This window comes from Streptomyces sp. NPDC002513, assembly GCF_053595355.1.
This window is the reverse complement of record NZ_JBSFXK010000015.1, coordinates 22028-79338: the sequence shown is the minus strand read 5'-3', so window position 1 is coordinate 79338 and position 57311 is coordinate 22028. Positions and strand designations below refer to the sequence as shown.

Here is a 57311-nt window from a genome sequence, read left to right as displayed (position 1 = left end):
TGCATCGGGGACTCGCGGAGCAGGCCGAGGACGGCGAACTCGAGGATTCCGGAACGCCGGCTCATGTGCGCCTCCTTCCTGCCGCTGTCTCGTCCGCACGGCCTTTATGCCGTGCTGATGTATCGACTCGATACATCAGCACGATAGAACGCCCCTCCAGGTGCGACAAGTGGAGACAGGGTGAGCGGGGTCACATCACTGATTCGCAGGAGGCAAGTTGCCTGATTTGGGGTGAACTTCGAGACTCGGCGGGTTTTGGTGGTGCGTAGTCTGTGCGGCATGCACACCCCCGGGAACCGAGTGACACCCGGGGACGTCATCGTCCTTGGTGCAGTACGGGTGAATGCACAAACGACCGCATCCGTACTTCGGGGGGACCGGAAACCAGCCGCCGTTTCCAGGCGCGCGAGGATGCGCCTGCCCGAGGAGTAGTCGTTCGATGAGCGAGCACCGTCGCAAACCGCCGCAGCCGCAGGGAGGCGGACGTGCCGCGGCCCGACGCGGCCAATCGGCGCCCTCCGGCCGCCGCGCGGCACCGCGAGACGCCACCGGGTCCCCCTCCGACTCCTATGGAGCGGGAGGTGAGGAGCGCCCGTACAGCGGCCGTGCCGAGGCCCGGCGGGCGGCCCAGAGAAATGCCGGCGGCCGGCGCAAAGGGCCCGACGGCCCGGGGCGCGGTCCCGGAGGTCCGGCCGGTCCCGGCCGGGGCAGAGGGCGGAACACCCCACCCGCCAAGAAACGCTTCATCGACTACCCCCGCTCGGGCAAGTACGGCGCCGCGCGCTGGGTGCCCTCGTGGAAGCTGGTCACGGGCCTGTTCATCGGCTTCATGGGGAGCCTTGTGGCAGTCGCCGGAGTCGGCTACGCGCTGGTGAGCGTTCCGGACGTGGCCAAGACGGCGACGGCCCAGAACAACGTCTTCTACTGGTCCGACGGCAGCCAGATGGTCGCCACCGGCGGTGAGATCAACCGCCAGATCGTCAACTACGCGCAGATCCCCCGGGAGATGCGGTACGCCGTCATCTCGCAGGAGAACAAGACGTTCGAGACGGACAGCGGTGTGGACCCCAACGGCATCGCGCGTGCCGTCTTCAACATGGCCAGGGGCGGCCAGACGCAGGGTGGCTCCACCATCACCCAGCAGTACGTCAAGAACGCGATGCTGGACGACCAGTCGCAGACGATCTCCCGGAAGTTCAAGGAGATCTTCGTCGCGATCAAGGTGGGGGCCAACGTCCCCAAGCCCCAGATCATGGCCGGCTATCTGAACTCCGCCTACTACGGGCGGGGCGCCTACGGAATTCAGGCAGCCGCGCGAGCGTACTTCAACAAGGACGCCACCCATCTGAACCCGGGCGAGTGCGCCTTCCTGGCGGCGATGCTCAAGGGCGCCACGTACTACGACCCGGCGGGCGCGACGTCCCTCGACACGAACGCCACTGCGGAGGCGAACAGCAAGCGGGCCGAGCTCCAGATGCAGGACACCCTCAACAAGATGGTCCAGTACGGCCATCTGAGTGCCGAGGTGCGGGCCAAGTACACCAAGCTGCCCAAGGTCCAGAACCCGCGGTCGAACAGCCGGCTGAGCGGTCAGATCGGCTATCTCGTCGACCTCGCCAAGGCGTACCTGGTCAACAACTCGACCATCACGGCCAGCGACCTGCAACAGGGCGGTTACTCGATCTACACGACGTTCGACAAGAAGAAGGTCGAACAGCTCGAGAGCGCCGTCAAGAACGTCCAGAACGCCAACATCAAACCAAAACTGCGCCCGAACACGGACAAGTTCGTCCAGTTCGGCGGAGCCTCCGTGGATCCGGCCACCGGTGCCATCAAGGCGATCTACGGCGGCGTGGACGCGACCCAGCACTTCACCAACAACGCGGACCAGACCGGTGCGCAGGTGGGTTCGACGTTCAAGCCGTTCGTGCTCGCGGCGGCGATGTCCTGGGGCAAGCGCAACCCGGACCTCGGCGAGTCGCAGGCCCAGGACGAGCGCACCATCGTCTCGCCCAAGAGCCTCTACAGCGGTAAGAACAAGCTGAAGATCCAGGAGTACAACCACACGGTCTGGAAGAACGAGAAGGGCGAGGAGTGGCTGCAGACGAACGACGGCGACGAGTCGGTGGGCAGCCCGCCGGACTACAAGATCGACCTTCGTGAGGCGATGCGGCTCTCGGTCAACTCCGCCTACGTCCAGCTCGGCATGGATGTCGGTCTGGACAAGGTCAGGGATGCGGCCCTGAGCGCGGGCATTCTCAAGTCCAGCCTCGCGAGCGCCAACTACCCGTCGTTCTCGATCGGAACCTCCGACCCCAGCGCCATTCGTATGGCCGGTGCCTACGCCACCTTCGCGGCGAGCGGTCAGCAGAACGAACCGTTCTCGGTCACGAAGGTCACGAGCAAGGACGGCACGGCCTTCGAGCACAAGGCCAAGTCCCAGGATGCCTTCACCGCGAAGGTCGCCGACAACGTGACCGACGTCCTGCGGACCGTGGTCGAGAAGGGAACCGGTACCGCCGCGCAGCTGCCCGGCCGCGAGGTCGCGGGCAAGACCGGTACGACCGACGGCAACAAGTCCGCCTGGTTCGTCGGGTACACCCCGCAGCTGTCGACCGCGATCGGCATGTTCCGGATGGACGACGACGAGAAGAGCAAGTCGCGTACGTTCCTGAAGATGTATGGAACGGGTGGCCAGAAGAAGATCCACGGTGCCTCGTTCCCGGCCGAGATCTGGCACGACTACATGTTCCAGGCGCTCAAGAACGAGCCCGTGAAGAACTTCCCGACGCCCGAGCCCATCGGTGTGGTCGTGAACGACACCCCGAGCCCGAGCGTGACCCCCACGCCCACGCCGAGCACCACGCCGAGCCCGACGCCGACTCCGACGCCGAGTGCGACGCTCACCTCTTCCTCGCCGACGCCCAGCGACACCTGCGGCGCCTTCAGCTGGAACTGTGGCAACAACAACGGTGGCGGCAACGGCAACGGCGGCGGTACCGACGCCGGCGGCACGGGCGGAGTGACATCGAGCCCGACGGAGACCTCCGGGAGCGGAAACTCCCGGGGCAATGGCAATGGAGGGTTCGTCACCGGCCAGAACGGATAGCCATCACTGTTCGTGTCTCATGTGAAACGCTCCGTTTCACGTGAAACGTCGACCGAAGAGGGGCCGTCCCACCCGTGAGGTGGGGCGGCCCTCGGCTTTTTCCCGGGTGCATGCGGCAGGATGGCCCCCATGCCCAGTGCAGAGACGACGCGAGCGAGTGTCCACGAGCCGGACGTGGTGCGGCCGACCCGGGAGGACGAGGTCGCCGCGGCCGGGAGCGAGCTGATCGGCGGTCCCATCGGGCGACGCGCACGGCTTGGGACGTCCTGGTGGACTCCCGTACGGGTCGTGGCGCTCGTCGCGATCGGCCTGTTCGCCCTCGGTATGGTCCAGAAGCTGCCCTGTTACGACAGCGGCTGGTTCTTCGGCGCCAGCTCGCAGTACACGCACGCGTGCTACTCGGACATCCCGCACCTCTACCAGGGCCGAGGCTTCGCCGACGGGCTCGTGCCCTACTTCGACAAGCTCCCCGGCGACATGAACTACCTGGAGTACCCGGTACTCACCGGTGTGTTCATGGAGGTCGCCTCCTGGCTGACACCGGGGAGCGGCACGCTCCAGTCCCGGGAGCAGACCTACTGGATGGTCAACGCCGGGATGCTCCTGGTGTGCGCCGTGGTCATCGCGGTCTGCGCCGCGCGGATCCACCGCCGGCGGCCCTGGGACGGCCTTCTGGTCGCCCTCGCACCCGCCTTCGCGCTGACGGCGACCATCAACTGGGATCTGCTCGCCGTGGCCCTGCTGGCCGTCGCGATGCTGATGTGGTCACGTGGCCGCGCCCTGGCCTTCGGCATCCTGGTGGGGCTCGCCACGGCCGCCAAGTTCTATCCGTTCCTGGTGCTCGGACCGCTCCTCGTGCTGTGCTGGCGGGCCGGCAAGTGGCGGGAGTTCTCGACCGCCGTGCTGGGCGCCGTGGGGGCGTGGCTCGTGGTCAACGTGCCGGTGATGTTCCTCGCGCCGCAAGGCTGGTCGAAGTTCTACAGCTTCAGCAAGGAGCGCGGGGTCGACTTCGGATCGGTCTTCCTGTTCGTCTCGCGCTGGTTCACCATCGACATCTCCGCGGACACGGCCAACGCCTGGGCGATGGTCATGATGGTCGGCGTCTGCGCGGGCATCGCGGCCATCACGCTGTCGGCCCCGCGCCGCCCGCGTTTCGCGCAGCTCGCGTTTCTGATCGTCGCGGCGTTCATCCTCACCAACAAGGTCTACTCGCCGCAGTACGTGCTGTGGCTGATCCCCCTCGCCGCGCTGGCCCGGCCGCGCTGGCGGGACTTCCTGATCTGGCAGGCCTGCGAGGTGGCGTACTTCCTGGGGATCTGGATGTACCTCGCGTACACGACCAGCGGAGACGCCCACAAGGGCCTGCCATCCGACGGGTACCAGGTCGTCGTCGCCGTCCACCTGCTGGGGACGCTCTATCTGTGTGCCATCGTCGTGCGGGACATCTTCATGCCGGAACGGGACGTGGTGCGCCGGGCCGGTGACGACGACCCGTCCGGCGGTGTACTGGACGGAGCGGAGGACGTCTTCGTGCTGGGGCCCGTGGACCATCCGCCGCGGCACATGGCGCACTTCGAGGGGCCGCCCGTGGAGTGGGGCAGCCGGGACACGGAGTCCCCGAAGGACGGTTCGCTCTGAGCGAACAGGTCTTGGGGCCGTCATGCAAAGGCCGTACACGGATTTTCCGTGTACGGCCTTGGTGCTGTTGCGCCCGGGGGTCAGCGGTCGACGAGCCGGTCGAACTGGGTCGTGGTGTGCCGCAGATGGGCCACCAGTTCGTCGCCCACCTTCGGCTCCGTGGCGTCCGCGGGGACGAACAGGATCGAGACCTGCATATGGGGCGGCTCGGCGAACCAGCGCTGCTTGCCCGCCCAGACGAACGGAGAAAGATTCCGGTTCACCGTCGCGAGGCCGGCCCGCGCGACGCCCTTGGCGCGCGGCATGACGCCGTGCAGGGCCTTGGGAGCCTCCAGACCCACCCCGTGGGACGTTCCGCCCGCCACGACGACCAGGAAGCCGTCTGAGGCCGCCTTCTGCTGCCGGTAGCCGAAGCGTTCGCCCTTGGCGACCCGCGTGACGTCCAGGACCGCCCCGCGGTACTCGGTCGCCTCGTGGTCCCCCAGCCACAGCCGGGTGCCTATGCGAGCCCGGAAGCGGGTCTGCGGGAACTGCTGCTGCAGGCGGGCCAGCTCCTCCGCCTTGAGGTGGCTGACGAACATCGTGTGCAGCGGCAGCCGGGCCGCGCGCAGTCGGTCCATCCACCCGATGACCTCCTCGACGGCGTCCGAGCCGTCGGTGCGGTCGAGCGGGAGGTGGATGGCGAAGCCCTCGAGCCGGATGTTCTCTATGGCCTGGTGCAGCTGCGGCAGGTCCTGCTCGCTCACCCCGTGCCGTTTCATCGAGGACATCACCTCGATGACCACACGGGCCCCCACGAGCCCGTACACGCCGTCCACCGACGACACCGACCGGATGACGCGGTCCGGCAGCGGTACCGGTTCCTCACCGCGCCGGAACGGCGTCAGCACGAGCAGGTCGCCCCCGAACCAGTCCTTGATCCGGGCCGCCTCGTACGTCGTGCCCACGGCCAGGACGTCCGAGCCCAGCCGCGTGGCCTCTTCCGCCAGCCGCTCGTGGCCGAAGCCGTAGCCGTTGCCCTTGCAGACCGGGACGAGCCCCGGGAACTGCTCCTGGACGTGCTTGTGGTGTGCCCGCCAGCGCGCGGTGTCGACGTAGAGCGTGAGCGCCATGGCCGGTCCCGGAACCTTTCTCGTGGCTGCCGTGTGTCAGAGATCTGAGAGGGGAATTGTGATGGATCCGCCGAGCCGACGGGCCGGTGCCGGACTGCTCGGCGACCGGCTCCGGCGTCAGCGGCGCGACATGTAGATGTCGAGCGCCTTGTGGAGCAGCTTGTTCAGCGGGAAGTCCCACTCGCCGAGATATTCGGCGGCCTGTCCGCCCGTGCCCACCTTGAACTGGATCAGGCCGAAGAGGTGGTCGCTCTCGTCCAGCGAGTCGGAGATGCCGCGCAGGTCGTAGACGGTCGCGCCGAGCGCGTAGGCGTCGCGCAGCATCCGCCACTGCATCGCGTTGGAGGGACGGAACTCACGGCCGATGTTGTCGGAGGCGCCGTAGGAGTACCAGACGTGTCCGCCGACGATCAGCATCGTCGCCGCCGACAGGTTGACCCCGTTGTGCCGGGCGAAGTAGAGCCGCATGCGGTTGGGGTCCTCGGTGTTGAGGGCCGTCCACATGCGCTGGAAGTACGACAGTGGGCGGGGCCGGAAGTGGTCGCGCACGGCCGTGATCTCGTAGAGCCGCTGCCATTCATCGAGGTCGTGGTAACCGCCCTGGACGACCTCGACACCCGCCTTCTCGGCCTTCTTGATGTTGCGGCGCCACAGCTGGTTGAAGTTCTTGTGGACTTCTTCCAGGGAACGGTTGGCGAGCGGCACCTGGTAGACGTAGCGGGGCTGTACGTCGCCGAACCCGGCGCCGCCGTCCTCACCCTGCTGCCAGCCCATGCGGCGCAGCTTGTCGGCCACCTCGAAGGCGCGCGGCTCGATGAAGTCGGCCTCGATGTCGCGCAGACGCTTGACATCGGGGTCCTGGATGCCCTGCTTGATGGAGTTGGCCTCCCAGCGCCGGATGATGACCGGCGGGCCCATCTTCACGGAGAACGCGCCCTGCTGCTTCAGATGCGCGAGCATCGGCTGGATCCAGTCGTCCAGGTTCGGCGCGAACCAGTTGATGACCGGGCCCTCGGGAAGGTACGCGAGATAGCGCTTGATCTTGGGCAGCTGGCGGTACAGCACCAGCCCGGCGCCCACCATGTCGCCGTTCTTGTCGAACCAGCCGAGGCTCTCGGAGCGCCACTCCGCCTTGACGTCTGCCCAGGCCGGGACCTGCATGTGGCTCGCCGCCGGCAGGCTCTGGATGTACGCCAGATGCTGCTCGCGGCTGATCGTCCTCAGGGTCAGGCTCATTCGGGGTGCTCCTCGGGCTGGTGTGTCCCCATGGGTACAGGGGCTCCGGCTCTCGCGCCGAAGCCTACTGCGCCCTGCGAGCGCCCCGTCTGGCCGTATGCAACCTGTGTGCCCATGAGGTCGCCGGCCGGCCCCGCGGCCCGGCCGGCGACCTCGCCCCCTCAGCTGCCGATGAGCCCGCCGAAGAGACCACCGTGGGCCATGCCGAGGAAGAAGCCGATGGCGGAGGCACCGAGCCCCAGGATCAGTCCGAAGCGCTGCCGGGTCGTGACGGAGATGAACTGGCCGTACGCGCCGGTGAAGATCCCCACCAGACCGGCCCAGGAACTGACCAGATGCAGGTCGTGGGAGACCAACGCCGTGATGAAGGCCAAGAGCCCGAGTGTCAGGGTCACCAGGAGAAAGGTGTCCTGGACGGGATGGGCCTTGCCGTCCGTGGCGAAGAGAGAGCCGGTGGTGTTGGGTCGCAATACCTGTGCCATGGGGCACCTCCTGCGAAAGGCGGCGCATCGTAGCGCCTTACACACCCGATGTGTACAGATTGGCGGCCTTCGCGGCCGGATTTCAACCGGAAGCTCGTGTGCGGGTACTCTGTACCGTCTGCACCGGTGTCTGCCCAGACCGAGCCGTGTCAATCGTCGGCTGACCCCGATTGTCAGTGGCGGCTGATGTACTGACCCCGATCGTCAGTGCGGCTGACGTACTGGCGGGCACTGTTGCGTACGCATCACAACCCTCCTGCCACGGAACGACCGTGGCCGCTGAGTCCGAAGGAGGTGGGTTCCACATGCGTCACTACGAGGTGATGGTCATCCTCGACCCCGATCTCGAGGAGCGCGCTGTCTCCCCGCTGATCGAGAACTTCCTTTCTGTCGTCCGTGACGGTGGCGGAAAGGTCGAGAAGGTCGACACCTGGGGCCGTCGTCGTCTCGCGTACGAGATCAAGAAGAAGCCTGAGGGCATCTACTCGGTCATCGACCTGCAGGCCGAGCCTGCGGTCGTCAAGGAGCTCGACCGCCAGATGAACCTGAACGAGTCGGTCCTCCGGACCAAGGTCCTCCGCCCCGAGACCCACTGAGCTTCCGCTCAGCTGATCTCGGGATTCGAATAGCAGCACAAGCAGCCAGCAGCAAACCCGCCGAGAGGTTCCCCCATGGCAGGCGAGACCGTCATCACGGTCGTCGGCAACCTTGTCGATGACCCCGAGCTGCGCTTCACCCCGTCCGGTGCGGCGGTCGCGAAGTTCCGCGTCGCGTCCACTCCCCGCACCTTCGACCGCCAGACGAACGAGTGGAAGGACGGCGAGAGCCTCTTCCTGACCTGCTCGGTCTGGCGTCAGGCGGCGGAGAACGTCGCCGAGTCGCTCCAGCGAGGCATGCGCGTCATCGTGCAGGGCCGGCTGAAGCAGCGGTCCTACGAGGACCGTGAGGGCGTCAAGCGCACGGTCTACGAACTCGACGTCGACGAGGTCGGCGCGAGTCTGCGCAATGCCACGGCCAAGGTCACCAAGACCGCGGCCGGCCGTGGCGGCCAGGGCGGTTACGGCGGCGGTGGCGGCCAGGGTGGCGGCGGCTGGGGCGGCGGCCCCGGTGGCGGCCAGCAGGGCGGCGCTCCGGCCGACGACCCCTGGGCGACCGGCGCTCCGGCCGGTGGCCAGGGCGGTGGCGGCTGGGGCGGCGGCTCCGGCGGCGCCGGCGGCGGTGGCGGCTACTCGGACGAGCCCCCCTTCTAGGCCTTGGTGCCGGGTCCCCGGACCCGGACGGGTCGAGGGCGGGCCGTATACCCAACTTCTTGATCACACAGGAGAAACACCATGGCGAAGCCGCCTGTGCGCAAGCCGAAGAAGAAGGTCTGCGCTTTCTGCAAGGACAAGGTCACGTACGTGGACTACAAGGACACGAACATGCTGCGGAAGTACATTTCCGACCGCGGCAAGATCCGTGCCCGCCGCGTGACCGGCAACTGCACGCAGCATCAGCGTGACGTCGCCACGGCCGTCAAGAACAGCCGTGAGATGGCGCTGCTGCCCTACACGTCCACCGCGCGCTAAGGAAAGGGTGACCGACTCATGAAGATCATCCTGACCCACGAGGTGTCCGGCCTCGGCGCCGCCGGTGACGTCGTCGACGTCAAGGACGGTTACGCTCGCAACTACCTGATCCCGCGGAAGTTCGCGATCCGCTGGACCAAGGGTGGCGAGAAGGACGTCGAGCAGATCCGTCGTGCTCGCAAGATCCACGAGATCCAGACCATCGAGCAGGCCAACCAGGTCAAGGCCCAGCTCGAGGGCGTGAAGGTCCGCCTGGCCGTCCGCTCCGGCGACTCCGGCCGTCTCTTCGGTTCCGTCACCCCGGCCGACGTCGCTTCGGCGATCAAGGCTTCCGGTGGCCCCGAGGTCGACAAGCGCCGTATCGAGCTGGGTACCCCGATCAAGACGCTGGGCGCCCACGAGACGTCTGTGCGTCTGCACCCCGAGGTGGCTGCCAAGGTCAGCATCGAGGTCGTCGCGGCCTGACGCCGCGCTCGGTTCGAGCAGGTGAGAAAGGGCCGTACCCCGCCGGGGTGCGGCCCTTTCCTCATGGTCAGGGGAAGGTTTCTGTCCGGCGGGAGTCTGGAGGGCGGCGTTTCACGTGAAACAGCACGACGTCAGGTCCCGGACTCGCTCAGCGGGTCGCTCCCGTCACGATCCAGCGGCCCGAACGGGAACGCAGCCACAGCGTGACCATCCGCACGGTCATCATCAGCGTCATCGCCGCCCACAGCGCGGTGAGCCCGCCGCCGAGGACCGGGACCAGCAGGGCCACAGGAGCGAAGACGGCCAGGGTCAGCAACATCGCCCAGGCGAGATAGGGGCCGTCGCCCGCGCCCATCAGGACGCCGTCCAGCACGAAGACGATGCCGCAGACGGGCTGGGAGAGCGTCACGAGCACCAGAGCGGGCAGGGCCGTGCGGTGGACGGCCGTGTCGCTGGTGAACAACGGCAGAAAGAGCGGACGCGCCACGAGAACCAGCAGTCCAAGGGCCAGACCGGCGGAGATTCCCCACTGGACCATACGGCGACAGGCTTCCCGGGCGCCCTGTGCGTCGCCTGCGCCGAGATACCGCCCGATGATGGCCTGCCCGGCGATGGCGATCGCGTCCAGGGCGAAGGCGAGCAGACTCCACAGCGAGAGAATGATCTGGTGTGCGGCGATGTCCGCGTCGCCGAGCCGCGCGGCGACGGCCGTGGCGATCAACAGAATCGCCCGCAGCGAGAGCGTGCGCACCAGCAGGGGTACTCCCGCCTGTGCACTGGCCCGTATGCCCGCCGCATCCGGTCGCAGTGAGGCACCGTGCCGTCGGGCACCGCGGACGACGACATACAGATAGGCGCCGGCCATGCCGCACTGGGCGATGACGGTGCCCCAGGCGGAGCCGGCGATCCCCAGACCTGCCCCGTAGACGAGGCCGGCGTTGAGAGCCGCGTTGGCGACGAAACCGGCGACGGCGACATACAGCGGTGTCCTTGTGTCCTGTAGGCCCCGCAGTACGCCGGTCGAGGCGAGCACGACCAGCATGGCGGGAACACCGAGCATGGAGATTCTCAGATAGGTCGTCGCAAAGGGGGCGGCCGTCTGCGAGGCGCCGAACAGTTCCACGATGCCGGGTGCCGTGGGGAGCACGGCGGCGACGGCGGTCACCCCGATCAGCAGCGCCAGCCAGATGCCGTCCATGCCCTGGCGGATGGCGGCCCGCAGATCGCCCGCACCCACGCGGCGGGCGACGGCGGCCGTGGTGGCGTAGGCGAGGAAGACGAAGACGCTCACCGTGGTGGTCAGGAGTGCCGAGGCGACGCCGAGTCCGGCCAGTTGAGCGGTGCCGAGATGGCCGACGATCGCGCTGTCGGCCATCACGAAGAGAGGCTCTGCCACGAGTGCGCCGAAGGCCGGAACGGCCAAGCCGATGATCTCCCGGTCATGACGGCGTCGGGTGGCGCCGGGTGGCGCGGGAGTCTGTGTCATGGCCACCAATCTAATCGTCCACAGGTAAGTGATGCAATGTGTCTGTGCTCCTTACCATTGTGTGCGCGGGGTGAGGTCCGGTGTCCCCTTCGCGGTGATCTTGATTCCGCCGGGCAAGTTTTTCTTCTGCACAGGCGGTGGACGGGAAAGTCGCAGGTCAAATGTGGTGCCCTGGATCAGTTGAGGGCTTGTTCACAGGGCTGTCCACCGTGTCGTGCACAGGTTTTGCGGAGTTCTCCACAGCATCGGGGCCGTCGTCCACATGGCCTGTGGATAACCAGATTGGCTGACGCTGCCGACAGGCCTAACGTGGTGCGGCGCCCGCTTCCCGTCCGCCTTTGGAAAGTACGCGAAAAGTCGCGTTTGAACCGGAGCAGGGCTTCTCGCTTTGTCAGTGTCGTGCCCTAGAAATGAGGGGCACGGCGAGGTCCGCGTGGCGGACGGGAGGAGGCGGCCCGGTGAGCATTTCCGAGCCCTTGGACGATCCGTGGGCCGACAGCGGTCCCAGTGATCGTGTCCCCGCCTCTCGCCGGGGCCGTGACGGCGGCAGAGGCCGCGACGAGCAGCACGACCGCGGTGACGACGGTGGTGGCTGGGACGGCGCAGGCTCCTCCTTCGAGCGCGTCCCGCCGCAGGACCTGGACGCCGAGCAGTCGGTCCTCGGCGGCATGCTCCTGTCCAAGGACGCGATCGCCGATGTCGTCGAGGTCCTCAAGGGCCATGACTTCTACCGGCCCGCGCACGAGACGATCTACCAGGCCATCCTCGACCTGTACGCGAAGGGCGAGCCGGCCGACCCCATCACGGTCGCCGCCGAGCTGACCAAGCGGGGCGAGATCACCAAGGTCGGCGGCGCCCCGTATCTGCACACCCTGGTGCAGACGGTCCCGACCGCGGCGAACGCCGAGTACTACGCGCAGATCGTGCACGAGCGCGCGGTCCTGCGGCGGCTGGTCGAGGCAGGCACGCGCATCACCCAGATGGGGTACGCGGCCGACGGCGACATCGACGAGATCGTCAATACCGCCCAGGCCGAGATCTTCGCGGTCACCGAGCAGCGGACGGCAGAGGACTATCTGCCGCTCAGCGAGATCATGGAGGGCGCGCTCGACGAGATCGAGGCGATCGGTTCACGCTCGGGGGAGATGACTGGTGTGCCGACCGGCTTCACCGACCTCGACCAGCTCACCAACGGTCTGCACCCCGGCCAGATGATCATCATCGCGGCCCGCCCCGCCATGGGTAAGTCGACGCTGGCCCTGGACTTCGCCCGAGCGGCGTCCATCAAGCACAACCTGCCGAGCGTGATCTTCTCGCTTGAAATGGGCCGCAACGAGATCGCGATGCGTCTGCTGTCTGCCGAGGCACGCGTGGCACTGCACCACATGCGGTCCGGCACGATGACGGACGAGGACTGGACCCGTCTCGCGCGCCGCATGCCGGACGTCTCGGCCGCGCCCCTCTACATCGACGACTCGCCGAACCTGTCGATGATGGAGATCCGCGCCAAGTGCCGCCGGCTCAAGCAGCGCAACGACCTGAAGCTGGTCATCATCGACTATCTGCAGCTGATGCAGTCCGGCTCCAAGCGGTCCGAGAGCCGGCAGCAGGAGGTCTCCGATATGTCGCGAAACCTGAAGCTGCTGGCCAAGGAGCTGGAGCTGCCGGTGATCGCGCTCTCACAGCTCAACCGAGGCCCCGAACAGCGGACGGACAAGAAACCGATGGTGTCCGATCTGCGTGAGTCCGGCTCGATCGAGCAGGACGCCGACATGGTCATCCTGCTGCACCGCGAGGACGCCTACGAGAAGGAATCGCCGCGCGCGGGCGAGGCGGACATCATCGTCGGCAAGCACCGTAACGGCCCGACAGCCACGATCACGGTCGCCTTCCAGGGCCACTACTCCCGCTTTGTGGACATGGCCCAGACCTGAGCCGCCGACCTGTAGGGTCTCGCATTTCGTGGCGGAATCTCGTGGATCTTGGCGGGGCGGTGGCGGATACGCCATCGAGCTGAGATTCGGAAGGGGAGCGCGACGGTTCTACCCCGATGTGAGGGTGCCCTGCCCCGACCATGTTGCCATCGGGTCGTCAGAACCTGGCGTTGGGTGGGCTCAGTCGATCGCTCAGGAGGAAGCCTCGCGCGGCGACGACAGCGGTGATCGGCGTTCAGAGCCTTCTTCGAGATTTCTGCCCACAGCGATCGGTCGTCCGTGAGGCTGTTCCGTCCGATTGGCGGTCGGCATAGTGCACTCATGACTGTGGACTTCAGTGGCGAGGTGGCCGAGCACTACGCGAGGTTCCGGCGGGGCTACCCGGAGCAAGTTCTCGATCTCCTGCAGGAGTTACTTTGCGCTGTCACCGGACGACAGTGTCCTTGACCTCGGATGCGGCACCGGGCAGCTTGCCATCCCGCTCGCTTCCCGAGTCCGAGCGGTTATCGGCATGGACCCTGAACCCGACATGCTTCGCCTCGCTCGTGACTCCGCCGGCGAGCGGGGAGTTGACAACGCCACCTGGGTTCTCGGCGCGGATACTGACGTCCCCGCCCTGGGCACGCTGCTCGGGCACGAGTCACCCCTTGCGATGACCGTCGTTGGGCAGGCCCTCCACTGGATGCGGCACGATGAACTGTTCAGGAATTTGTTTCCGCGGTTTCGCGCAGGTGGGGGCATCGCTGTGATCGCGAATGGAGCGCCCCTGTGGTTGCAGGATTCCGCCTGGTCACACGCTCTGCGGAGATGCCTGGAGCACCACTTCGACACCAAGCTGACCGCATCGTGCGGCACCGCTGAGAAGGACCGGCTCCGGTATGCACAAGCTCTCGAAGACGCAGGCTTCTCAGACGTGCAGAGCACAGCGGTCTCCTACACCGACGAGCTGACCTTCGACCAGATCATCGGCGGACTCTACTCAGCGATCCCCGCAGAACAGCTACCGGCAGCTGCCCAACGGCCGGCGTTCGAGGAACGTATCCGGCAGGGGTTGCCAGACGACGCGCGATTCACCGAGCAGGTCCACGTCTCCGTGCTCGTTGGCCGGACTGGCTGACGAAGCGGGCAGTGGCCGCAGGCTGAGGAAACGCCACAAGAATGAGACGGCGACTGCGTGCCGCGACGTGAGACGCCCCGCAGAGCGTGAGGTCAGCGTGATGCCCTATGCCACGAGCCGCGAGATCCTACACCGACCTGTCGGATCTGGTGCCGGCTCTCTCGCCCGGCTTGATGCTGAAGGAGACGTCATCCAGCACTATGTGGTCGTCGTAGCGGCGGGTGATGTTCTGAAGAGACAGCTGTGTGGTAAGCACCAAGTCCCCTGTTCTCGGCCGGGCCGTTCGGCGCGGGTGGATGGGCGCAGCCGCGCACGCCAGAGCCACTCCGCGGCTCGCCGGACAGGCGGCATCACGGGGGGAGCGAAAGCGCGGACGAGAACGCGCGACGGCGGAGCCGAGCTCAACGCGGTCGCACGGGGGCTGTCACAGGGAACCCATGCGCAGCACCGTAGGCGGGGAATGTGTGCGCCTGCAAGCCATTTACTCGGTGGGGCGGCAGCAGGTGCGAGGGAAGACTCCGAAGAAATGCACTCGACGTGGGATTCCGTGCCGGGTGGACTGGGTGTCATGACGACATCGCAGGAAGAACTGCTCCCCGCCACGCGGCGGGCTCTGCTGCATCGCATCGCCGTGGCGCAGGCCGAGGGACGGGCGCCGTCCCTGGTCGCCGCGGTCGTCCGGGACGGCCGGATGGTGTGGCACGGCTCGCGCACCTCTGTGGACGGCCATGCCCCGGATGAGAACGTGCAGTACCGGATCGGCTCGATCACCAAGACCTTCACCGCGGTCCTCGTTCTGCGGCTGCGCGACGAGGGCGTTCTGGACCTCGGCGATCCGCTGGAGAAGTATCTGCCCGGCACGGGGGCGGGGGAGGCGACCCTTGCCGAACTGCTCGCACACACGGGCGGACTTGCGGCCGAGTCACCCGCGCCGTGGTGGGAACGCACACCCGGCGCGCTGCGTCCGACCCTCACGGATGTGCTCGGTCAGCAGCCGCTCCTGCATGGGACCGGGCGGCGGTTCCACTATTCGAACCCCGGCTACACCCTGCTGGGGGCGCTGGTCGAGGAGCTGCGAGGTGCCCCGTGGGAGGAGGTCCTCCGGCGTGAATTGCTCGAACCCCTGGGCCTGCATCGGACGAGTGCGCGTCCGCAGGCACCGCACGCCGGGGGCTGGGCGGTGCATCCCTGGGCCGATGTCCTGCTGCCCGAACCGGCCGAAGACCTCGGTCTGATGGCCCCGGCCGGGCAACTCTGGTCCACCACGGGGGATCTGGCGCGCTTCGCCGCCTTTCTGGTCAAGGGCGACGACCGGGTGCTGAGCGCCGAGTCGCTTCTGGAGATGCGCACTCCGGCGGCCCCGCCCGAGGCCGCGGACGTGGCGGCCGGGTATGCCTACTGCCTGGGGCTGGAGATCCGGCGCTCGGGTGAACGGCTCCTCGTCGGGCACACGGGCTCTCTGCCGGGCTTTCTCGCGTGCCTCACCCTCAGCGTGGAGGACGATGTCGCCGCCGTCGTCCTGGCCAACTGCACCTCCGGCCCGCAGTTGTCGGTCGTGGGCGCCGATCTCGTCCGTATCGTGGCCGAGGCCGAACCCAGGACCCCCGAGCCTTGGCGCCCGCTGAAGGACGTCGATCCGTCCGTAGGGGAGCTGGCTGGGCAGTGGTACTGGGGCACGTATGGCTTCGCCCTGCGGTTCACGGCGGACGGGCTCGCCTCGCTGGGACCGCTGTCCGGCGTCGGCCGACGCTCGCGGTTCCGGGCGAACGGTGACGGCACATGGACGGGGCTGGAAGGCTACTACGCGGGAGAGCGGCTGACGGCCGTACGGCGCCCGGACGGGTCCGTGAGCCATCTGGACCTCGGATCGTTCGTGTTCACGCGTCAGCCGTATGACGAAAGCGCTCCGGTGCCCGGCGGGGTGGACCCGGAGGGATGGCGGGGGATCGGTTAGGCGCGGTTCCTCGGCAACATCATCGGGCAGGGGTCCTGTTTCACGTGAAACAGGACCTTTCGCGTTGTCCGGCCAGCCGGGGCACGGCTGGTCCGGCCGGGGCACCGCCGTTCAGAGCTGGATCTTGAAGCCCACGTGCGAGGCCACGAAGCCCAGACGTTCGTAGAAGCGGTGGGCGTCGGTGCGACGGGTGTCGGAGGTGAGCTGGACCAACTGGCAGTTCAGACGCCGGGATTCCTCGATGGCCCACTCGATGAGCCGGGTGCCGAGGCCATTGCCGCGCTCATCGGCGTGGATGCGTACCGCTTCGATGATCGAGCGGGTCGTACCCTTGCGGGACAGCCCGGCGATGACCGTGAGCTGAAGGGTGCCGACGACGCGTCCGTCCCGAACGGCGACCATCAGATGCTGGTTCGGATCGCTGTTCACCCGGTCCAGTGCGGCCAGGTAGGGCGTCAGGTCGTCCGGCGACTCCCGCTGGGTGCCGAGCGGATCGTCCGCGAGCAGGGCGACGATCGCGGGGATGTCGTCCGTGACGGCGCGCCGAATCTCAAGATCTCCCATATCGGCAGCCTACGTGGGGCCGAGCGCTCCGGAGGAGGCAGGGAGCAGGCGGTTCCAGGTGGGCAAGTTCAGTGACTCGACCACACGGACAAGGGGCTCCAGTTCCGGGTTCTCCGCCGCCTCGTCGAGTGCCTCGCGCAGCGCGGCGTCATTGGTGGGGCGGGCCTCTTCGAGGAGCTTGAGCCCGGTCTCACTGACGTTGGTGTAGATGCCGCGGCGGTCGGTGGTGCAGAGATAGCGCGCGAGCAGTCCACGGTCCTCGAGCCGGGTGACCAGCCGGGTGGTGGCGCTCTGACTGAGGACCACGGCATCGGCAACCTGCTTCATCTGCAGCATGCCGCCCACACCGTTGTGCTGCCGGCTCAGCACGTCGAGCAGGGAGTACTCCCGCACGCTCAGTTCGTGCTTGGCCTGCAGGGCACGCTCGATATGGGCCTCGATTCTCCCGTGCAGCAGGGAGAGGGCGCACCAGCCCTGAGCGAGGGCGGTGAGCGCGGGGTCCGTCGCTGTCATGGCGTTCTCCTCCATCCCGGAGCGGCTGCCGTCCAGGATAGAACACCATCGCAATAGACCGCTATTGCTTATAGCCCGCGTCTGCAACTATTGTGGAGGGTGCACAGCGCTCATGCAGTCGTTCGGAAGGTGCAGCCCGCATGCCTCTCGCGCTTCTGGCCCTCGCCATCGGGGCCTTCGGAATCGGAACCACAGAATTCGTGATCATGGGAGTGCTGCCCGAGGTGGCGGGCGACTTCGGGGTCTCCATCCCCACCGCCGGACTGCTCGTGACCGGCTATGCCCTGGGGGTGATGTTCGGCGCCCCGGTCATGACCGCGCTCGGCACCAGGGTTTCCCGCAAGCGGATGCTGATGCTGTTGATGGGCCTGTTCATCATCGGCAACCTGCTCTCCGCCATCGCTCCTGTCTTCGCGCTGATGCTGGTGGGCCGGGTGGTGGCCTCTCTGGCCCACGGCGCGTTCTTCGGCATCGGCTCGGTGGTCGCCGCCGAACTGGTCGCCCCGCAGAAGAAGGCCGGCGCCATCTCGATGATGTTCAGCAGTCTGACCGTCGCCAACGTCGTCGGGGTCCCGCTCGGCACGCTCATCGGGCAGACGGCGGGCTGGCGGATCACCTTCGCGCTCGTCGCCGCGCTGGGTGTGCTCGGACTGCTCGGAGTCGCGAAGCTCGTGCCCGAGATGCCCAGGCCGGAGGGCGTACACCTGCGCCATGAGCTGGCCGCCTTCAAGAATGCGCAGGTGCTGCTCGCCATGGCGATGACCGTGCTCGGCTTCGGCGGAGTGTTCGCGGCCATCACCTACATCGCGCCGATGATGACCCATGTGGCCGGCTTCGCCGGGGGCTCGGTCACCTGGCTGCTGGTCCTCTTCGGCCTCGGCATGGTCGGCGGCAACCTCATCGGCGGCCGGTACGCAGACCGTGCGCTGATGCCGATGTTGTACGTGTCGCTCGGCGGACTCGCCATCGTGCTCGCGCTGTTCACGATCACCGCGCACCACAAGGTTCTCGCCGCGCTCACCATCGTGCTGATCGGCGCCCTTGGGTTTGCGACCGTGCCTCCGCTGCAGAAGCGGGTCCTGGACCACGCGCACGGCGCCCCGACCCTCGCCTCGGCCGCGAACATCGGCGCCTTCAACCTGGGCAACGCCCTGTCGGCCTGGCTCGGCGGCATCGTCATCGCTGCCGGCCTCGGCTACACCGCCCCGAACTGGGTCGGTGCCCTTCTCGCCGTGGCCGCTCTGGTGCTCGCGTTCTTCTCGGCCGCCCTGGAGCGCCGGGAGACGGCCTCGGGCATCGCCGAGACGGGAGGGGCGTCGAGCGGACGGCAGGCCCCTGTGCACCGTTGAGCGGGTCCGCCGCCGAGAGCCTGAACGCGTGACTGTGAGAGGCGCGCGTTCCGTGTGGACGGGACATGCCTCCGACTGACTGTCGGAGGCATGCGTTTCGTCCGGACGGGTTCAACCCGCCGCCACTGTCACCGGAGCGAAGCGCCGCGTCCAGTCGCCGGGCAGATCCGGGATCCCGTACGTCATGACCGTGTTCATGCCGACGGAGGCAAGCCCATGGTCCTTCAGCCAGGTCAGCAGGTCCTCGTGCCGCACGTCGACGTCCGTGCGCAGCGGGCGGTCGGTGTGGGCGGCAAGAGACGCGACGAGTGCCTTGGCCGTTTCCGTGTCACGGGCGATGAGCGGGCCCACGACATGCGTGCCCACATTGGGCCAGGCGGCCGCGTATCCGGTGATCCGTCCGTCCTCCTCGGCGACGCGCAACTGGTCGGCGAAGGCGGGCAGCCGGGTGATCACATGGGTGCGGTCGGCGCCGAAGACCTCCTCGTCGAGCCCGACGAGCGTGGCGAGGTCTTCCGCAGTGGCCGGGCGGGTGAGGACGGGGGACGGCGGTCCACCGGCCGTGAAGTGCCCCAGCACCATCTCCGAGCTACCGATGGCCTTGAAACCGAGTTCCTCGTAGAGGGGTCGGCCGTAGGGGGTCGCGTACAGCGTGAGGGGGGCGGCGTCCATGTCCGCCACCACATGACGCATCAGCCGACGGCCCACACCCTGGCGTGCGTGCCGCTGGGCGACGAGCACCATGCCGATGCCGCAGAGATCCGGACGGGACCGCGATCCGTACTGCGTCACGACACAGGCCGCGACAAGTCCGCCCTCGGGATCGTCGATGCCGTACCCCTTGCCGGCGGCCAGGAGCAGGCCCCATTTGTGTTCCTCCCGGGGCCACCCCCGATCCTCGGACAAGTCGGCGCAGGCGTTGAGATCGCGGGGCGTCAGGCGGCGGATGGGCAGAGCGCTGAGGGGAGGTGTCGACACGCAGGTCAGGCTGTCCGACAGGGGCCATCGACGTCCACCAGTTTGCTTCTGAACGCACACTCTTTTGGCCATGTCATGCCCCAACACCGCACAGGAGCAGGCGTTTCACGTGAAACAGCGAGAGACCGGATCGGGATCGCTCCGGAACGGATCCCATGAATGGGTACGGCGCGCACAGTGGTTGAGGACATTGTCCGTGGGGACGGCCGTCCCTTGGCGGTAGCCCAAGGGGATACTTGTGTGTGGGACTGTGGCCGGTATGGTCGAGTCCGGTTCGCGTCCGGTGTGATGTGCGTACGTTCTGCGGGGCGCGAACGCAGGCCGATGCAGCCTAACGGGACGGAGAGGTCGAAGGCCCGCATTTTCTGTTACGCGGCCGGGCGGAGGTCCGGAGTGCGATGCTGCGGTCTGAGTGCTGCGGCCAATGTCACACTCTCGCCTTACTTGTCCGTACACAGCGGGAACGTGGGTTGAATGGGGCCGCATTGACACTCAGGGACGGAACAGGGAAGAGAAGCAAGGCCCCTGGCGCGGAGACTGACGCCCGCCGACGGGGGAAGTGCGCAGACCGACCTAAAGATGTTCGAGGCGAGGCACACCATGGACGCTCCGACCACCACGTCGGCCGACGAGGGCACCTCCGGTGGCAGCGGCGGGGGCGGCTGGTTCACGCCCCGCAAGACCCCCCAGGCGCCCCCGAACGGAGAACCGGAGACACCCGAGGGCAGCCGCCTGGCGGCGATGCGTCCTGTCGGCCGGCAGACCCCGGGTGAGAACACCGACCAGGCGCGAATACGCCGTCCCGCGCCGGCGACGGCTCCTCCGGCACACCACGCCACCGAACCTGAACCATCCCACGAGGCGGCCGCCCCGGCTGCTCCCCCGAACGAGCCGACGCGCGGCGTCTCCCAGGAGGACGGCGATCCCACCGCTTCCGGCCCCGTCGGAGCCCCTCAGACCGCTCCCGCCGAGTCGGCCTTCGTCTCCCCGCGACAGACACCGGTCGAGGCCGTCCCCGTCCGGTCGGCTCCCGAGAGCCCGCAGGGCGATGGCCGCTCCGAACCCCCGATCTCCGCGCAGCGACCGGCCCCCGAACCCCAGGCGTCCCCCGACGCCGTGCTGATCCGGCGCACCATGGCCGAGGCCGGACCCATCGCCGACAAGGTCACCTCCTACTTCTACGCGCTGCTCTTCGTACGCCACCCCGACCTGCGGTCGCTGTTCCCCGCTGCGATGGACACGCAGCGGGACCGGCTGCTCAAGGCGCTGCTCACCGCCGCGGAGCACATCGACAACCCCGAGGTCCTGGTCGCGTATCTGCAGAACCTCGGCCGTGGGCACCGCAAGTACGGCACCCGGGCCGAGCACTATCCGGCCGTCGGGGAGTGCCTCATCGGGGCGCTGAGCAAGTACGCCTCCGCGATCTGGGACGACGAGACCGAGGCCGCTTGGGTGCGGGCGTACACGACCATCTCCCAGGTGATGATCGACGCGGCGGCCGAGGACGAGTTGCGCGCCCCGGCCTGGTGGTACGCGGAGGTCGTCTCGCATGAGCTCCGGACCCCGGACATCGCGGTGATCACGGTCCGCCCCGACCAGCCGTACCCGTTCCTGGCCGGTCAGTACACGAGCCTGGAGACCCCGTGGTGGCCGCGGATATGGCGCCACTACTCCTTCGCCTCGGCACCACGCTCCGACGGACTGCTCGCCTTCCATGTGAAGGCGGTCCCGGCGGGCTGGGTGTCCAACGCTCTGGTCCACCGGGCCCGCCCCGGCGACATCATCCGGCTCGGCCCGCCCGCCGGCTCGATGACCGTCGACCACACCACGGACAGCGGACTGCTCTGCGTAGGCGGCGGCACCGGCATCGCGCCCATCAAGGCCCTGGTCGAGGATGTCGCCGAGCACGGTGAACGGCGCCGGGTCGAGGTCTTCTACGGTGCCCGCACCGGCCACGACCTGTACGACATCGACACCATGCTCCGGCTGCAGCAGAACCACCCCTGGCTCTCGGTCCGCCCGGTCGTCGACGAGCAGGCACGCGTCCAGTTGCCGGACGTCATACGCGAGTACGGACCGTGGAACGAGTACGACGTGTATCTCTCGGGCCCGCCCGGCATGATCCGCAGAGGTGTGGACGCACTCCGCAACGTCGGTGTCCCGTCGGACCGCATCCGCCATGACGCGGTGGAGGAACTGGTCCTGGCCGGCGTGCAGGACTCGTAGGCCCGGCCCTCCCGGGTGTGCCCCTCAGGACGGTCCGGTACGGGGTGTCAGCCCAGGTCGGGGGCGTGCATCGCGCGTACTCCCTCGATGTTCCCGTCCAGGTAGTGCCGCAGTGACAGCGGTACGAGATGGACGGACGCGATACCGACGCGTGTGAAGGGCACCCGTACGATCCGGTACTCGCCGGCCGGCTCCTCGACCTCGGGGCCATGCCGCAGGCGCTCGTCCATGGACTCGAGGCGGCAGACGAAGAAGTGCTGGACCTTCACGCCCGTCGCCCCGCCGCTCTCACCGATGTGCTCGACCGTGTCCACGAAGCAGGGGACCACATCGATGATCTTGGCCCCGAGTTCCTCGTGCACTTCGCGGTGGAGCGCGTCGACCACGGTCGCGTCCGTCGGCTCGACCCCGCCGCCCGGGGTGACCCAGTAGGGATCGACTCCGGGTTTGGTCCGCTTGATCAGAATCAGGTCGTCACCATCCAGCAGGATGGCGCGGGCAGTGCGCTTGACCACGGGGCGAACGGTCATGGGTGAAATGTGGCCCAGCCCGTTCCACGTGAAACATCCCGCACTCCACATGGCGCCGAACCCAGCGTGAACAGCGGGTGGACCCGGTGCGGGGGTCGCGGCGGCGGACCACGCCGTCCCCGCCCTCGGTCTCAGCCCCAGGCGGCCGCGGTCCGCAGAAGCCACTCATGGGCACGAGCGATATGGGGCAGGGCGAGTGTCCCGGTGCGGACCACGAGGAGGTACGTCCGCAGCGGGGGCACCGCCGGTTCGTGAAGGGCCACGACTTCGCCCCGCTCCAGCGCGGAGGCGCAGAGGTAGCGCGGAAGCACGGCGAGCCCGGCTCCGGTGGCGGTACAGGCGAGAACCGCCCGCAGGTCGGGGACGACGACCGCGCCGGAGGCGGCGGGCCGGGAGTCGAAGACGGCGGCCCAGTAGCGGGAGACGAAGGGCAGCGACTCGTGCACCTCGACGACCGGAAGGTTCTCCAGCGGATGTGCGCCCCTGCGGCGCACCGTGCCGGGGCCGATGCGGGGAACCCAGCGGGGGGCCGCGACCAGGACGTGCTCCTCGTCGCAGAGGGGGGTCGCCGTGAGCAGGGCCCCCCGGGGCCGCGTCGTGGTGATGGCCAGGTCGTGGTGCCCGGCGGCAAGTCCATCCAGCGTCTCTTCGGCGTTGCCGAAGGAGGCGCGGAGGGCCAGCCCCCGGCCGTCCTCGCCGGTCAGCTCGGCCAGCGCGGGCAGGGCACGTTCGGCGATGAATTCCGGCGGTCCCGCCAGATGGAGTGTCCGCAGCGTCGAGTGCTCGTCGAGGCCGGTCTCGGCGATCTCGACCAGGGCGTCCAGATGAGGTGCGGCCTTGTGCGCGAGCTCGTCGCCGATGGAGGTGGGAGTCACCCCGCGGGCCTGGCGCAGGAAGAGGGGCCGTCCCAGCTGCCGTTCGAGGGCGCGTATCTGGGAGGTGACCGCCGGCTGCGAGAGGCCGAGCAGTGCCGCGGCACGGGTGAAGGAACCGGCCCGGTGCACCGTCACGAAGGTGCGCAGCAGGGCCAGATCCATGGTGCTCCCTCCCGGCCCGGCGCCCCGCGACCACGCCCAACTATAAATAAGTCGATAGGTCTCTGTCGCTACTGTGATTGGACACTGACACAGAGTCAACTAACCTTGTTCGCGCGGTTCTTCGCACGCGGAACCGGGACGGTCCGAGCCACGAGGGGGGAGGCTCGGACCGTCCGTTGCACGGCGAAGAGCCCCCCGGAGACCGCTGCGCCCCTGGACGGGCGGAGCCGGGGCCCGGGGACGCAGCGCAGGACGTGATCAATCCGCCGATTCGTCGAGTGCACGCAGCACGTCGGCCACCAGGTCCGCGGGGTCCTCGGCGCCGACGGAGAGGCGGATGAAACCCTCCGGGACCGCGTCGCCGCCCCACCGTCCACGCCGCTCGGCGGTGGACCGCACCCCTCCGAAACTGGTCGCGTCGTCAACGATGCGGAGTGCGTCCAGGAAACGGTCGGCACACGCGCGCGTGCGCAGCGAGAACGACACCACGCATCCGAAGCGCCGCATCTGCTGCGCGGCGATCTTGTGCGAGGGGTCGTCGGGCAGCCCCGGATACCGCAGCCCCGTCACCTCGGCCCGGCCACGCAGCGCCTCGGCGACCGCGCGCGCGTTGGCCGACTGCCGGTCCGCGCGCAGTTGCAGAGTGGCCAGCGAGCGGTGCGCGAGCCAGGCCTCCATGGGACCAGGGATCGCTCCGACGATCTTGCGCCAGCGCCGCACAGCGGCCATCAGCTCGGCATTCCCGGACGCCACATAGCCGAGCAGGATGTCCCCGTGCCCGGTGAGCATCTTGGTGCCGCTGGCCACGGAGAAGTCGGCGCCCAGCTCCAGGGGCCGCTGGCCGAGTGGCGTCGCCAGGGTGTTGTCGACGGCGACGAGAGTGCCCTGCGCATGGGCCGCCGCCACGAGCCGCCGCACGTCGCAGACGTCGAGTCCCGGGTTCGAGGGGGTCTCGATCCACAGCAGCTTCGCGCCCTCGAGGACACCGAGCTGGGCGTCGTCACCGGTCGGCGCGGTGCGTACGGCGATGCCGTACGCGGTCAGCTGCTCGGCCACCAGCGGCAGGACCTGGTAGCCGTCCTCGGGCAGCACCACCGTGTCGCCGGCGCGTAGCTGGGAGAAGAGGACCGCAGAGATCGCGGCCATGCCGGAGGCGAAGGTGAGCGCTTCGACACCCTTCTCGCCGGGCGCCTCCAGCTCGCCGATGGCGCGCTCCAGATGTGTCCAGGTCGGGTTCTCGTCCCGACCGTAGGTGTACGGGCCGGTCGGCTCGCCGGGCAGGTGGAAGTGCGCGGCGAAGACCGGGCCCGGCAGGGTCGGCTCGTGCTTGACCGGCTCGGGCAGCCCCGCCCGCACCGCCCGCGTACCGTCGCCGATCCCCGGACCGGACGTGTCCGCGTCCCGTGGCGTCATGCTGTCCGTCCCTCCATGTGCTCGCGTACCGCGGCGAGCAGGCCGGGGCTCGCCGCCTCCACCATCTCAAGACACTCCTCGAACCCGTCCATCCCCCCGTAGTACGGGTCGGGCACATCGAGGTCGCCGTCGGCGGCCGGACCGTAGGTGCGCAGAAGTCTGACCTTGGCCTCGTCCTCGGGGGTGGGTGCGAGGCGGCGCAGGGCCTTCAGATGGCCGACGTCCAGGGCGATCACCAGATCGAGCCGGGAGAACCAGGAGGGCTGGAACTGGCGTGCGGTGTGCTCGCTGTCGTAGCCGTTCTCCGTCAGGACGGCGACGGTGCGCGGATCCGCCCCGTCCCCCTCGTGCCAGCCGCCCGTGCCCGCGCTGTCGACCTCGACCAAGCCGTCGAGACCGGCCTCCGCCACGCGGGCGCGGAAGACGGACTCCGCCATCGGTGAGCGGCAGATGTTGCCGGTGCAGACGAAACAGACGCGATAGGTCATGCGGCTCACTCAGTCCTCGTCGTCGGGCAGCACGAGGTGCAGCGCCCAGGAGACGATGGAGATGATCAGGCCGCCGAGCACGGCGGTCCAGAAGCCCTCGACATGGAAACTCAGGTTCAGTTTGCCCGCCACCCACGAGGTGAGCAGGAGCATCAGGGCGTTGACGATCAGGGTTATCAGGCCGAGCGTCAGGATGAACAACGGGAAGGTCAATACCTTTACAACCGGTTTGACCAGGAAGTTCACCAGTCCGAAGATCAGCGCGACGACAATCAGCGTGCCGATCTTCTTGCCCGTGCTCGAACCCGTCAGGGTGATCTTGTCGAGCACCCCGACGGCGACGGCCAGAGCCCCCGCGTTGGCGAGTGTCTTGACTACGAAATTCTTCATGTGTCTGATCGTGGCAGACGCGATCAGAGGCGAGTAGCGAGCAAGGGCGGGCAGGAACGATGAAGGCTTTCCGGCTGGACGAACTGGAGGCGGAGCGCGCCGCCAACGACGGCGCCTATCTGCAGTTCCTGCGGGAGCGGAACATGTCGGTCGGCCTGTACGCGCTCGACGCCGGCGACCCCGACCCGCAGAAGCCGCACCAGCAGGACGAGGTGTACTTCGTCGTCAGCGGTCGCGCCTCGATCACCGTGGGCCTGGAGACCACCCAGGTCGCACGCGGCAGCGTCGTCTACGTGCCCGCCGGCGTCGCCCACAAGTTCCACCACATCACCGAGGATCTGAGGGTTCTGGTGGTGTTCTCTCCGCCGGAGAGCTGAGCGGCGTCTCGGGGTTCTCTCAGGGGACGATCAGGGTGGGACAAGGGACGCGGGACCCGCGTACGGCCCCCGAGCGGTCCTAGCATCGAAGCAGTACGGAAGGACCCGGTTGCACAGCCCCCGAAAAGGACGCGGGGCAACGGGCGGACAGACAAGGACAAGAGCGATGCGAGAGATCTTCGCGGGTTTGCCGTGGTGGGTGAAGTGGATCGCGGTGCCGGTCATCGCCCTGGTCGTCTTCGGCGGTGTGATAGCGACCGTCCTCGGGTTCGTCATCCAGCTGCTGTTCAAGGTGCTGCTCTTCGTCGCCCTGGTGGGCGGACTCATCTACGTCGTACGGAAGTTCATGTCGAGTTCGTCGTCACGCGGCGACTGGTGAGCGACCCGGGGCGAAACCGGGCCGGGAGCCCTTCCGGGGGCGGCACGGAGCGGGACCGGCGGCCGGCAAGAGACCGCCGGTAACGGCAATCTGAGGTTCCCTCGGGCGAGGGAAGTTTTCCCGCGGACGCCATCGGCGGCCGGTGGGCGGCCGTTAAAGTCCGGAGCCCGGCGCGCGGCAGGCCCCGCGCGCGGTGCATCCCCTCCCGTGTTCTCCCACGGGAGGCCCCCCTCGTGCTCCGGGAGTGACCTTTGGCCACGGTTGGCACCGCACCAGCACACTCGACCGCCCCACCCGCACAGCGGCGCGCCTCACCGGCGGAAGCTGATCTCCCGTCCGCGCCGGCGCAGTCCACCACCCTGATCGGATCGGTGCAGCGGGCCATGCGGCTGCTGGAAGCCGTCGCCGACCATGCGTACGGGGCCCCCGCCAAGCAGTTGGCCCGCGAGGTCGGTCTGGCGCTCCCCACGGCGTACCACCTCCTGCGCACCCTGACCCATGAGGGCTATCTGCGCCGGGAGAAGGGCCTGTTCTTCCTCGGGGAGGCCGCCGAGCGGTTGAGCGGCAGCGCGAGCCAGCAGAAACGTCGCAGCATGGTGAACGACGTGCTCGCACAATGGCGTGATTCGATCGGTGCACCCGTCTACTACGCGGTGTACCGCGAGGGTGAGATCGAGGTCCTCGATGTTGCCGACAGCCCGGGCATCCCGGCGGCCGAGGAGTGGGCCGACTTCCGGGAGACCGGGCACGCGCACGCGCTCGGCCAGTGCCTGCTGTCGCAGCTCGACGAGGAGGCCCGGCGCGATCATCTCGACCGCTATCCGGTGCTGCCGGTCACCCCGTACACGCTGCGTGACAACCGCAGCCTGCTGCGCCGTCTGGAGCACCTGAGGCAGACGGAACCGGTCTACGAGCGCCAGGAGTACGCGCTCGGTACAGCCTGCGCCGCGGTCCCCCTCACCACCGGCGCCACGGCGGCGGCAGTGGCCTTCTCCCTGCCCTCGCACCAGGCCGACCGGCTGCTGCCGACGGCCCGTCGGCTGCAGGCGGAGATCGGCAGGCTGCCAGGAACACTCGGCCTCTCTATCAGCATCTGAAAACTCACTCCTTGTGATCTGCTGCGCACTTTCAGCAAACTTCCTGCAGGTGTCAGGGGGATCATTCCTGGCCAGTCGAGACGGCTACTGACGGGGTAGACGATGCGTGAGTCGGTGCAGGCAGAGGTCATGATGAGCTTTCTCGTGTCGGAGGAGCTCTCCTTCCGCATTCCGGTGGAGCTGTGTTACGAGACCTGTGATCCCTATGCGGTGCGTCTGACCTTCCACCTGCCCGGTGACGCCCCCGTGACCTGGGCGTTCGGCCGTGAACTGCTCGTGGACGGGGTGGGCCGGCCGTGCGGCGACGGCGATGTGCACATCGCGCCCGCCGAGCCGGACACCTTCGGCGATGTGCTGATCCGGCTCCAGGTGGGCGGCGACCGGGCGCTGTTCCGGTCGGGCGCGGTGCCCCTGGTCGCGTTCCTCGACCGCACGGACAAACTGGTGCCGCTCGGCCAGGAAGGCTCCCTCGCCGACTTCGACGCGCATCTGGATGAGGCACTGGACCGGATCCTGGCGGAGGAGCAGAGTGCGGGCTGAGACCGCGTGCGGCGCTGTAACGGTTCCTCACGCCGTAACGGTTCCTCACGGACGGCACGGGCGCGGTGCGATGCCGTAACGCTTCTGCGGGGGTCTCTCGCGGTCCACAGGGGTTTCAGCGCTTGCGGCGGCGCCCCCTTCCCGAGCGGGCCGGGACGGGAGCCGGGGCGGCGTCGACTGTGGCCGGGCGGTCCGCCGAGACGACGACGGCCGCCAGAAGCGTCGTCACCGGCACCGAGGCGACCAGTCCGATCGAGCCGATCAGCGTGCGCACGATCTCCTCGGCGACCAGCTCGCTGCCCGCGACCGAGACCACACTGCTCTGCGCGATCGAGAAGAGCAGCAGCAGGGGCAGGGCCGCACCCGCGTACGCCAGGACGAGCGTGTTGACGACCGAGGCGATGTGGTCGCGGCCGATGCGGATGCCCGCTCGGTACAGACCGCGCCAGCCCATCGAAGGGTTGGCCTCGTGCAGCTCCCAGACCGCGGAGGTCTGCGTGACGGTCACGTCGTCGAGCACGCCGAGCGAACCGATGATGACCCCGGCGAGCAGCAGACCGCTCATGTCGATGTGCGGGTACAGGCCGTGGATCAGACCAGTGTTGTCGTCCGTGTTGCCGGTCAGCGCGGCCCAGCCGATGAACTCCGAGCCGAGGAGGCCGATCAGTGACAGGGAGATGAGCGTGCCGAGTACCGCCACGGAGGTACGGGCCGAGAGGCCGTGGCTCATGTAGAGGGCGATCAGCATGATGGCACTCGACCCGACCACGGCCACGAGCAGCGGATTCGAGCCTTGCAGGATCGCGGGCAGGATGAAGAGGCTGAGCAGCAGGAAGCTGACGGCCAGCGCGATGAGGGCCATGACGCCCCGCAGCCGGCCCACGACCACCACCGCCACGGCGAAGATGCCGGCAAGCAGGGCCATGGGGAACTTGCGGTCCACATCGGTCACCGAGTACTGCAGGTCCTTGGGCGCGGAGGGCTCGTACGCGACCACGACCTTCTCGCCCTTGTGCAACTGCCGCGACTGGTCCGGCTGGACGATCTCCGTGAACGTACGACCCTTGTCCTTGCCGGTGTCGACCCGGACGGTCGCCTTCTTGCAGGTGCCGGCCGGTTCCTGTGGGGCCGACGCGCCGCCCGCGAGGGAGGAGCCACCGCTCGGGGCCCCGCCCGAGGCGTTCACGGACTTGCAGTCCACCGCCACGACCGCGGTGACCGTGGCCTGCTGGGTCTGCCGGTCGAAGCCGACGCCCGAGCGCTGGTGGAATGGCACACTGCCGGGCCACAGCACCACGACACCGACGATGACCGCCGCGGCGAACGGGATGAGGATCGCGGCGATGACCCTGCGCAGATGCCGTGACACGGGGGCCGCGGGGCCATGGCTGTGACTGTGGGAGTGACCGTGTCCGCCGCCGGACCCATGGCCATGCCCGTCTCCGGGGCCGTGTCTGTCGCCCGGGCCATGGTGGTGCGGTGGCTCGGCCGGTGGATGTGAGGGGAGATGCTGTGTCGGAGGCACCACCCGATCATCGCAAGAAGCACCTGAGGCCCACTGTTCAGTTCACCCGATCAGACGCTAGCGTGAAGGGACCTTTGCACACGCGGGAGCTTGGAGCACCGGGCTGAGAGGGCGTTGACCTCCGCAGAAGTGATGTTTCACGTGGAACATCAGCGAGCGGAAACTGCTGCGCCGACCGCTGAACCTGTTACCGGGTAATGCCGGCGTAGGGAGTAGGTCTCATGACCGTCAAGGACGTACGCACGTCTGCCTCCGCTCAGGGTGAAGACCCCCGGGAGGCCCGTAAGTCCATCGGCTGGCACAAGGCGTACATCGAGGGCTCGCGCCCCGATCTGCGGGTGCCGGTCCGGCAAGTGCATCTCACCAACGGGCAGTCGGTCACCTTGTACGACACCTCCGGCCCGTACACCGATCCAGTCGCCGAGACCGATGTCCGCAGGGGTCTTGCGCCGCTGCGGGAGAACTGGATCACCGCCCGTGGAGACACCGAGGAGTACGCGGGCCGTCCCGTCCGTCCTGAGGACGACGGGATCAGGCACACCTCGCCGCGCGGCGGTCTGCGCAACCTCGACGCGGTGTTCCCGGGACGCCCGCGTCAGCCGCGCCGCGGCCGGGACGGCACCGCGGTGTCGCAGCTCGCCTACGCCCGCCGCGGGGAGATCACCCCGGAGATGGAGTTCGTGGCCCTTCGGGAGGGGATTTCGCCCGAGGTCGTCCGTGAGGAGATCGCGGCGGGCCGCGCGGTGCTGCCGGCCAACGTCAACCACCCGGAGATCGAGCCGATGATCATCGGGAAGCGGTTCCTGGTGAAGGTCAACGCCAATATCGGCAACTCCGCGGTGACCTCCTCCATCGAGGAGGAGGTCGAGAAGATGACCTGGGCGACCCGTTGGGGCGCCGACACGGTCATGGACCTGTCCACCGGCCGCAACATTCACACCACGCGTGAGTGGGTGCTGCGCAACTCCCCCGTGCCGATCGGCACGGTGCCGCTCTACCAGGCGCTGGAGAAGGTCGACGGCAAGGCCGAGGAACTGACCTGGGAGATCTACAAGGACACGGTCATCGAGCAGGCCGAACAGGGCGTGGACTATATGACGGTCCATGCCGGCGTGCGCCTGGCCTATGTACCGCTGACGGCGAACCGCAAGACCGGCATCGTTTCGCGCGGCGGCTCGATCATGGCGGCGTGGTGCCTCGCCCACCACAAGGAGTCGTTCCTGTACGAGAACTTCGAGGAACTCTGCGAGATCCTCGCGGCCTACGACGTCACTTACTCCCTGGGCGACGGCCTGCGGCCCGGTTCGATCGCGGACGCCAACGACGAGGCGCAGTTCGCGGAACTGCGTACCCTCGGGGAACTCGGCCGTATCGCCAGGCGTTTCCACGTACAGACCATGATCGAGGGCCCGGGACACGTCCCGATGCACAAGATCAAGGAGAACATCGATCTGCAGCAGGAGATCTGCGATGAAGCTCCGTTCTATACGCTCGGCCCGCTGACCACGGACATCGCGCCGGCGTACGACCACATCACCTCCGGTATCGGTGCCGCCATGATCGCCTGGTGGGGCACCGCCATGCTCTGCTATGTCACACCGAAGGAGCACCTGGGCCTGCCCAACCGTGACGACGTCAAGACCGGTGTCATCACGTACAAGATCGCCGCCCATGCGGCCGATCTCGCCAAGGGGCACCCGGGTGCGCAGGAGTGGGACGACGCGCTGTCCGACGCGCGTTTCGAGTTCCGCTGGGAGGACCAGTTCAACCTGGCCCTCGACCCGGACACGGCCCGCGACTTCCACGACGAGACCCTCCCCGCCGAGCCGGCCAAGACGGCCCACTTCTGCTCGATGTGCGGTCCGAAGTTCTGCTCCATGAAGATCAGCCAGACCATCACGGAGCGGTTCGGCGGGGCGGTGACCGAGGGCGCGACGGCGCAGGAGATCGCCGAGGGGATGCTCGAGAAGTCGAAGGAGTTCGCGGCGAGCGGGAACCGGGTGTATCTGCCGATCGCGGAGTGACCTTCCCGGGCATCTGAGCTCGCCCGGCTCCGTGCCGGGGCGGGGTCCACGCCGGAGTTCCGGCCCGCGCTCCTTCGTGTGGGGCGGGCCGGGCTTCGGCGGGTGGTGCTGCCAGCGCCGCTCCGGGGGGACGGTCCGGAGGCGGGGACGGTCCCGTCCGCCGCCTGCCCGGCTCAGTCGGCGGGATGCCGGCCGAGGTCCGTCACTCCGGCTGGTGGTCCGGGCCCCCGAAGTCCGGGCTGGTGAAGTCCGGGCTGCTGAAGCGAGGGCGCGGGCCCGCGGCAGGGCCGCTCTCGGGGCTGCTGAATCCCGGGCGGTCGTAGCCGAGGTGTGGGATGCGACTGGGGGTCGGTTCCGGTGCCTTCCGGTTCATCGCGGCCGTGCCCGGTTCGGCGAGGGCCTCGCGGAGGAACGGCAGGATGCCGCGCTCCAGCAGTGCCTCGTGCCAGGCCTCCCGGGCCCGGGTCACCTCCGCGATCAACTCGTTCTGGGCGTCGGCGTTCCGGGCCGATGAGCTGTTGCGCAGGGCGGTGAGCAGCAGGCCGGTCGCGGCGACCAGGATCGCCGCGATGGTCACCGCACCGAAGACCCATCCGGTGATCAGGAGGGTCCGGGCGAACGCCTGGTCGGGGTTGACCATCTTGAGGATGTAGCCCACGAGCAGGAAGATCGCCGCGGCGGCACCGGCGAGGAAGGGAGCGAGGACCGCGACGACGGCACCCGCTCCGGCACTCGCAGCGGCCTCCCCCACCGTTGCGGCGAGCCCCTGGCCCTCCGCCTCCGGTTCTGCGGAGTCGCTGTCGTCGGTGCTCTTGTGGACGGCCGGGGTGGCGGTGCTCTCGTGGCCGGGCGGGCTGGACGGCGTCGGCCGGCGCAGTTCCTCCCGGACCTTCACATAGTGCTGGTATTCGGCTGCCGCCGCCGCGGTGATGAGGGCGGTGGCGTTCAGCGCCATGGTGCGTAGCTGTTCGGGGTTGAGCCGCTGTCCCACAGCGGCCAGATACGGGTGGTGTGGTGCGGAGCGCAGCGCCTCACCGAGGATCCGCTCGTAGTCCTGGCGGTCCTCGCTCAGCAGGTGCTGCGGAACGCTGTTCATGTGCATCCCCCGATGCTCCGTAGGGCTGGTGGCTCGGCATGCTGACGAGCCGTCGGGCAGAAACGGAGGGGAGCCTGCTACGGATAAGCCGATGGTAGAGCGGCGACGGCACACGATGACAGGGGGTTTCCGGAAATTGCCCTACGGCCGGGGAACTCCCGGGACCGCCCCCGTCGGGAAACGACTGCCCGTCGAACCCTCAGCTATCCAGGGGCAGTTGCTGGACCAGCAGTTTTCCGGCCATGGTCACGCCGCCGTCCATCGCGATCGCCAGCCCGTCCGCGTAGACATGGGGACCTTCGACGACCGGACCCGTGGTGTCCTCGCCGTCCTCCGGGCCGACCTCGCCGAGCAGGTACGGGATGGGGCTGTGGCCGTGGACGATCCGGCTGCCGCCGTAGGTCTCCAGCAGGGACCGTACGGCGTCGGCGCCGCCCTCGTCCCGGAAGGAGAAGCGCTTGGTGAACTTCCGGAAGAGATCCCACACCTCGTCCGGGTCATTGCGCGTGAGCGTCTCGCGGACGGTGTCGTTGACGGCCTCGATGGAGTCGCCGTAGTCGAGGTAGGCGGTGGTGTCCGAGTGGACCAGAAGATGTCCGTCGACCTCCTCCACCGCGTCGAGCCGGGCCATCCACTGGAGGTGGTGGTCCTGCAGGCGGTCCATGTCCGTCTTCTGGCCGCCGTTGAGCAGCCAGGCCGCCTGGAAGGTGGCGGTGCCCGCGCCCGAGTTGACGGGCGTGTCGCCGAACCGCTTGGCGCCGAGCAGCAGCAGCTCGTGGTTGCCCATGAGCGCCTTGCAGTAGCCGCCGGCCGCGGCCGCCTCCGCGGACAGCCGCATCACCAGGTCGATCACGCCGATGCCGTCGGGACCGCGGTCGGTGAAGTCCCCGAGGAACCACAGCCGCGCCGTGCCCGCGGACCACTGGCCCTGGGCGTCGACGAGCCCCTTCTCCTGGAGCGCCGCCACCAGCTGGTCGAGATAGCCGTGGACGTCCCCGACCACGAACAGCGGTCCGGGCCCTTCGGCGGGCTGCGCGGCCGCTCCGGACGCCGGGTCGACGGTCGCCTGGAGCGTGTCGCCGCGGTTGATGACCGGGAGGTCCCGCTCGGTGGGCGTGTACGCGTCGGAGTAGCCGTGGGGGTGTGCCTCGGGTGGTACGACGGGTCCGGTGACCTCGTCGGGGGGCGTGCTCGGCGTGTACGGACCGGTCTCGTGGACGTACGCGGGCACCCGGAAGTCGCGGAACGTCTCTGCCCGCTCCGCCTCGGGTCCCTGACCGGCCCCCTGAGTCATCGACCCCTCCACCATCACGCCGCATCTGCACCGCATCGGACTGCCTGGTCGCAGCGGCCCGCGGTGTCGTGGGCCCATCATAGGAATGGGGATCGCGCCATGTGATGACCCAGGGGTGGTGAATCGGGGAAGGACCCCGGGTCGCCGCGGCTTTCGCCCCAAATGGGCGGGGCTTTCCCCGCTGCGACCAGGTACGTCACCCACCCGCGAGCCCCTTGCGCGTCACCCGCCCGTGGGCAGCCCGTGCGTCACCCATGGCTCACCGCGGACTACCCCTGCTCGGGTGACCGGGGCGGGCTGACCGTGGTGCGGGGTGTCCGCCGCTGGGACGAGGTGCGCACGATCAGCTCCGTCGGTATCACCTGTTCGACCGGCTGGTCCGACTCGATGCCCTCGATCGCGTCGATGAGGAGCTGGACCACCGCCGTACCGATCCGGCGCGGCTTCAGGGAAAGTGTGGTGACGGGCGGCTCGGTGTTCGCGTACACGGCGGATTCGCTGCAGCAGACGAGCAGCAGGTCCTCGGGGACGCGCAGTCCGTAGCGGCGGGCGGCGGCGAGCAGATCGGTGCCGTTCGGGTCGAAGAGTCCGTAGACCGCGTCGGGGCGGTCGGGGCGGGCCAGCAGCCGGTCGGCGGCGACGGTGCCCGCGCAGGGGTCGTGGGCGGGATAGGCCTCATAGACCGGATCCTGCCCGACGCGCTCGCACCAGTTCAGGTAGGCGGTCGTGGACAGGTGTGTGTAGGTGTCCGTCGTGGTGCCGGTCAGCAGTCCGATGCGCCGGGCGCCGGAGGCGGCCAGATGGTCGAGGATGCCGAGGACCGCGGCCTCGTGGTCGTTGTCGACCCAGGCGGTGACGGGGAGGACGCCGGCGGGCCGGCCGTCGGAGACGACGGGTAACCCCTGCCGGACCAACTCGCTGACCACCGGGTCCTGGTCGGACGGATCGATGACGACCGTGCCGTCCAGGGCGACGTTCGACCACACGTCGTGGCGCGAGGTCGCGGGCAGGATGACCAGGGCGTAGCCCCGGGCGAGCGCCGCGGAGGTGGCGGCCCGGGCCATCTCCGCGAAGTACGCGAACTCGGTGAAGGTGAAAGGTTCATCCCCGTACGTGGTCACGGTCAGGCCGATGAGGCCCGACTTGCCCGTGCGGAGGGTACGGGCCGCGGCTGAGGGCCGGTAGCCCAGCCGGTCGGCGACCTCGCGGACATGGCGTCGGGTGGCGTCCGGCAGTCGGCCCTTGCCGTTGAGGGCGTCGGAGACGGTCGTGATGGAGACTCCGGCGGCGGCGGCCACGTCTCTGATGCCCGCCCGGCCCGGCCGACTGCCTCGGCGGGCGGTCTCCGCCCGGCTCACCTGGTGCTTCCCTGCTGCTGTCATGGCGAGCCGATAGTAGGGCTCATGCGGTGGGGTAGTGCGGTCGCATATGCACGCGTTGACAGGCACGTTTCTGCATGGCGAGGAGTGGGAAAAACCTTGGAATGCAAGGGGCTTGTACGATCCAAGGGCGGTACGTGACGCGTTGGAGCGTATGGGCCTGCCAAGGTGCCCATATTTCGAAGAGGTCTCAACTCACCTTCACGAGGGATGCGCGCTACGGCGTGAGCCACCGGCGCGTTCGGCGAACGGCGATGCGCCCCCTGATCTGCGCCCCTTCCTGTGGCGATACGCCCGGGTTCATCCGGTATCGCGTCCCGGATTCCGGGACGGCACCACGGAGGCCAAGTCGCTTGTCCACAGCCCATTCGCAGCGGCGCCGAATCCTCATAAGGTGAGAAGCATTGGGAGCCGGTGGCGGTCATGAGCCGGTGCGTGCGCGAGGAGGACTGCGGTGAGCGAGACGAGCCCGAGGCTGCGTGCCGAGCTGGAGGGTATCCCCACCTACCGGCCCGGCAAGCCTGCCGCGTCCGGCGGCCCGGCGGCCTACAAGCTGTCCTCGAACGAGAATCCGTACCCGCCGCTGCCGGGCGTGATGGAGAGCGTGATCGAGGCGAGCGGGTCCTTCAACCGCTACCCCGACATGGCGTGCACGGGGCTGATGTCCGAGCTGTCGGAGCGTTTCGGTGTGCCGCAGTCCCACCTCGCGACGGGCACGGGCTCGGTCGGTGTCGCCCAGCAGCTGCTGCAGGCCACGAGCGGCCCGGGCGACGAGGTGATCTACGCCTGGCGGTCCTTCGAGGCGTACCCGATCATCACGCAGATCAGCGGCGCGACCTCGGTCCGGGTGCCGCTGACTCCGGACGAGGTGCACGACCTCGACGCGATGGCGGACGCGATCACGGACCGGACCCGGCTGATCTTCGTCTGCAACCCCAACAACCCGACCGGCACGGTACTGCGCCGGGCCGAGCTGGAGCGCTTCCTCGACCGGGTGCCGGGCGATGTGCTGGTGGTGCTCGACGAGGCGTACCGGGAGTTCATCCGCGACGCCCAGGTCCCGGACGGCGTCGAGCTGTACCGCGAGCGGCCGAACGTCTGTGTGCTGCGCACCTTCTCCAAGGCGTACGGCCTCGCCGGGCTGCGCGTCGGTTTCGCGATCGCCCATGAGCCGGTGGCGGCGGCGCTGCGCAAGACGGCGGTGCCCTTCGGCGTGAGTCAGCTGGCGCAGGTGGCGGCGGTCGCGTCCCTGCGCGCGGAGGACGAACTGCTCGGGCGGGTCGGCTCGTTGGTGTGCGAGCGCATTCGCGTGGTCGACACGCTGCGTGCCCAGGGCTGGACGGTCCCCGAGACCCAGGCGAACTTCGTGTGGCTGCGGCTGGGGGAGCGCACGGTCGATTTCGCGGCCGTCTGTGAGCAGGCGGGCGTGGTCGTCCGGCCGTTCCCGGGCGAAGGGGTGCGCGTGACGATCGGTGAGCCCGAGGCGAACGACATCTTCTTGAAGGTGGCGGAGAGCTTCCGCAGGGACCTCTAGCCTTCCTCCGACTCTCCGGAATCACGGGACGGCGGCTCGCCCGTGCCACCTTGCGCCGTGAGGTGGCACGCGCGGGGCCTGCGGGGCGGGCCTGCGTCGGCCCGCCCTTCGGCATGCCCTTGACGCGTATCCGGCAAGGCCGAGTGGTCTTGGCGCCCCGGATCACGGCGCCGGGACCGCGCCGGCCGGCCCTGGCCTGGGTCACCGCGCACCGGCTGCCCTACCGGCTGCCGGCCCGGACCGGCCCGGACTCATGGCATCGGGACCGCGCCGGTGCCCGGCATGCCCCCTTAGGGACCCCCGCCCGTCCACACTCGAACCCATATGCGCCATAATTGCTTGTGAATGTGAACGCGTTCACAAGCCCGTTTGAGAGGTGTGACAAACGGGGGCAAGCTGCCGCTTGCGACCACGGCGATGTAAGGAGAGACGACGTGGACCTGGCTCTGGCGCCGGAGACACTGGCGCGATGGCAGTTCGGCATCACCACCGTCTACCACTTTCTGTTCGTGCCGCTGACGATCTCACTCGCCGCGCTCACGGCCGGCCTCGAGACCGCCTGGGTGCGGACGGAGAAGGAGAAGTACCTCCGGGCGACGAAGTTCTGGGGCAAGCTCTTCCTGATCAACATCGCGATGGGCGTCGTCACGGGCATCGTCCAGGAGTTCCAGTTCGGCATGAACTGGTCCGACTACTCGCGCTTCGTCGGTGACATCTTCGGGGCGCCCCTCGCGTTCGAGGCCCTCATCGCCTTCTTCTTCGAGTCGACCTTCATCGGGCTGTGGATCTTCGGCTGGGACAAGCTGCCGAAGAAGCTCCACCTCGCCTGCATCTGGATGGTCTCCATAGGCACGATCCTGTCGGCGTACTTCATCCTCGCGGCCAACTCCTGGATGCAGCACCCCGTCGGCTACCGGATCAACAAGGCGAAGGGGCGCGCCGAGCTCACCGACTTCTGGCACGTCCTGACGCAGAACACCGCACTCACCCAGGTCTTCCACACCCTGACCGCGTCCTTCCTCACGGGCGGCGCGTTCATGGTCGGTATCGCCGCCTACCATCTGGCCCGCAAGAAGCACGTCGCTGTGATGAAGACATCGCTGCGGCTGGGCCTGGTCACCATGGTCATAGCCGGCCTGCTCACCGCGGTCAGCGGTGACCTGCTCGGCAAGGTGATGTTCAAGCAGCAGCCGATGAAGATGGCCGCCGCCGAGGCGCTCTGGGACGGCCAGGACTCCGCGCCGTTCTCGATCTTCGCCTACGGTGATGTGAGCAAGGGCCACAACACCGTCGAACTGTCCGTTCCCGGAGTGCTGTCCTTCCTCGCCAACGACGACTTCAGCTCGTACGTCCCCGGCATCAACGACACCGACAAGGCGGAACAGCAGAAGTACGGCCCCGGCGACTACCGCCCGATCATCCCCGTCACCTTCTGGGGCTTCCGCTGGATGATCGGTTTCGGAATGGCGTCCTTCACCCTCGGCCTGGTCGGACTCTGGCTCACCCGCAAGAAGTTCATGCTGGCCTCGCATCTGCGGGTCGGTGAGGACGAGGTGCCGCAGCTGGTCCTCTTCAGGAACAAGGCCCTCGGTCCGGTGCTCACCCCCTGGTTCTGGCGCATCGCACTGTGGACCCTGGCGTTCCCGCTCATAGCCAACTCCTGGGGCTGGATCTTCACCGAGATGGGCCGCCAGCCGTGGGTCGTCTACGGCGTGCTGCGCACCCGTGACGCGGTCTCCCCCGGTGTCTCCCAGGGTGAGGTCATCACCTCGATGACCGTGTTCACCCTGCTCTACGCGATCCTCGCCGTCATCGAGGTCAAGCTGCTCGCGAAGTACGTCAAGGCCGGACCGCCGGAACTCACCGAGTCCGACCTCAACCCGCCCACCAAGATCGGCGGCGACTCCCAGGACGCCGACAAGCCGATGGCCTTCTCGTACTAGGCCGAGGGAGCGCTCACATCATGCAACTTCACGACGTCTGGTTCGTCCTCATCGCGGTTCTCTGGACCGGCTACTTCTTCCTGGAGGGTTTCGACTTCGGGGTCGGTATCCTCACCAAACTGCTGGCCCGCGACCGGCCCGAGCGGCGGGTGCTGATCAACACGATCGGCCCTGTCTGGGACGGCAACGAGGTGTGGCTGCTCAGCGCGGGCGGCGCGACCTTCGCCGCGTTCCCCGAGTGGTACGCGACTCTCTTCTCCGGTTTCTATCTGCCGCTGCTGATCATCCTGGTCTGCCTGATCCTGCGCGGTGTGGCCTTCGAGTACCGGGCCAAGCGGCCCGAGGAGAGCTGGCAGCGCAACTGGGAGACCACGATCTTCTGGACCTCGCTGATCCCGGCGTTCCTGTGGGGTGTGGCCTTCGGCAACATCGTCCGAGGGGTGAAGATCGACCAGCACATGGAGTATGTGGGCGGATTCTGGGATCTGCTCAATCCCTTCGCACTCCTCGGCGGGCTGGTGACCCTGAGCCTGTTCACCTTCCACGGAGCGGTGTTCACGACGCTCAAGACCGTCGGGGACATCCGGCAGCGAGCACGGAAGCTGGCGCTGGGAGTCGGGCTGGTGGCAGCCGTGGCGGCGCTGGCCTTCCTCGGCTGGGCGCAGATCGACCAGGGTGACAGCAAGAGCCTGGTCGCCCTGTGGCTGGCGGTCGCCGCTCTCGTCGGGGCGCTCCTGGCCAATCAGGCCAGGCGTGAGGGATGGGCATTCGCGCTCTCCGGCCTCACCATCGTGGCGGCGGTCGCGATGCTCTTCCTGACGCTCTTCCCGAATGTCATGCCGTCCACGCTCAACCCGGCCTGGAGCCTGACGGTGAGCAACGCCTCGTCGAGCCCTTACACCCTGAAAATCATGACCTGGTGTGCGGGCGTCGCCACGCCGATCGTTCTGCTCTACCAAGGCTGGACCTATTGGGTGTTCCGCAAGCGCATCGGAACGCAGCACATCGCCACCGATGCGGCCGCCGGAGCCGTGCACTGAGTCTGGTGGGTGGGGTGTTTCACGTGAAACACCCCACCCGGACCGAAGGGCATGTTTCACGTGAAACCGATCGATCCCCGTCTCCTTCAATACGCCCGTGCCACCCGTCTCTTCCTGATGGCGGTGGTCGGTCTGGGTGTCGTCGGGGCGTCCCTGGTCGTCGCCCAGGCGATGCTGATCGCCACGGTCGTGGTCGGCGCCTTCCAGCACCATGACTCGGTCGCCGCGCTGCGTACACCGTTGCTGCTTCTGGCGGCGGTCGCGGTGGGCCGCGCGCTGGTGTCGTGGCTGACCGAACTCGCCGCCCACCGAGCCAGCGCAGCCGTGAAGTCCGAACTGCGGGGACGACTGCTGGAGCGTGCGGGGGCGCTCGGCCCCGGATGGCTGAGCGCACAGCGGACCGGGTCGCTGGTCGCTCTGGCCACGCGAGGAGTCGACGCCCTCGACGACTACTTCTCGCGCTATCTCCCCCAGTTGGGACTCGCGGTCGTCGTGCCGGCGGCCGTGCTCGCACGGATCGTGACCGAGGACTGGGTGTCCGCGGCGATCATCGTCGGCACACTGCCGCTGATCCCGCTCTTCATGATTCTCATCGGCTGGGCCACGCGTTCCCAGATGGACCGTCAGTGGCGCCTGCTCTCCCGGCTGTCCGGACACTTCCTCGATGTGGTCGCCGGACTTCCCACCCTGAAGGTGTTCGGCCGGGCCAAGGCGCAGGCCGAGTCGATCAAGAGGATCACCGGCGAGTACCGGCAGGCGACCATGCGGACCCTGCGGATCGCCTTTCTGTCCTCCTTCGCACTCGAGTTGCTCGCGACGATCTCGGTCGCGCTCGTCGCTGTGACCATCGGCATGCGGCTCGTCCACGGCGACATGGACCTGTACATCGGGCTGGTCATCCTGGTGCTCGCCCCGGAGGCGTATCTCCCCCTGCGGCAGGTCGGCGCGCAGTATCACGCGGCGGCGGAGGGACTCTCCGCGGCCGAGGAGATCTTCACGGTGCTGGAGACGCCGGTGCCGTCCTCGGGGAACCAGCGTCTCCCCGACGGTGAGATCGGTTTCGAGGAACTGACCGTGCGTTACCCGGGGCGGTCGGCCGATGCGGTGTCCGCGATGTCCCTGACGGTCGCGCCGGGGGAGACGGTCGCCCTCGTCGGACCGAGCGGCGCGGGCAAGTCGACGCTGCTGAATGTACTGCTCGGGTTTGTGCCGCCCACCGAGGGGCGGGTACGGATCGGGGGAGTCGATCTCGCCACGGCCGATCTGGAGGAGTGGCGCTCGCGGATCGCCTGGGTGCCGCAGCGGCCGCATCTGTATGCGGGGACCATCGCCGAGAACGTGCGACTGGCGCGGCCCGACGCGGATGACACGGCGGTGCGCCGCGCGCTGGCCGACGCCGGTGCGCTGGAGTTCGTGGACACCCTGCCCGCCGGGGCCGACACCCTGCTCGGCGAGGACGGGGCGGGGCTCTCCGCAGGTCAGCGGCAACGTCTGGCCCTGGCTCGGGCCTTCCTCGCCGACCGGCCGGTGCTGCTGCTCGACGAACCGACCGCGTCCCTGGACGGGGCGACCGAGGCGGAGGTCGTGGAGGCGGTGCGCCGGCTGGCAACCGGACGGACGGTACTGCTGGTCGTGCACCGTCCGGCCCTGCTCGGAATCGCCGACCGGATCGTCCGCCTCGAAGCGGGCGAGCACCCCGCGAACGGTTCTCTGCGGTCCGCGGCCGTGCCGCTGCCCCGGCCCCGGACGCCGGAGACACCCGCGGCCCACGACGAACAGCCGCTGGCGTCTCCCGACGAACAGCTGTCCACGCCTCACGATGAACAGCCGTCCGCTCCCTCACCGGCAGGGCGCGGCGGCGTGCTCGCCCGCGTCCGTGCGATGGCCGGCCCCCGCAGGGGGCGGCTTGTGCTCGCCCTGCTGCTCGGCAGCCTCGCGCTCGGAAGTGCGGTCGGACTGATGGCCACCTCCGGCTGGCTGATCTCGCGGGCCTCCCAGCAGCCGCCGGTGCTGTATCTGATGGTCGCCGTGACGGCCACGCGGACGTTCGGCATCGGACGGGCCGTGTTCCGATATGCGGAGCGCCTGGTGTCGCATGACGCGGTGCTGCGGATGCTCGCCGACACCCGGGTCGCGGTCTACCGGCGCCTGGAACGTCTCGCACCGGCCGGGCTGCGCACGACCCGGCGCGGCGATCTGCTGTCGCGGCTCGTCTCCGACGTCGACGCCCTGCAGGACTACTGGTTGCGCTGGCTGTTGCCCATGGGGGCCGCGCTCGTCGTCTCGGCGGGTTCGGTCGGCTTCACCGCCTGGCTGCTGCCTCAGGCCGGTGCCGTCCTCGCCGTCGGGCTGCTGGCGGCCGGAGTCGGCGTCCCCCTGGTGACCGGTGCCGTGGCGCGTCGAGCGGAGCGTCGACTGGCGCCGGCCCGGGGCGTGCTGGCGACCCGGGTGACCGATCTGCTCACGGGAACCGCCGAACTGACGGTCGCAGGTGCGCTGCCCGCGCGGACCGTCCAGGCGCGGCGGGCCGACGGGGTACTCACGCGGATCGCCTCCCGTGCCGCGACCGCCACCGCCCTGGGCGACGGGCTCACCGCGCTCGTCACCGGGCTGACCGTCGCGGCTGCGGCCCTCGTGGGGGCGCAGGCCGTCGCCGGCGGACGGCTCGACGGCGTCACCCTGGCCGTCGTGGTGCTGACTCCGCTGGCCGCGTTCGAGGCGGTCCTGGGGCTGCCGCTCGCCGTGCAGCACCGGCAGCGGGTGCGCAGGAGTGCCGAGCGCGTCTACGAGGTGCTGGACGCCGGGGAGCCCGTCCGCGAGCCGGAACAGCCGCTGCCGACGCCATCGTCACCCTTTCCGCTTGTCCTGGAAGGGCTGACGGCCCGCTACGACGGACAGCAGCGCGACGCGCTCAGCGGGCTGCGGCTGACCCTCGAACAGGGCCGCAGGATCGCGGTGGTCGGCCCCTCCGGTGCGGGCAAGACGACGCTCGCGCAGGTGCTGCTGCGGTTCCTGGACCCGGCCGCCGGCGCGTACACACTGGGCGGCACGGACGCCCGCGCGCTGGACGGCGACGACGTACGGCGCATGGTCGGACTGTGTGCTCAGGACGCGCATCTCTTCGACAGCTCGGTACGGGAGAACCTGCTGCTCGCGCGGAAGGACGCGAGCGAGGGGCAGTTGCGTGACGCGCTCGCGCGGGCACGGCTCCTGGACTGGGCCGACGGGCTGCCCGACGGCCTCGACACGCTGATCGGCGAGCATGGCGCGCGGCTGTCCGGCGGCCAGCGTCAGCGGCTGGCGCTGGCCCGTGCCCTGCTCGCCGACTTCCCCGTCCTCGTCCTCGACGAGCCCGCGGAACACCTCGATCTGCCGACGGCGGACGCGCTCACCGAGGACCTGCTGGCCGCCACGCAGGGTCGTACGACGGTGCTGATCACCCATCGGCTGGCCGGGTTGGACGCGGTCGACGAGGTGATCGTGCTGGCGGAGGGCCGGGTGGTCCAGCGCGGCCCCTACAGGGAACTCGCGGCGGCGAAGGGACCGTTGCGCACGATGGTGGAGCGGGAGGCCCGGGGGGATCTGCTGGGCGGCCGGGAGGGGCACACGGGTCCGGCGGTGCCGGCCTTCGCCGATGTCTGAGAGGCGGCACCCGCACGGGAGGGGGTCCGGCGCGGCGGCGGACCCCCGGCCGGGGGACGCCGCTGGGCCATCCGTGGCCGTCCGTTCCGCCGGCCGTGGGACGTCAACAGGACTGCGGCCGGGACACGGGCCACGATCATTGACATGCCTTCATTTCTCCTTTCTTCCATGCTCGTTTCCCTTCTCCTGAGCACAGTCGCGGTGTCCCCGGCCCGGTCCGCCACGGCAGGGGGTGGCAGCGGGGCGGCGGGTGACGGTGTGGACACCGGTGTCAGTGCCCGGGTGGCGCGGCTGTACGAGCACGCGGCAGCGCTGACACAGCAGTACGACGCCGGGCGCCGGGAGGCCGAGAAGCAGCGCGCCATAGCCGGGCGGGACGAGAAGCTCCTCGTCCGCGAGCGCGGGCTGATAGCGGCCCTGCACCAGGATCTCGGCCGGATCGCCCGGGCCCAGTACCGCCAGAGCGGCGGACTCCCGTACCTCACACAGACCCTGCTCCCGGACAGCGCGAAGGAACTGATAGCACGTCAGAGCACGCTCGCGCGGGTGGACCTCGCGGTCGCGAACGCGGTCATCCGGACCCGCCTGACGGAGGCCGGCCTCGCGGCGGAGGGCACCCGGGCGTCGGCGCGGTGGCGGGCGCTGCAGAAGCGGAACGAGGAACTGGCCGCGACGCAACGGGCCCTCCAGTCGAAGCTGGAGCGGGCGCGGTGGGCTCTGCAGAGCCAGGCCGACGCGTCGGCGGCCACGAGGACGTGCCGGGGGGCCGTCCGCCTGGACCAGCCAGGCCGCAGGACCGGGCACCGCTGGGTCGCGCCGGTGGAGACCTACCGGCTCTCCGCGGGCTTCGGCAGCGGCGGCGACCACTGGGCGCACGGGCACACGGGCCAGGACTTCGCGGTGCCGATCGGGACGCCGGTGCGGGCGGTCGGGCCCGGGCAGGTGGTACGGGTGACGTGCGGGGGCGCGTTCGGCATGGAGGTCGTGATCAGGCACACGGGCGGCTACTGCACGCAGTACGCCCATCTCGCCGCCGTCACCGTCGACCAGGGCGACCGGGTGGCGACCGGGCAGTTGATCGCGCAGTCGGGCACGACCGGCAACTCGACCGGACCGCATCTGCACTTCGAGGTCCGGGCCACCCCGGAGTGGGGGTCGGGTATCGATCCCGTGCCGTGGCTGGCGGCGCACGGCGTGCGGCTGTGAGTTCCCTGATGGCGTACGACCAGTCCGCGTGGCCTACGACGATCCGCGTGGCCTACGACGATCCGTGTGGCCTACGACGGATCCGTGTGGCCTACGACCGGTCCGCGAGGATCTGCTCGATCACCACGGCCACGCCGTCCTCGTTGTTGGCGACCGTCCGCCCGGACGCCGCCGCGACGACGTCCGGATGGGCGTTGCCCATCGCGTACGACCGGCCCGCCCAGGTGAGCATCTCCACGTCGTTCGGCATGTCACCGAAGGCGACGACCTCCTCGTGGGAGATGCCCCGCTCGGCGCAGCACAGCGCGAGCGTGCTCGCCTTGGAGACGCCGGGGCCGCTGATCTCCAGCAGCGCGCTGGGGCTGGACCGGGTGATGGCGGCGAGGTCGCCGACGGCGAGGCGGGCCAGGGTGAGGAAGGCGTCCGGGTCCAGCTCCGGGTGGTAGGCGAGGATCTTCAGCACCGGTTCGTGGGCGCCCGGCGCGTTGGGTGCCAGCAGTTCCTCGGCGGGCGCGCGGAGGTCCGGGACCTCCATGTGCAGCTTCGGGTACCCCGCCTCCTGGTGGAAGCCGTACGTCTGCTCGACGGCGAACACCGTCCCCGGTGCGGCGGCCCTCAGCAGCCGTACGGTGTCGAGCGCGTTCTTCCGGGGCAGCTCGCGGACCATGACGAACCGATGCGTGCCGGGGCTGCCGTGCAGATCCACCACGGCCGCGCCGTTGCCGCAGATGGCCAGCCCGTGCCCGTGGACGTGTTCGCTGACGACGTCCATCCAGCGGGCCGGGCGGCCCGTGACGAAGAACACCTCGATACCGGCCTCCTCGGCGGCGGCCAGGGCGGCGACCGTGCGCTCGGAGACCGACTTGTCGTCGCGCAGCAGAGTGCCGTCGAGATCTGTCGCGATCAGCCGGGGCGGGACGGTGGAGGCCGGGGTCTCGGGCTGTCGGGTCGCTGAGGTCACGGGCGTCATTCTCGCGCATTTGCTCGCACGGGCGTGCGTGAGTCCGCACACATGAGTGACGCTTCTCACCGGCACCGTCACATCCCGTTGAGCTCCGTCCGGTCCGGCCACGCTCAGTCGAGCTGGGCCGGGGCCTCCATGGCGATCTGCTCGAAGACCTTCCGGTCCGCCGCGAAGTCGGAGTCGGGGATGGGCCAGTGGATCACGATGTCGGTGAAGCCGAGCTCGGCGTGGCGGCCGGCGAAGTCGACGAACGCGTCGAGGGACTCCAGGGGGCGCCCGCGGTCCGGGGTGAAGCCCGTGAGCAGGATCTTGTCGACTTCCGTCACATCGCGGCCGATCGCGGCGCACGCCTCGGCGAGCTTCTCGGTCTGCCCGCGCAGGGCCTGAACCGACTGCTCCGGGGTGCCGGTCTCGTACAGCTTCGGGTCGCCGGTCGTCACCCACGCCTGGCCGTGCCGGGCGGCGAGCTTCAGGCCGCGCGGCCCGGTCGCGGCGACCGCGAAGGGCAGGCGGGGGCGCTGGACGCAGCCGGGGATGTTGCGGGCCTCGTGGGCCAAGTAGTGCTCGCCCTCGAAGGAGACGGAATCCTCGGTGAGCAGCCGGTCGAGCAGCGGCACGAACTCGGCGAACCGGTCGGCGCGCTCGCGCGGTGTCCAGGGGGCCTGGCCGAGCGCGGTGGCGTCGAAGCCGGTGCCGCCCGCCCCGATGCCCAGCGTGATCCGGCCGCCGGAGATGTCGTCGAGGGAGATCAGCTCCTTGGCGAGGGTGACCGGGTGCCGGAAGTTCGGCGATGTCACGAGCGTACCCAAGCGCATACTCTGCGTTATGGCCGCCGCCGCCGTCAATGTGGGTATCGCCCCGAACCATGGCCCGTCGCGGAAGCTCCGCCAGGACAGATGGTCGTACGTGTACGTGCTGTGGAAGCCCAGTTCCTCGGCCCGCTGCCACTTCGCGCGACCGCTCTCGTGCCAGTGGTCGACGGGCAGGATCACGGTGCTCAGACGCAGACTCATGCCCACGAGCCTACGTCCGACGGATCAGTGGGCGGGATTCGTCCCGGTCTGTCAGCCGTACAAGTGCGGATGAATCTGGTTGTCGGTGGGATCCTGCCGGGGCCACCAGCGTCGAGCTCGGTCCTGGGGGAGAACCTCGTCGGGCGGCGGAGCAGTTTGCCAGGGCCCGGGTGCGGCAGTCTTCGGACTGTCGCGACCGTCACTGACCGTTACTTGGTCTGCTGCCAGACGGAGGTGAGTGCCGCGACGGGGTCGGCGTCGGCCGGTGCCGCGGGCCACCATTCGCCGTCGTCGTCCCGGAGGCAGGGGTACCAGCGGGCGTCGGGGCCCAGGCGCAGCTGGATGCCGTGGTCGGTGAGGGTGAGGCGGTTGCGCCAGGCCCTGAGGGGGACGGGGGCGGTGGCCATCTCCATGAGGGCCGTGGTCAGGGCGGTGCGGGCGGCCGTCATTGCCGCCGGGTCGGGGGTGTGGGGTTGTTCGGCGATGCTGAGGCCCATCGGACCCCCGTGGCGCCAGGCGCGGGTGAGACGGGCAAAGGCTGCGGGGTTGGCGCCGGTGTTCTGGATCAGGTGGTGGAACCACTCGGGTCCGGGACTGCTCGCGGCGATCCGTACCGCGTCCTGGCGCTGGGTCAGGCGCAGGTCGGTGGTGTCGCCCGCGAGGAGTCGTACGGCGCGGGCGGCGGCGTCGGCCATGAGGCGCTCCAGGTCCGCGGTGGCCAGGCCGCTGTCGGGCGGCGGGGTGACCGGGAGCGAGGCGGTGTGGGGAGCTGGTTCGGGGAGTTCGGGCAGCTGGGGTGCGTGTTCGGCCGCCCAGCGGGTGTACGCGGCGGCGGCCGGGAGGCCGGTCGCCGCCGGTCGGCTCGTGGTCTCCTGCGTCGCCGTACGGCGTGCGCGCAACTGGGCGAGGACCTCCTCGCGACCACGGCCGCGCAGCGCGAAGACCACGAACGGATCGGCGTCGATGGTGGCGGCGATGGCGTAGCAGAGCGCGGCGGCGTGTTTGCAGGGGTATCCCCAGTCGGGGCAGGAGCAGTCCGGGTCGAGTTCGGTGGGCTGCGGGAGAAGAGGGACGCCTGCCTGGCGGGCGTCGTCGACGAGTTCGGAGGGCATCTCGCCGTCGAGGAGCGCGGCAAGATGCCCGGCTCGGGCCACGATGGTGCTGAGGAGGGTGTCCCACTGGGTGTCGGTGAGGACGGGCAGGTGGACGGCGGAGCGGTAGGGGCGGGGCCTGCTGCCCTGGACGGCGGCCTTGACCTGGCCTGCGGCGATGGTGATGGGACCGACCATGCCCCGGCGGGCGTAGGTGCGTCCGCGGGACAGGCGCCCCGAGTCCAGGGTGGAGTCCTCCAGGGCCGTCACCCATGCCTGGCCCCACCAGGTCGCGGCGAAGGCACGCCTGCCGCGGGCGGGCGCGCGGCGCGGGCCGGGGACAGAGGGGCTCATGACTGCCTCCCCAGGGCGATGAGTTCGGCGAGATCGTCGTCGGACAGTTCGGTCAGAGCGGCCTCTCCGGAGCCGACCACGGCGTCGGCGAGCGCGCGCTTGGATTCGAGAAGCCTCGCCACCTTGTCCTCCACGGTTCCCTCGGCAAGGAGTTTGTGCACCTGCACGGGCTTGTCCTGGCCGATGCGGTAGGCGCGGTCGGTTGCCTGGTCCTCGACGGCCGGGTTCCACCAGCGGTCGTAGTGCACGACGTGGGTCGCGCGGGTGAGGTTGAGCCCGGTGCCCGCCGCCTTCAACGACAGCAGGAAAACTGGTACTTCACCGAGCTGGAAGCGTTCCACCATCTCCTCGCGCCGCGCGACGGGGGTGCCACCGTGCAGGAAGAGTGTGGGGATGCCGCGCTCGGCGAGGTGTTTTTCCAGCAGGGTCGCCATCTGCTTGTACTGGGTGAAGACCAGCACCGACTCGCCCTCGGCGGTGATGGTGTCGACCAGTTCGTCGAGCAGCGCCAGTTTGCCGGAGCGGCCGGGTAGTGGCGTGGATTGGCGCAGGTACTGGGCCGGGTGGTTGCAGATCTGCTTCAGCGCGGTGAGGAGCTTCAGTACCAGGCCGCGCCGGGCGATGCCCTCGGATTCCCTGATCTTCGCCATGGTCTCGCGGACCACCGCCTCGTACAGGCTTGCCTGCTCGGCCGTCAGCGGTACGACACGGCCGGTCTCGGTCTTGGCCGGCAGTTCGGGCGCGATGCCCGGGTCGGACTTCCTGCGGCGCAGCAGGAACGGGCGGACGAGACGGGACAGGCGCTCGGCTGCCCCGGGGTCCTCGCCCGACTCGATGGCGCGGGCGTGCCGGTCGCGGAACGCGGTGAGCGAGCCGAGGAGCCCGGGTGTGGTCCAGTCGAGGAGCGCCCACAGTTCGGAGAGGTTGTTCTCCACCGGGGTGCCGGTGAGGGCGACGCGGGCACGGGCGGGCAGGGCGCGCAGCTCACGGGCGGTGACGGCGTAGGGGTTCTTGACGTGCTGGGCCTCGTCGGCGGCGACCAGCGACCAGGCGGCCTCGGCGAGGACTGCGCGGTCGCGGCGCAGCACCCCGTAGGTGACCAGGACGATCTCGTCGCTGGCCACGTCGTCGAGGTGGCGGTCGCCGCCGTGGTAGCGGCGCACGGGGGTGGACGGCGCGAACCTGGCGGCCTCGCGCTGCCAGTTGCCGAGCAGGGAGGCGGGGCAGACGACGAGCGTGGGGCCCGCGGTGGCGGGGTCGGTCTGGCGGTGCAGGTGCAGGGCGAGCAGGGTGATGGTCTTGCCCAGGCCCATGTCGTCGGCGAGGCAGCCGCCGAGGCCGAGTTCACACATCTCGGCCAGCCAGGCGAGGCCCCGCTTCTGATAGTCGCGCAGGGTTGCCTTGAGCGCGGCCGGTTGCGTGGCGGGGGTACGGGATTCGGGATCGCGGATACGGGCGATCAGGTCGCCGAGCGCGCCGACCGCCTCACAGGGGATCGGCTCGCCGTCCCGTTCCACCTCGCCGGTCAGTGCGGCGCTCAGTGCCTCCATGGGGGTGAGCGGTTCCATCCGGCGGCGCCTGGCGCGGGCCACCAGCTTCGGGTCGGCGACCACCCACTGGTCACGCAGACGGACAAGGGGGCGGCGGGCCTCGGCGAGGGCGTCCATCTCGGCGTCGGTGAGCGGCTCGCCGCCGAGTGAGATCTGCCAGCGGAAGTCGAGGAGTGCGTCGGCGTCGAGGAGGCCGCCCGCGCTGGAGCCGGGGGCGGTGCGCTGCCCGATCTCCGCGGTCGCGGTGAGCGCCTTGACCAGTTCGCGCGGCCAGTGCACGTCGATACCGGCCGCGCGCAGCGCGTCGGTGGCGTCCCCCAGCAGGTCGAAGGCTTCGTCGTCGGTCAGCCGGAGCTCGTCGGGGGCAGCGTCCTTCAGCAGCCGCTGAAGAGGGGGCCATGTGCGGGCACCGCGGCGCAGTGCGAGCAGCGCCTCGGCCTCGGCGCGTGGGCCGAGCAGCCGCTCCACCTCGGTCGGCTCGTTCCACAGCCGTGCGGCCTCGACGACGAGCGCCGGGTCCGCCGCGGTGTGCAACTGCAAGACGGCCCGGAACTGCCGACGCCGTCCCTCGGGTACGTCGACGCGAAGCGAGACGCCGACCTCGGCTGTGAACGCGGCGACGGTCTCCTCGGCCCACTCATGCAGGGCGGGCACGGCACGGGTCTCGCGCCAGGCGTACGGCAGGGCTCCCATGGCGAGTGGCGCGGCCGGAGTGCGGACCAGGTCGTCGGCGACCGCGTCGCAGAACTGCCTCAGCAGCGCGACCGGTTCGGCGATTCGCAGCGGACTCGGGCCCGGTTCGGGCAGACAGTGGGCGTGGGGTGGGAAGGCGGAGGCGAGGGCGTCCAGCGTCTGACGGTGGGCGGTGGTGAAGGGACCCGCCCGCCAGCTGTCGTAGCCGGCCGGGGTGAGGGCCGGGTGGAGACGGCCGTCGGCGAGCAGCCGCAGTGCGAAGCGGGCGGCGGCCTGCCAGGCGGCGGCGGACGGATGTGGCGGCTGCGCCCCGGCCAGGGCGGACACGGCGAGGGCGACGGGAAGCGCGTAGCCCTCCACCCTGCGTCGCCGGACCGACCGGCCGTGCGGCAGCACCAGTTCCGCCGACTCGGATTCGATGCCTGTGGGCGCAGTGCCGCCCCCTGCGAGCGCCCCGGCGGGTTTCCACAGCAGCAGCCGTCCGAGGCGGGCGGGCTCGCCGGGCAGGAACACCGCCGCCCAGCCGTGGTCGAGCAGACCCCTTGCGAAGGCGGTTGCCTCCGGCGTGGCCAGCGGCGGCGCGACTCTCGTGCCCGCGCGTGGTTCTCGTACGACGACCCGTGCCACGCTCATTCGCCCCATCGTCTCCAGGCGGCCCTCACCGCGCCCCGCTCACCACCCGACACGTTCGGGCCTGTCCTCACCTGCAGGCACGTGCCCTGTCCGACGTGGCGCCCGCGCGCTGATCGGCTGATTGCCGTCGCCGGGCAGGCCCATCATGGCGGCCGGGCACAAGCGCGCTCAAACCCGGACTCCCGGTGGTGGTCCCTTTTCGGCGAGCACGGCCTCGGTCTCAGCCCCAGTGGATACCCTGCGCCTGCCCGGCGACGTGTGCCGAGCGAGACGACCACCGCGCGCTTATCACAGTATGCTGACGTCATGGCGGACACGACACGGATCACGGTGACGCTGCCGACCGAGCAGGTCGCCGAACTGAGGAAGCTCACGGACAACGTCTCCGGTTATGTGGCCGAGGCGGTGGCGCGTCAGCTGCGGCACCAGCTGCTCGGTGCCGACCTGCAGCGCCACCAGGAGGAGCACGGGGCGTTCACCGAGGAGGAGCTGGCGGAGGCTCGCTCCAGGATTCTCGGGACGCCGGGCGCGGGCGGGTCGGCGAGTGCGGCGTGAACGAGCACGTCGAGACCGTCGTCCTGGACTCCCAGGGGGTCTCCGCCTGGATTGCCCAGGACCGCAAGATCCTCGCGATGTTCCAGGTGTTTCATGCCGTGGGTGCCGATTTCGTCATCGGGGCCAACACCATTGTGGAAGTCAGCCATGCGCGGGTGAACATGCCCCGGCTGCGGTGGGTGCTGTCCCGCGTCAAGGTCGAGCCGGTGACCGAGAGCGCAGCGAAAGCGTCCGCGGAACTGCTCAAGGCCGCAGGTCTGCATGGCCACAAGTACGCGATCGACGCGACTGTCGCCGAGATGGCAATGCGCCAGCCCGGGCCGGTGGCCATACTGACGTCCGACCTTGACGACATGGCCCGGCTGTGCGGTGACCGAGTCCGGCTCATCGGCATCTGAGCACGGAAGTGCCGTTGCCACCACCTGCCCAAAGCGAATTCCCCCAAGTCACGCTGAGATAGGCGAAAAAGGCTTGACTGAGGTCACCAGGGTGCCGAGGCGCAGGTGGTCGGTGACGGCCGCCGCGGCCGTCAGGGTCGGTACGGCGCCGAACCAGGGGCCGTCGCGGAAGGACCGCCACGACAGGTGGTCGTAGGTGAACGCGGTGTGGAAGCCGAGCTGCTCCGCGCGCTGCCATGCGGAACGCCCGCCCTCGTGCCAGCGGACGTACGGCAGGATCACGGTGCTCAGACGCAGACTCATGCGTCGAGCGTAAGCGGAGGCGCGGGGTGCTCTGGGCACCGGATCGATCGGACGGGCCTGGACAACGGAGGCGGGGCGTCAGCGCGGCCCCGGGAATCGCAGGTATCGCGGCGGGACGGCCTGGGTGAGCCACACCCCGTTCGCGCTCACATGGAAGACATGGCCGTCGCGGCGCATGGCACCGGCGTCGACGGCGAGGACGACGGGACGGCCGCGGCGCGCCCCGACCCGGGTGGCGGTCTCGCGGTCCGGCGACAGATGGACGTCGTGCCGGTTCATGGGGTTGAGGCCCTCTGCCCGGATGGCGTCCAGATGGCGCGCCACGGTCCCGTGGTACAGGTACGCGGGCGGGATCGCCGGGGGCAGCCCCAGATCGACGTCCACGCTGTGTCCCTGGCCGGCGCGGATGCGGGTGCCCTCGATCGCGAAGCGCCTCTTGTCGTTGGTGGCGACCACGCGGTCCAGCTCGGCGCGGGTGATCCGGAAGCCGTGGGAGGCTGCCGCGGCGAGCAGCGTGTCGATCTCCGCCCAGCCGCCTTCGTCGAGTGTGAGGCCGATCCGCCCCGGCTGGTGCCGCAGGTGTTTCGAGAGGTACTTCGACACCCTCACGGTGCGCCTCTCGTCGTTCCCTTCTGTCATTCTTCCAGCGTGCGGGAGAGACGCGGATCACGCACATGATTGTGTTCCGGATGTTTGATCCACAAGCAAGTGCGGTTATCCACAGGTGAATTGACACTTCTGTGGATAACCAACCTGACCCTATGGGGCGTTCGTCAAGTGATGTCCAGTTAAAGCACGCTTGGGACAGTCTGGCGGCAAGCGCGCTACGTCCCCGCCGTATTGGAGGTCCGGTACCATCCGCCGATGGCTCGGGACTGGGCAACTCATCCCTGTTTGCAGACACCTTGACGATATGTGTGCCAGCCAGGCGATATTGACGGGCAGTCAGACGGGTCGACGCCACTGAGCCGAATCCCAACCCCCGAGCCCGAGCCACACATCACAGCCGTGGCTCCCAACGAGCCAGTGCACGCACCGCACTTGGTGCGAACCGGGACATCAGACGGAGCACGTGCGCCTCCGGAGTCACCGGCACGACAGGCTGGTTGCGCACGACGGCCCGCAGGATGGCGTCCGCGACCTTCTCCGGTGAATATCCCCGCAGGCCGTACAGGCGCGTCGTCCTTCTCTGCCGCCGTTTCTCCTCCTCCGCGTCCACACCCGTGAAGCGCGCGGTCGAGGTGATGTTCGTGTGGACGAAGCCGGGGCAGATCGCCGACACCCCGATGTCCTGACCGGCCAGTTCCGCGCGCAGGCACTCGCTGAGCATCAGGACCGCCGCCTTGGAGGTGCTGTAGGCGGACAGCGACCTGGAGGGCTGATACGCGGCCGCGGAGGCGATGTTGACGATGTGGCCGCCCTGGCCGCGCTCGGCCATCTGCTTCCCGAAGAGACGACAACTGTGCAGGACACCCCACACGTTGACGTCCACAACCCCGCGCCAGTCCTCGGCGGTCGTGTCGAAAAAGGATCCCGACAGGCCGATCCCCGCGTTGTTCACCAGCACGTCCACCACCCCGTAGTCGGTGGCGACCCGCTCGGCGAGCTTCTCCATGGCCTGTTCGTCCGACACGTCGACCTGCTCGGCCCATGCCTCGGGCGCGCCGAGCAGCCGGGCCTGCTCCACCGTGCCGGCCGCGCCCCGCGGGTCCCGGTCGACGGCCACCACGCGCGCTCCCGCCTGGGCGAACGCGAGCGCCGTGGCCCGCCCGATACCGTTGCCCGCGCCGGTGACCAGCACGAGTTGCCCCCCGAACCGGTCCGCGTACCGTCCGCCGGCCGCCGGTGACGGACGCCCGCCCTCGACGGACGTCACGAACTCCCCGATCCACGAGGCGACCTGGTCGGGGCGGGTGCGCGGGATCCAGTGCCCTGCCGGCAGCGTGCGGCGGGTCAACCGTGGCACCCACCGCTCCAGTTCGTCGTTGAGCCGCTCCGACAGGAACGGGTCCTTGAGAGGGGTGATCAGCTGCACGGGCGCGTGCGCGTAGGCGTCGGCACGCGGGCTGCGCAGCCGGGGCCGCACGTTGTCGCGGTACAGCCAGGCGCCGTGGGCCGCGTCCACGGGCAGCGTCGGGGCCGGGTAGCCGTCGTGGGGGAGCTTCTCGGCACGCCGCAGGAGTTCCGGCCAGCGTCTGCCGAGCGGGCCGCGCCACGCGAGTTCCGGCAGGGCGGGGGTGCGCAGCAGATACACGTACCAGGACCGGGCGCCCTGACCGAGCAGCTCGCCCACCCGGCGCGGGGTCGGCCGGTGCACCCGCTGCCCGATCCAGTGTCCGAAGTGGTCCAGGGACGGCCCGGACATCGAGGTGAAGGACGCGATCCGGCCCTCGGTGCGCCGGACGGTGACGAACTCCCAGGACTGCACCGAGCCCCAGTCGTGACCCACGAGGTGCACCGGCCGGTCCGGGCTGACCGTGTCCACCACGGCCAGAAAGTCGTCCGTCAGCTTCTCCAGCGTGAACCCGCCCCGCAGCGGACTCGGCGCCGTCGACCGGCCGTGGCCGCGGACGTCGTAGAGCACCACGTGGAACCGGCCGGCCAGCCGGGAGGCCACCTGCGACCAGACCTCCTTGCTGTCCGGATAGCCGTGGACGAGCACCACCGTGGGCCGGCCGGGATCCCCCAGCTCGGCCACGCTCAGCTCGACCCCGCCCGTCCGCACCCGGCGCTCCCGCGCCCCCTCAAGAGTCACTTGCCCTCCGCCCGGCCCGCGGGTACGGCGGTGAGTGCCGTCCTCCCGCCGCGACCGCACCGCCGTCCACGCCGGCCTCAGTTGGTGTCCGTCGCGTGACACCGGCGAATGTGGCACTTGTTAGAGACCGCGTCAACAGGACCCGGTCCATCTGTGGACAACCTCGGCAATGGGGACAACGGAGGCCAGTTCGACCGCCCGGTTGTTCGACCTGAGGGGGACCCCTACGGGCCCGTACGACTGGAGGCTGACCCGCAGACAGCTCTGCGGTCTGACGACGGCAGTGGTATGTGTCACTACCGTCGAGGATGTGACTGTGATCGCGACCGAAAGCCTGAGCAAGCGGTACCCCCGGGTGACCGCGCTTGACCGGCTCTCCGTGGATGTCGGACCCGGTGTGACGGGGCTCGTCGGCGCCAACGGAGCCGGCAAGTCCACACTGATCAAGATCCTGCTGGGTCTGTCCCCCGCCACCGAGGGCCGAGCCGAGGTGCTCGGCCTCGATGTCGCCACCAAGGGCGGCGCCATCCGTGAGCGCGTGGGGTACATGCCGGAGCACGACGCCCTGCCGCCCGATGTGTCGGCCACCGAGTTCGTCGTCCACATGGCGCGAATGTCCGGGCTGCCCCCGGCCGCCGCCCGTGAGCGCACCGCGGACACCCTGCGCCATGTCGGTCTGTACGAGGAGCGCTACCGCCCCATCGGCGGCTACTCGACCGGCATGAAGCAGCGCGTGAAGCTCGCCCAGGCCCTGGTCCACGACCCCCAACTGGTGTTCCTGGACGAGCCGACCAACGGCCTCGACCCGGTCGGCCGCGACGAGATGCTCGGCCTGATCCGCCGCGTGTACACCGACTTCGGGATCTCGGTCCTGGTCACCTCGCACCTGCTGGGCGAACTGGAGCGCACCTGCGACTACGTCGTCGTCATCGACGGCGGCAAACTGCTGCGCTCCAGCTCGACCCGGGACTTCACCCAGACCACCACGACCCTCGCGATCGAGGTCACCGACACCGACGAGCACCCGGACGGCACGCGCGCGGTACGCGACGCGCTCCACGCGCGCGGGGTGACCGCCCACGACGGCAGCGGGCTGCCGGGCGCCGGGCACGTCCTGCTGCTGACCGCTGCGGGGGAGCAGACGTACGACCTGGTCCGGGATGTCGTCGCCGACCTGGGCCTCGGCCTGGTGCGCATGGAACAGCGCAGGCACCACATCGCGGAGGTCTTCAAGGACAGCGACGAGCAGCGGAAGGAGGCGGTCGGCCATGGCGGTTGAGCAGCCCACGGCCCGTGAGGCCGAGCAGACCCGGATCCACAACATCGGCTACCGCAGCTACGACGGGCCGCGCCTGGGCCGTGCCTACGCCCGCCGCTCGCTGTACTCGCAGTCCCTGCGCGGCGCCTATGGCCTCGGCCGCTCGGTGAAGTCCAAGGTGCTGCCGATGCTGCTCTTCGTGGTGATGTGCGCGCCCGCGCTGATCATGGTCGCGGTCGCGGTCGCCACGAAGGCGAAGGACCTGCCCGTCGAGTACACGCGCTACGCGATCATCATGCAGGCCGTCATCGGTCTGTACGTCGCCTCCCAGGCGCCCCAGTCGGTCTCCCGGGACCTGCGCTTCAAGACCATTCCCCTGTACTTCTCGCGCCCCATCGAGACCTCCGACTACGTCCGCGCCAAGTACGCGGCCCTGGCCTCCGCGATGTTCATCCTGACGGCCGCACCGCTGCTCGTCCTCTACGTGGGGGCGTTGCTCGCCAAGCTGGACTTCGGCCACCAGACGAAGGGATTCGCCGAGGGACTGGTCTCCGTGGCCCTGCTCTCCCTGCTGTTCTCCGGCATCAGCCTGGTCATCGCCGCGGCCACCCCCCGGCGTGGCTTCGGCATCGCGGCCGTCATCGCCGTCCTGACCATCTCGTACGGTGCCGTCTCCACCATCCAGGCCATCGCGGACGTGCGGTCGGGCAACTCCACCGCCATCGTCTGGATGGGACTGTTCTCGCCCGTCACGCTCATCGACGGTGTGCAGACCGCATTCCTGGGCGCGAGCTCCTCCTTCCCCGGCGGGGAAGGACCCTCGGCCGCGCAGGGAGTCGTCTACCTCCTCGTCGTCCTGGGACTCATCGCCGGCAGCTACGGCCTGCTGATGCGCCGCTACCGAAAGGCCGGACTGTGACCGCCCGCCCGTCACCCGCCACCACCCTTCCAAGGAATGGGCTGCGCCCATGAGCCCTCTTTCGCGCCCGTCACCCGCCACCACCCTTCCAAGGAATGGGCTGCGCCCATGAGCCCTCTTTCGCGCCCGTCACCCGCCACCACCCTTCCAAGGAATGGGC

At 69.3% G+C, this 57311-nt stretch carries 48 protein-coding genes and 1 pseudogene (1 of these 49 cut by a window edge); 25 read left to right on the top strand and 24 right to left on the bottom strand.

Going from position 1 to position 57311, the window contains the following annotated elements:
• Positions 1 to 65, bottom strand: the start of a protein-coding gene (locus ACWD5Q_RS13505; protein ID WP_451427130.1) for a helix-turn-helix transcriptional regulator. The gene continues 616 nt to the left of window position 1, outside the view; 65 of the gene's 681 nt are visible here — the first part of the coding sequence; its start codon is at positions 63 to 65; the stop codon falls past the left edge of the window.
• A 374-nt stretch (positions 66 to 439) separates the two neighbouring features.
• On the opposite strand from ACWD5Q_RS13505, the gene ACWD5Q_RS13500 reads away from it, so the two are divergent.
• Both ACWD5Q_RS13500 and ACWD5Q_RS13495 read left to right on the top strand, forming a co-directional pair.
• On the top strand, positions 440 to 3109 hold the full coding sequence (locus tag ACWD5Q_RS13500; protein ID WP_451427129.1) for a transglycosylase domain-containing protein: 2670 nt from the start codon (positions 440 to 442) through the stop codon (positions 3107 to 3109).
• 129 nt (positions 3110 to 3238) lie between these two features.
• Positions 3239 to 4747, top strand: a complete 1509-nt coding sequence (locus tag ACWD5Q_RS13495; RefSeq protein WP_451427128.1) for a glycosyltransferase family 87 protein — start codon at positions 3239 to 3241, stop codon at positions 4745 to 4747.
• A gap of 80 nt (positions 4748 to 4827) precedes the next feature.
• On the opposite strand, the gene ACWD5Q_RS13490 is transcribed toward ACWD5Q_RS13495, so the two are convergent.
• From ACWD5Q_RS13490 to ACWD5Q_RS13480, 3 genes are all read right to left on the bottom strand, one after another.
• Positions 4828 to 5859, bottom strand: a complete 1032-nt coding sequence (locus ACWD5Q_RS13490; RefSeq protein ID WP_451427127.1) for an alanine racemase — start codon at positions 5857 to 5859, stop codon at positions 4828 to 4830.
• Between the two features lie 117 nt (positions 5860 to 5976).
• On the bottom strand, positions 5977 to 7095 hold the full coding sequence (gene femX / locus ACWD5Q_RS13485) for a peptidoglycan bridge formation glycyltransferase FemX (RefSeq protein WP_451427126.1): 1119 nt from the start codon (positions 7093 to 7095) through the stop codon (positions 5977 to 5979).
• Positions 7096 to 7256: 161 nt separating this feature from the next.
• Positions 7257 to 7577: a hypothetical protein gene (locus ACWD5Q_RS13480; protein WP_451427125.1), complete on the bottom strand. Its 321-nt coding sequence runs from the start codon at positions 7575 to 7577 to the stop codon at positions 7257 to 7259.
• Between the two features lie 305 nt (positions 7578 to 7882).
• On the opposite strand from ACWD5Q_RS13480, the gene rpsF reads away from it, so the two are divergent.
• From rpsF to rplI, 4 genes are all read left to right on the top strand, one after another.
• A complete protein-coding gene (gene rpsF, locus ACWD5Q_RS13475) occupies positions 7883 to 8173 on the top strand; it encodes a 30S ribosomal protein S6 (protein WP_014673750.1) in 291 nt (96 codons plus the stop codon).
• Between the two features lie 75 nt (positions 8174 to 8248).
• On the top strand, positions 8249 to 8827 hold the full coding sequence (locus ACWD5Q_RS13470) for a single-stranded DNA-binding protein (protein ID WP_451427124.1): 579 nt from the start codon (positions 8249 to 8251) through the stop codon (positions 8825 to 8827).
• A gap of 81 nt (positions 8828 to 8908) precedes the next feature.
• The gene (gene rpsR / locus ACWD5Q_RS13465) at positions 8909 to 9145 is read left to right on the top strand and encodes a 30S ribosomal protein S18 (protein ID WP_008746874.1); all 237 of its coding nucleotides are present in this window, start codon (positions 8909 to 8911) and stop codon (positions 9143 to 9145) included.
• Between the two features lie 18 nt (positions 9146 to 9163).
• Positions 9164 to 9610, top strand: coding sequence for a 50S ribosomal protein L9 (rplI, locus tag ACWD5Q_RS13460; protein WP_451427123.1), 447 nt, complete (start codon positions 9164 to 9166; stop codon positions 9608 to 9610).
• Positions 9611 to 9758: 148 nt separating this feature from the next.
• Here the strand turns inward: rplI and ACWD5Q_RS13455 are convergent, their stop codons facing one another.
• Positions 9759 to 11096, bottom strand: a complete 1338-nt coding sequence (locus ACWD5Q_RS13455; RefSeq protein ID WP_451427122.1) for an MATE family efflux transporter — start codon at positions 11094 to 11096, stop codon at positions 9759 to 9761.
• Between the two features lie 458 nt (positions 11097 to 11554).
• On the opposite strand from ACWD5Q_RS13455, the gene dnaB reads away from it, so the two are divergent.
• From dnaB to ACWD5Q_RS13440, 3 genes are all read left to right on the top strand, one after another.
• Complete coding sequence (gene dnaB, locus ACWD5Q_RS13450; protein ID WP_451427121.1) at positions 11555 to 13030, top strand: replicative DNA helicase; 1476 nt, start codon at positions 11555 to 11557, stop codon at positions 13028 to 13030.
• Positions 13031 to 13367: 337 nt separating this feature from the next.
• Positions 13368 to 14147, top strand: coding sequence for a class I SAM-dependent methyltransferase (locus ACWD5Q_RS13445; RefSeq protein WP_451427120.1), 780 nt, complete (start codon positions 13368 to 13370; stop codon positions 14145 to 14147).
• A 568-nt stretch (positions 14148 to 14715) separates the two neighbouring features.
• Positions 14716 to 16101 carry a serine hydrolase domain-containing protein gene (locus ACWD5Q_RS13440; RefSeq protein ID WP_451427119.1) on the top strand — a complete coding sequence of 462 codons (1386 nt, stop codon included), beginning with the start codon at positions 14716 to 14718 and terminating at the stop codon, positions 16099 to 16101.
• 111 nt (positions 16102 to 16212) lie between these two features.
• Here the strand turns inward: ACWD5Q_RS13440 and ACWD5Q_RS13435 are convergent, their stop codons facing one another.
• Both ACWD5Q_RS13435 and ACWD5Q_RS13430 read right to left on the bottom strand, forming a co-directional pair.
• A complete protein-coding gene (locus ACWD5Q_RS13435) occupies positions 16213 to 16665 on the bottom strand; it encodes an N-acetyltransferase family protein (RefSeq protein ID WP_451427118.1) in 453 nt (150 codons plus the stop codon).
• 9 nt (positions 16666 to 16674) lie between these two features.
• Complete coding sequence (locus ACWD5Q_RS13430) at positions 16675 to 17178, bottom strand: MarR family winged helix-turn-helix transcriptional regulator (protein ID WP_451427117.1); 504 nt, start codon at positions 17176 to 17178, stop codon at positions 16675 to 16677.
• A 140-nt stretch (positions 17179 to 17318) separates the two neighbouring features.
• On the opposite strand from ACWD5Q_RS13430, the gene ACWD5Q_RS13425 reads away from it, so the two are divergent.
• Positions 17319 to 18527 (top strand): MFS transporter, encoded by a 1209-nt coding sequence (locus ACWD5Q_RS13425; protein WP_451427116.1) that lies wholly within the window; start codon positions 17319 to 17321, stop codon positions 18525 to 18527.
• A 111-nt stretch (positions 18528 to 18638) separates the two neighbouring features.
• Here the strand turns inward: ACWD5Q_RS13425 and ACWD5Q_RS13420 are convergent, their stop codons facing one another.
• Positions 18639 to 19505 carry a GNAT family N-acetyltransferase gene (locus ACWD5Q_RS13420; RefSeq protein ID WP_451427115.1) on the bottom strand — a complete coding sequence of 289 codons (867 nt, stop codon included), beginning with the start codon at positions 19503 to 19505 and terminating at the stop codon, positions 18639 to 18641.
• 600 nt (positions 19506 to 20105) lie between these two features.
• On the opposite strand from ACWD5Q_RS13420, the gene ACWD5Q_RS13415 reads away from it, so the two are divergent.
• Positions 20106 to 21731, top strand: coding sequence for a globin domain-containing protein (locus tag ACWD5Q_RS13415; RefSeq protein WP_451427114.1), 1626 nt, complete (start codon positions 20106 to 20108; stop codon positions 21729 to 21731).
• A gap of 47 nt (positions 21732 to 21778) precedes the next feature.
• Here the strand turns inward: ACWD5Q_RS13415 and ACWD5Q_RS13410 are convergent, their stop codons facing one another.
• The 5 genes from ACWD5Q_RS13410 to ACWD5Q_RS13390 all read right to left on the bottom strand — a co-directional run bounded on the left by ACWD5Q_RS13410 (position 21779) and on the right by ACWD5Q_RS13390 (position 25589).
• Complete coding sequence (locus ACWD5Q_RS13410) at positions 21779 to 22261, bottom strand: NUDIX domain-containing protein (protein WP_451427113.1); 483 nt, start codon at positions 22259 to 22261, stop codon at positions 21779 to 21781.
• Between the two features lie 131 nt (positions 22262 to 22392).
• Positions 22393 to 23298, bottom strand: a complete 906-nt coding sequence (locus ACWD5Q_RS13405; RefSeq protein WP_451427112.1) for a LysR family transcriptional regulator — start codon at positions 23296 to 23298, stop codon at positions 22393 to 22395.
• 258 nt (positions 23299 to 23556) lie between these two features.
• Positions 23557 to 24711 (bottom strand): cystathionine gamma-lyase, encoded by a 1155-nt coding sequence (locus tag ACWD5Q_RS13400; RefSeq protein WP_451427111.1) that lies wholly within the window; start codon positions 24709 to 24711, stop codon positions 23557 to 23559.
• Positions 24708 to 25199 carry a low molecular weight protein-tyrosine-phosphatase gene (locus ACWD5Q_RS13395; RefSeq protein ID WP_451427110.1) on the bottom strand — a complete coding sequence of 164 codons (492 nt, stop codon included), beginning with the start codon at positions 25197 to 25199 and terminating at the stop codon, positions 24708 to 24710. Before ACWD5Q_RS13395 ends, ACWD5Q_RS13400 begins: the two co-directional genes overlap by 4 nt.
• Before the next feature lie 9 nt (positions 25200 to 25208).
• Positions 25209 to 25589 (bottom strand): phage holin family protein, encoded by a 381-nt coding sequence (locus tag ACWD5Q_RS13390; protein WP_451427109.1) that lies wholly within the window; start codon positions 25587 to 25589, stop codon positions 25209 to 25211.
• Positions 25590 to 25648: 59 nt separating this feature from the next.
• On the opposite strand from ACWD5Q_RS13390, the gene ACWD5Q_RS13385 reads away from it, so the two are divergent.
• From ACWD5Q_RS13385 to ACWD5Q_RS13370, 4 genes are all read left to right on the top strand, one after another.
• Entirely contained in the window at positions 25649 to 25966 is a 318-nt protein-coding gene (locus tag ACWD5Q_RS13385; RefSeq protein ID WP_054236468.1) for a cupin domain-containing protein, read from the top strand.
• A gap of 166 nt (positions 25967 to 26132) precedes the next feature.
• On the top strand, positions 26133 to 26345 hold the full coding sequence (locus ACWD5Q_RS13380) for a DUF5326 family protein (protein ID WP_451427108.1): 213 nt from the start codon (positions 26133 to 26135) through the stop codon (positions 26343 to 26345).
• A 251-nt stretch (positions 26346 to 26596) separates the two neighbouring features.
• Complete coding sequence (locus ACWD5Q_RS13375) at positions 26597 to 27442, top strand: IclR family transcriptional regulator (RefSeq protein WP_451427107.1); 846 nt, start codon at positions 26597 to 26599, stop codon at positions 27440 to 27442.
• A 102-nt stretch (positions 27443 to 27544) separates the two neighbouring features.
• Positions 27545 to 27982 carry an SsgA family sporulation/cell division regulator gene (locus ACWD5Q_RS13370; protein WP_451427106.1) on the top strand — a complete coding sequence of 146 codons (438 nt, stop codon included), beginning with the start codon at positions 27545 to 27547 and terminating at the stop codon, positions 27980 to 27982.
• Positions 27983 to 28097: 115 nt separating this feature from the next.
• Here the strand turns inward: ACWD5Q_RS13370 and ACWD5Q_RS13365 are convergent, their stop codons facing one another.
• Positions 28098 to 29507, bottom strand: a complete 1410-nt coding sequence (locus ACWD5Q_RS13365) for a YibE/F family protein (protein ID WP_451427105.1) — start codon at positions 29505 to 29507, stop codon at positions 28098 to 28100.
• A gap of 221 nt (positions 29508 to 29728) precedes the next feature.
• On the opposite strand from ACWD5Q_RS13365, the gene thiC reads away from it, so the two are divergent.
• The gene (gene thiC / locus ACWD5Q_RS13360; RefSeq protein WP_451427104.1) at positions 29729 to 31531 is read left to right on the top strand and encodes a phosphomethylpyrimidine synthase ThiC; all 1803 of its coding nucleotides are present in this window, start codon (positions 29729 to 29731) and stop codon (positions 31529 to 31531) included.
• A 202-nt stretch (positions 31532 to 31733) separates the two neighbouring features.
• Here thiC and ACWD5Q_RS13355 read toward each other — a convergent pair whose 3' ends face one another.
• The 3 genes from ACWD5Q_RS13355 to ACWD5Q_RS13345 form a co-directional block, all read right to left on the bottom strand.
• On the bottom strand, positions 31734 to 32633 hold the full coding sequence (locus ACWD5Q_RS13355) for a hypothetical protein (RefSeq protein WP_451427103.1): 900 nt from the start codon (positions 32631 to 32633) through the stop codon (positions 31734 to 31736).
• A 193-nt stretch (positions 32634 to 32826) separates the two neighbouring features.
• On the bottom strand, positions 32827 to 33936 hold the full coding sequence (locus tag ACWD5Q_RS13350; RefSeq protein ID WP_451427102.1) for a metallophosphoesterase: 1110 nt from the start codon (positions 33934 to 33936) through the stop codon (positions 32827 to 32829).
• Positions 33937 to 34190: 254 nt separating this feature from the next.
• Positions 34191 to 35303 (bottom strand): LacI family DNA-binding transcriptional regulator, encoded by a 1113-nt coding sequence (locus ACWD5Q_RS13345; RefSeq protein WP_451427101.1) that lies wholly within the window; start codon positions 35301 to 35303, stop codon positions 34191 to 34193.
• Between the two features lie 451 nt (positions 35304 to 35754).
• Here ACWD5Q_RS13345 and hisC point away from each other — a divergent pair, with 451 nt between their 5' ends.
• From hisC to ACWD5Q_RS13320, 5 genes are all read left to right on the top strand, one after another.
• Positions 35755 to 36834, top strand: coding sequence for a histidinol-phosphate transaminase (gene hisC, locus ACWD5Q_RS13340; RefSeq protein WP_451427100.1), 1080 nt, complete (start codon positions 35755 to 35757; stop codon positions 36832 to 36834).
• Positions 36835 to 37268: 434 nt separating this feature from the next.
• On the top strand, positions 37269 to 38777 hold the full coding sequence (locus ACWD5Q_RS13335) for a cytochrome ubiquinol oxidase subunit I (protein ID WP_451427099.1): 1509 nt from the start codon (positions 37269 to 37271) through the stop codon (positions 38775 to 38777).
• A gap of 20 nt (positions 38778 to 38797) precedes the next feature.
• Positions 38798 to 39817 carry a cytochrome d ubiquinol oxidase subunit II gene (cydB, locus tag ACWD5Q_RS13330; protein WP_451427098.1) on the top strand — a complete coding sequence of 340 codons (1020 nt, stop codon included), beginning with the start codon at positions 38798 to 38800 and terminating at the stop codon, positions 39815 to 39817.
• Between the two features lie 51 nt (positions 39818 to 39868).
• Complete coding sequence (cydD, locus tag ACWD5Q_RS13325; protein ID WP_451427097.1) at positions 39869 to 43459, top strand: thiol reductant ABC exporter subunit CydD; 3591 nt, start codon at positions 39869 to 39871, stop codon at positions 43457 to 43459.
• A 168-nt stretch (positions 43460 to 43627) separates the two neighbouring features.
• Positions 43628 to 44665 (top strand): peptidoglycan DD-metalloendopeptidase family protein, encoded by a 1038-nt coding sequence (locus ACWD5Q_RS13320; RefSeq protein WP_451427096.1) that lies wholly within the window; start codon positions 43628 to 43630, stop codon positions 44663 to 44665.
• A gap of 91 nt (positions 44666 to 44756) precedes the next feature.
• Here ACWD5Q_RS13320 and ACWD5Q_RS13315 read toward each other — a convergent pair whose 3' ends face one another.
• From ACWD5Q_RS13315 to ACWD5Q_RS13300, 4 genes are all read right to left on the bottom strand, one after another.
• Complete coding sequence (locus ACWD5Q_RS13315) at positions 44757 to 45626, bottom strand: HAD-IIB family hydrolase (RefSeq protein WP_451427095.1); 870 nt, start codon at positions 45624 to 45626, stop codon at positions 44757 to 44759.
• Positions 45627 to 45739: 113 nt separating this feature from the next.
• The gene (locus ACWD5Q_RS13310) at positions 45740 to 46642 is read right to left on the bottom strand and encodes an LLM class flavin-dependent oxidoreductase (protein ID WP_451427094.1); all 903 of its coding nucleotides are present in this window, start codon (positions 46640 to 46642) and stop codon (positions 45740 to 45742) included.
• A 209-nt stretch (positions 46643 to 46851) separates the two neighbouring features.
• Positions 46852 to 48087: an SWIM zinc finger family protein gene (locus tag ACWD5Q_RS13305; RefSeq protein ID WP_451427093.1), complete on the bottom strand. Its 1236-nt coding sequence runs from the start codon at positions 48085 to 48087 to the stop codon at positions 46852 to 46854.
• Entirely contained in the window at positions 48084 to 50963 is a 2880-nt protein-coding gene (locus ACWD5Q_RS13300) for a DEAD/DEAH box helicase (protein ID WP_451427092.1), read from the bottom strand. Before ACWD5Q_RS13300 ends, ACWD5Q_RS13305 begins: the two co-directional genes overlap by 4 nt.
• Before the next feature lie 306 nt (positions 50964 to 51269).
• Between ACWD5Q_RS13300 and ACWD5Q_RS13295 the strand changes: the two genes are divergently transcribed.
• Positions 51270 to 51518: a hypothetical protein gene (locus ACWD5Q_RS13295; protein WP_451371819.1), complete on the top strand. Its 249-nt coding sequence runs from the start codon at positions 51270 to 51272 to the stop codon at positions 51516 to 51518.
• Positions 51515 to 51916 (top strand): DNA-binding protein, encoded by a 402-nt coding sequence (locus tag ACWD5Q_RS13290; RefSeq protein WP_451427091.1) that lies wholly within the window; start codon positions 51515 to 51517, stop codon positions 51914 to 51916. The genes ACWD5Q_RS13295 and ACWD5Q_RS13290 overlap by 4 nt, the downstream gene beginning before the upstream one ends.
• Positions 51917 to 51970: 54 nt before the next feature.
• Here ACWD5Q_RS13290 and ACWD5Q_RS13285 read toward each other — a convergent pair.
• The 3 genes and pseudogenes from ACWD5Q_RS13285 to ACWD5Q_RS13275 form a co-directional block, all read right to left on the bottom strand.
• A pseudogene (locus ACWD5Q_RS13285) lies at positions 51971 to 52219 on the bottom strand (LLM class flavin-dependent oxidoreductase); the annotation flags it as partial.
• Positions 52220 to 52297: 78 nt separating this feature from the next.
• Positions 52298 to 52858 carry an RNA 2'-phosphotransferase gene (locus tag ACWD5Q_RS13280; RefSeq protein WP_451427090.1) on the bottom strand — a complete coding sequence of 187 codons (561 nt, stop codon included), beginning with the start codon at positions 52856 to 52858 and terminating at the stop codon, positions 52298 to 52300.
• A gap of 361 nt (positions 52859 to 53219) precedes the next feature.
• Complete coding sequence (locus tag ACWD5Q_RS13275; RefSeq protein WP_451427089.1) at positions 53220 to 54974, bottom strand: SDR family oxidoreductase; 1755 nt, start codon at positions 54972 to 54974, stop codon at positions 53220 to 53222.
• A gap of 316 nt (positions 54975 to 55290) precedes the next feature.
• Between ACWD5Q_RS13275 and ACWD5Q_RS13270 the strand changes: the two genes are divergently transcribed.
• Positions 55291 to 56253 carry an ABC transporter ATP-binding protein gene (locus ACWD5Q_RS13270; protein ID WP_451427160.1) on the top strand — a complete coding sequence of 321 codons (963 nt, stop codon included), beginning with the start codon at positions 55291 to 55293 and terminating at the stop codon, positions 56251 to 56253.
• Entirely contained in the window at positions 56243 to 57151 is a 909-nt protein-coding gene (locus ACWD5Q_RS13265; RefSeq protein ID WP_451427088.1) for an ABC transporter permease, read from the top strand. Before ACWD5Q_RS13270 ends, ACWD5Q_RS13265 begins: the two co-directional genes overlap by 11 nt.
• Positions 57152 to 57311: the final 160 nt, after the last annotated feature.

Coding starts and splice junctions, on each gene's coding strand:
- rpsR (WP_008746874.1), top strand. CDS start 8,909: ATGGCGAAGCCGCCTGTGCGCAAGCCGAAGAAGAAGGTCTGCGCTTTC.
- ACWD5Q_RS13490 (WP_451427127.1), bottom strand. CDS start 5,859: ATGGCGCTCACGCTCTACGTCGACACCGCGCGCTGGCGGGCACACCAC.
- ACWD5Q_RS13380 (WP_451427108.1), top strand. CDS start 26,133: ATGCGAGAGATCTTCGCGGGTTTGCCGTGGTGGGTGAAGTGGATCGCG.
- ACWD5Q_RS13470 (WP_451427124.1), top strand. CDS start 8,249: ATGGCAGGCGAGACCGTCATCACGGTCGTCGGCAACCTTGTCGATGAC.
- ACWD5Q_RS13320 (WP_451427096.1), top strand. CDS start 43,628: ATGCTCGTTTCCCTTCTCCTGAGCACAGTCGCGGTGTCCCCGGCCCGG.
- ACWD5Q_RS13355 (WP_451427103.1), bottom strand. CDS start 32,633: ATGCACATGAACAGCGTTCCGCAGCACCTGCTGAGCGAGGACCGCCAG.
- ACWD5Q_RS13295 (WP_451371819.1), top strand. CDS start 51,270: ATGGCGGACACGACACGGATCACGGTGACGCTGCCGACCGAGCAGGTC.
- ACWD5Q_RS13265 (WP_451427088.1), top strand. CDS start 56,243: ATGGCGGTTGAGCAGCCCACGGCCCGTGAGGCCGAGCAGACCCGGATC.
- ACWD5Q_RS13345 (WP_451427101.1), bottom strand. CDS start 35,303: ATGACAGCAGCAGGGAAGCACCAGGTGAGCCGGGCGGAGACCGCCCGC.
- cydB (WP_451427098.1), top strand. CDS start 38,798: ATGCAACTTCACGACGTCTGGTTCGTCCTCATCGCGGTTCTCTGGACC.
- ACWD5Q_RS13410 (WP_451427113.1), bottom strand. CDS start 22,261: ATGACCGTTCGCCCCGTGGTCAAGCGCACTGCCCGCGCCATCCTGCTG.
- ACWD5Q_RS13425 (WP_451427116.1), top strand. CDS start 17,319: ATGCCTCTCGCGCTTCTGGCCCTCGCCATCGGGGCCTTCGGAATCGGA.
- ACWD5Q_RS13500 (WP_451427129.1), top strand. CDS start 440: ATGAGCGAGCACCGTCGCAAACCGCCGCAGCCGCAGGGAGGCGGACGT.
- ACWD5Q_RS13430 (WP_451427117.1), bottom strand. CDS start 17,178: ATGACAGCGACGGACCCCGCGCTCACCGCCCTCGCTCAGGGCTGGTGC.
- ACWD5Q_RS13395 (WP_451427110.1), bottom strand. CDS start 25,199: ATGACCTATCGCGTCTGTTTCGTCTGCACCGGCAACATCTGCCGCTCA.
- ACWD5Q_RS13305 (WP_451427093.1), bottom strand. CDS start 48,087: ATGAGCCCCTCTGTCCCCGGCCCGCGCCGCGCGCCCGCCCGCGGCAGG.
- ACWD5Q_RS13400 (WP_451427111.1), bottom strand. CDS start 24,711: ATGACGCCACGGGACGCGGACACGTCCGGTCCGGGGATCGGCGACGGT.
- ACWD5Q_RS13280 (WP_451427090.1), bottom strand. CDS start 52,858: ATGACAGAAGGGAACGACGAGAGGCGCACCGTGAGGGTGTCGAAGTAC.
- ACWD5Q_RS13300 (WP_451427092.1), bottom strand. CDS start 50,963: ATGAGCGTGGCACGGGTCGTCGTACGAGAACCACGCGCGGGCACGAGA.
- ACWD5Q_RS13480 (WP_451427125.1), bottom strand. CDS start 7,577: ATGGCACAGGTATTGCGACCCAACACCACCGGCTCTCTCTTCGCCACG.
- ACWD5Q_RS13310 (WP_451427094.1), bottom strand. CDS start 46,642: ATGAGTCTGCGTCTGAGCACCGTGATCCTGCCCGTCGACCACTGGCAC.
- ACWD5Q_RS13370 (WP_451427106.1), top strand. CDS start 27,545: ATGCGTGAGTCGGTGCAGGCAGAGGTCATGATGAGCTTTCTCGTGTCG.
- rpsF (WP_014673750.1), top strand. CDS start 7,883: ATGCGTCACTACGAGGTGATGGTCATCCTCGACCCCGATCTCGAGGAG.
- ACWD5Q_RS13390 (WP_451427109.1), bottom strand. CDS start 25,589: ATGAAGAATTTCGTAGTCAAGACACTCGCCAACGCGGGGGCTCTGGCC.
- ACWD5Q_RS13435 (WP_451427118.1), bottom strand. CDS start 16,665: ATGGGAGATCTTGAGATTCGGCGCGCCGTCACGGACGACATCCCCGCG.
- rplI (WP_451427123.1), top strand. CDS start 9,164: ATGAAGATCATCCTGACCCACGAGGTGTCCGGCCTCGGCGCCGCCGGT.
- ACWD5Q_RS13405 (WP_451427112.1), bottom strand. CDS start 23,298: ATGGATCTGGCCCTGCTGCGCACCTTCGTGACGGTGCACCGGGCCGGT.
- ACWD5Q_RS13350 (WP_451427102.1), bottom strand. CDS start 33,936: ATGGTGGAGGGGTCGATGACTCAGGGGGCCGGTCAGGGACCCGAGGCG.
- ACWD5Q_RS13495 (WP_451427128.1), top strand. CDS start 3,239: ATGCCCAGTGCAGAGACGACGCGAGCGAGTGTCCACGAGCCGGACGTG.
- ACWD5Q_RS13385 (WP_054236468.1), top strand. CDS start 25,649: ATGAAGGCTTTCCGGCTGGACGAACTGGAGGCGGAGCGCGCCGCCAAC.
- thiC (WP_451427104.1), top strand. CDS start 29,729: ATGACCGTCAAGGACGTACGCACGTCTGCCTCCGCTCAGGGTGAAGAC.
- cydD (WP_451427097.1), top strand. CDS start 39,869: ATGTTTCACGTGAAACCGATCGATCCCCGTCTCCTTCAATACGCCCGT.
- ACWD5Q_RS13455 (WP_451427122.1), bottom strand. CDS start 11,096: ATGACACAGACTCCCGCGCCACCCGGCGCCACCCGACGCCGTCATGAC.
- femX (WP_451427126.1), bottom strand. CDS start 7,095: ATGAGCCTGACCCTGAGGACGATCAGCCGCGAGCAGCATCTGGCGTAC.
- ACWD5Q_RS13440 (WP_451427119.1), top strand. CDS start 14,716: ATGACGACATCGCAGGAAGAACTGCTCCCCGCCACGCGGCGGGCTCTG.
- ACWD5Q_RS13415 (WP_451427114.1), top strand. CDS start 20,106: ATGGACGCTCCGACCACCACGTCGGCCGACGAGGGCACCTCCGGTGGC.